The following is a 57,477-nucleotide window of genomic DNA, read 5'->3' on the forward strand; positions in this document are numbered from 1 at the left end:
TTATGGGCGGCGGATCGAAGGAAGATAGCTGCTGCCTGCTGCGGCATATGTCGTTCAGCGCCAAAGGGACAATGCGCCCTTTGGCGCTTTTGATTCAAACGCTATACTTAGTTGGTTAATGGATATTAATCCGGTTACAAGAGAGAGGAGTGCAGTATGCAGCAGGCCATGGTCATCATGAACCCTTCGTCCGGCAAGGCAGAGGCGCGGGATTATATTAGAGCAGCGGAAGAGGTGCTGCAAGGCGCAGGGTATCAGGTTACCGTCCAGGAGACCGCAGGGGAAGGAGATGCAACCGCCTTCTGCCTCCAGGCCTGCGCCGAGTGCTATGATCTGGTGGTTGCCATTGGAGGAGACGGAACGCTCCACGAGACGATGAACGGCCTCACAGATCAGCAGCACCGCCCTACACTTGGCATTGTGCCAATGGGCACCGTCAATGATTTTGCCCGCGCGCTACAGATTCCGCTTGTCCCTGAAGAGGCAATTCAGAGCCTGGCTTCGCCCCGGACCCGAAGAGTCGATATGGGCCGGCTGAATGACCGGCTGTTCGTCAATGTGGTGGCCGCAGGCTCTCTGGCAGGCTCCCTCTCCTCAGTTAGCTCCGAAGACAAGAGCCGGCTCGGGTTCCTTGCTTATCTAAAAGAGGGCATTAAGGAGCTGGCCAGCAATACTGCACATACCCTGACGATTACTCACGACGGTGAGATCTGGGAAGGCTCCTCCCCGCTGTTCATTGCTGCACTGACGAATTCCGTGGGCGGCTTCGAGAAGCTTGCCCCTGCTGCCGCCGTAGATGACGGCCTGCTCCATTGCTTCATCGTCAAGGACCTGCACCTGCTGAATTCCGTTACGGTCAGCATCTCCCTGCTGCTCGGCAATCTGCGGAATCATAAGGATGTCATCTACTTTACAGCCAAGGAGGTCTCCGTCCGCTCCACCGAGCCGGTACAGACGAATGTGGACGGCGAGCAAGGTCCGCCGCTGCCGATCCGCTTAAGCACCATTCCGCGCCACATTCAGGTCGTGGTGCCGGAGGACTGACCCGCTCAGGCGCCTCAGGCGTTCCAAGCTACAGAATACAGGCGTCCGGGAGAAGCCTCTTCCTTAGCTGATTCCGTGCAGCTCTGCGAAGTCCTCACCGAGTGTCCATTCCAGACGTCTGACCCATTCACGCTGCACCTCCTTGGGCGCGATCTGCAGGCGGTGCAGGATATTCCATACCCTGTACAGACTCGCCGCCTTCATCTGCTGCGGCGTGAAGGATAACGGGTTAACAGACAGATAGCCCTGCATGAAGGCAGTATTGAGCAGCACGGATTGTACGGGATAATGGTGCTTCGTGAACCAGCAGACCCAGGCTACATCATTCAGCGGGCTGCCCCATTCCGCCCATTCCCAGTCCAGCACATGCAGCAGATCATCGGCTTCACAGAGCAGATTATGTACTCCGTAATCGCCATGGGTCAGGACCCACGGAAGCTCCCCGGCCTCCGCCGCAGACAGAAAGTGAAGCGACTGTCTGCCAAGAGCGGCGGGAACGAATTCCAGCTTCTGAACCACCTGACTCAGTGCAGACCTGTTGCTGAGCCGGATCTCTGTCTCTTGCGGCTGATAAGGGCGGGAATGAATCTGGGCAGCCAGCAGCTGCCCCATTCTGCTGTAGATCCGCTCGGCTCTTGTCCAGTCCCTGGCATCCAGAACGGACTGGGCGTTCCCGCCCTGCATGCAGTCCATGATGATGATGCGCTTCCCGTCCATCTCTGTCACCTCATGCACCACCGGGGTATCACAGCTTCCCTGCACCAGCCGCATTACATGAACCTCATTGAGCGTATCTTTATTGGACAGATTTGTTATTTTGGCTACAAGCGGCGGCTCGGCCCCCGCCATCAGATAGGTTAGATTCGTATATCCTCCTGTCAGCCGTTCCAGCCGGCAGGCATATCTTGCTTCCAGACCTCTGATGATGTTCTCAATCATGATATGAATCCCTCTCTTTTCCCTTCAGTAGACCCTATGCCAAGTGGAAACGACTTTGCCATCCTTTTAGGGATGGCACCGTTTCAGCGAGAAATAGAAGGATAAGTTATCGTGTGCAACGTATAAATCCTTATATTTCAAGAATATCACATGCTCCATTTCATTACAGATTAAGCTATTCTGCACAAGCAGATCTATGCTGCGGCCCTCACTGTACGTATGACAAAGAGACCGGCGGGAGAATCCCGGCCAGTCTGCTTGAGCCATGCCTCATAGCGGTCTCCTGCACAGCCAATGCCTGCCCTGGAAGGGGCTTATGCTTGTGGTCTGGCCGGGACGTACAGCTTGTGGATCAACACCATTTGACCTATATGATAAGCATTATGAGTTGCCGCATTGCTGATGATCTCCCACCATGCAGCCGGTACCGGGAACCCGTTCACCTGCTCCTCCAGCCCTTCCTCAGACAGCAGGCTCTGCCAGTTCAAGAGCGTCTGCAGCAGCCTTACGCGCAGCTCACTGAACGCAATATCTGCCGGAAGCCTGAAGCTGAGGTTATTATCCTTAACCGGAGGCACAGCGTCCATATGCCCCTCGCGGTACCGGCTCTGCCAGGCTTCATTCCAGTACAGCAAATGTTGGGTAAGCTCAGCTATGCTGCTGACTCCTTCACCGGGCTTCCAGAACGCTTCCTCCTCTGTCATATTCTCCACAGCCTGCATATAGGGAAGATGCCAGCTGGGGTCGTTGGCCCCGGCCAGCAATTGATTAGCAAGCACATCCTTGGCATGAACCATTCCTTCACTCTCCTCTTCTTCGCATTCCGTTATATTTGAAGAGAAGCCCCCTTTCCCTACAGGGAACGAGGGCTTCTCTACTGGCTGGAGGGCGTGTATTCGCTCAGCTTGCCGTAATAGACCAGATGCAGCCGGTCGCTCTGCCGGAAGTCATCCGGGGTGACGAGCGCAGGCAGCTTGTTCCACAGCTTAATGCCCGAGCGCTCCAGAATCTCGGCAACGAACTGCGAACAGAAATACGAGTTGCTGAACTCCACCGGCTCCTTCAGTGCAATGCCGATGACGCCGAGGATATTGTAGAGATACTTCTGGCGGCTGCGGATGAAGACCTGGAGCACCCGCTTCATTTTCTCAACCTCACGGTCCGTGACCTGAAGCTCGTAGATGACGCAGGTCGTCTCCGGGTATTTGCTGTAGGTGCCTGTGCGGATATCCTCCTTCACGAACCCGCCGTTCAGCGGATTGGCCGGATGCTTCCTTCCAAAGCTATATAGCTCTGAGAGCTCCCGGTTAAACGAGATCGACGCATGGTTATACGGCGCTTTGGTATAGCCCTGAATGAGCTTCGTGAACAGCGTTCCCGTATTGGTGAGCATGATGTACACCGATGGATCTGCTGACATTTACAATATTTCCCCTTATCAAGTCGGTTGTTTTGCTTCATAATAAGCTGGACGCTCTGTCTATTTTAGCATAAAATTCCTATATTGAAATGATACCCGAGACAAGTTGGTGATTGTATTGAACCGTTCTTTATTCACACTAGTTCTGATCTTTGCAGCTCTATCGGTGATCCATGTGCTGTATCTTGTAGTCAGCAAATTACAAAAGGACAAAGATTATACCGGAATAGGCTTCCGTATCCGAACCTGGTGGGGCATGCTGTTCATCTTCTGCCTGGCTACCCTGTCCAATTCTGTCGTGTCCCTGCTGTCCCTGATGGTTCTGAGCTTCTTCGCCCTCAAGGAATACTTCTCCATGATCCGCACCCGAAAAGCTGACCGCAGGCTGTTCCTCTGGGCTTATCTGTCCATTCCGCTGCAATTCTACTGGATCTACATCGAATGGTACGGGATGTTCATTATCTTCATTCCAGTCTATGTGTTCCTGCTGCTGCCGATTCCCCGGCTGATTAACAAGGGGACGCTCGGCTTCCTGCGCGGTGTCAGCGCGGTGCAGTGGGGACTGATGCTGATGGTCTTCGGGCTTAGCCATCTGGCCTATTTCCAGTTCGCCACGCCGGAATACGGCGCAGGGCTGGTTCTATTCCTGGTGGTGCTGACCCAGCTCAATGATGCCGTGCATTATCTGGCCTCGCTCTACATCGGCAAGCACCGGATCGTCCCGACCGCAAATCCCCATCTGACCTGGGAGGGCTTCGTCTGCGCGTTCGCGGTGACAACAGCCGTCTCTTACCTGATCTATTCTCATCTTACACCGCTGAATCCGGCCTTTGGCTATCTCTCCGGTATGCTGATCAGTCTCAGCGGCTTCTTCGGCAGCCTGACAGTCTCCGTCCTGAAGCGGGATCTGCTGATCGGGGACGATGACAAATTCGCTGCCCTTAAGCAAAGCTATCTGAGCCGCGTAGACAGTCTTGCCTACACCGCACCGGTATTCTTCCATGTCATCCGCTACTATTTCGACTTCATGTAGCCGATGATTACAATCGTTCTTGTACCAAAACAGAGACTATCCGCTAATGGATAGTCTCTGCTCTGTTGTTCCGCTTAATTCGTGCTTGTACCTGCACTGTCTGGAGCTGTAGTGCCTGCATCGGCCGGCTTCGTGGTGCCCGCGTCCGCAGGCGGCGTTCCTCCTGTTCCGCCCGGTTCGCCTCCGGCTCTGTTGCCTCGGCCGCCGCCGAAGCCTCCGCCTCCCGGCCCGCCCATCCCGCTTCCGCCTGTGGTTACACCCGATGCATTCACCCAGGTCACCGTACTGGTGATGTCAAAAGCAACGAATTTGCTGCCCCCGCTGTACGTCCCGCCGGTATACAATCCATCTGTTGCTGTTCCGGTAGAGCTGCCGCCGGTATAGACGGTATAAGAGCCGTCCGTAAGCTCTGGAGCGCTGACCACTACGGTCTGGAAGCTCTTCGCCGGAGCAAAGGTCAGAATGGCATTACCATCAGCGTCTTCCAGGTGAACCATCGTTCCGGCCTGTTGAGTAGCTGCGAACTCTACACTTACCGAATACTGGCCGGAGTCCTCGCCCGGAGCCTGTACCATGCCGGAAGCGCCTGCGGCTACCAGGAATCCGCCTGTGATGTTGAAGGCCCCGTCATAATCCAAGGCTCCGTTGCCGGAGTTCTCGGAGCCATTCACAATGACGGTGCCTCCGGTCATAGTTACCGAGCCGTTGGAGTCCAGGCCGTCGCCTGCGGCATCTACGGTCAAGCTGCCGCCGCTGATGGTCAGCAGGTTGCTGCCGTTGCTGCTGAACGAATCCTGAGCCTGCGTTCCTGCTGCCGTATTAGTATCGTTGCCTCCGGCCACATTGACGCCATCGTCTGTAGCTGTCACATGGATTTCACCGCCGGATATGGTGATGTCCGCCCCTTCTATCCCTTCATAGCTCCGCGTAATATTGACGGTGCCGCCCGATATCGAGACCAGAGCATCAGCGTGAATCCCGTCATCCCCTGTAGCGATCTGGAATTCCCCATCCGTTACAGAGAGGCTGCTGTTGCTGTGCAGCGCATCATCTGCGGCATCCACCGTGAAGCTTCCGCCGTTCACCGTCAGGTCGCCGCCTGCCTTCATCCCTTTGGCGCTGACGGATTCTGTCTCCGCCGCTGCTGTGGTGTCCGTCTGTGCTGCTGCAGTGGTGCCACTCTCCGCTGCTTGGGGCTGGTCAGCCGCCGGCGCAGCATCCATCGCAGGCGGCGTACCCCCTTCTTCCCCGGGAGCAGCGAAGGCTCCACCCTCCGGACGCTGGCCGAAGCCGCCGCCCATTCCCGGCCCTCCCTGGTCGCCGGTCTTCACTTCGGCATTCGCATAGCCGCCGCCAGTCACCAGTGTATACGTCCCGCCGTCGATGACAGCAGCGGTCTCCGCTTGAAGCCCGTCATTACCGGCCGTAATGTCGAAGGTTCCGGCGGCAATAGCGATGAAGCCCTTGGCGGCATCCTTGTCATTCGTTGATTTGATGCCGTCGCCTTCTGCATGAATTGTAATACTACCGTCCTGTATAGCTACCAGATCCTTACCGACAATACCGTCATCTGCTGCCTGCACTTCGATGGTGCCGGACATGATTTTCAGATCATCCTTGCCGGTGATGCCGTCGTTATAGTTGCCGGTTACCGTCAGCTTGCCGGTGCCGTTAATCGTCAGGTCTGCTTTGCTGAAGACCGCCGCGCTTGGCTCATCCTCAGCCCCGTCTCCGAATACATAGGCGGCTCCATCCGTCACACTGTTATCCGTCCCTTCCTGCAAGGTGATGACCACTTTGCCGGCTTCCTTGATGTAGACCGGAGCATTATCGCTGTCCGTCAGATGAGCGCCATTCAGCACCAGCCTTACGGTCCCTTTGGCCTGCTCATCTACGATAATCTGGCCGTCACTCAGTGTGCCGCTAAGCACATAAGTGCCTGCTTCCGTAATGGTTACTGTGCCTTCTTGCGCTGTGGCGCCTGCACCGTCTACCACAGCAGCAATGCCAGCCAGAGTTATAGCGGTCGAATCAGCTGCCGTCCAGGCGGTTACAGCATCCTCTTCCTCCCAAGTCACAAGATCCGCCGCCTTCACACTTGCCAGCTGCACAGCGGCAGAAGAACTGCTCTGCACAGCCGCAACTGATGTACCCGCGTTGTTACTTGTATCTGATGGCGTAGCAGCTTTTGCACTGCATGCCGACATGACTGCGGCGCATAGCAGCACCAGTCCTATTTTGCTAGCTGTTAATCTGTTCTTCATCAGTCATCATTCCCTTCCTGTAGCGGATTAGTATTCATTCATGACAGGTGCCATGGTTAGTGAGAGATCGAGGTTTCCGTTACGTGTGCGGATGGCGTCCAGCAGCTCCTTCTGGCTCGTCTGCTCATCAATCGTTACTGCGTAGACCAGCTCATACAGGCTGCCCAGCTCCGTGGTTCTGATCTTCTTCAGCTCGTAGGCGACATTGAAGGTATTGAAGACCTCCGCGAAGGCCTCCTCATAGCCCAGATTCTCAGGGATCGTTACCTTCAGTGTCTTATGCATCGTCTTCTTAAGTCCAAAGCCTGTACGGTTAAGCAGGACCATCAGAACGCAGAGGATAAGGGTGAAAAAGACCGCGTAACCAAAGGCCCCTACCCCGCAGGCCAGCCCGGAGGCCATAGTGAACAGAACGAAAGTGATATCCTTCGGATCGCCGGGGGCGCTTCGGAACCGGATGATCGAGAAGGCGCCCGCCAGGCTGAAGGCCCGGGCCACATTGCTGCCGATAAGCAGGATGATGATCGCTACAATCACCGGCAGCAGAACCATGGTCAATGTGAAGCTCTGTGAGTATCCGGCAGGGCTCGTCTTCATGTAGGTGAAGCTGATCAGCCCGCCGAGGATAATGGCGATGATGATGGTTAACGCAGCATTCATAAATGTTAGTTCCGAAGTAGACTCAGCTACGGAAAATATCGAATCAAGCATAGCGGACACGCTCTCTTTCTGATTGGCTGTTTCGCAGCATCTTTTTATATTCGTTGCCGTATTTGGAGAAGCTGGTGCGGTACATCTGATGCTCCGACAGCATCCTGGCCAGCCAGACCGGAATGGTCTTCTCCGCCTTCACTTCCATCAGCCATTGTCCCGGCTCCAGCAGCTCCTCGCCATACACGCCATGCTCCATCTTCAGATCATACCGGCGGCAGCGGATATTGGTATCGAAGGTGATGCGGAGATCGCGGTTATTTTTACAGAACATGGCTTTGCGGTCATAGGACAGATACAGCTTCGGCTGCAGCTCATAGCGTGTGAGCAAGTACTTGATCTCTTCGATCACCTGCCTGTTCATATAGCTCTCGAATTCAGGCTCTCTGCCGCTCTCGATGAACGCATAGGCTTCATTCAGCTTCAGCGGGGTTCTTCTTTTGTTAACCAGGCCCAGCACCTTCTTCTTGATCTCCAGATAGACTCTGGTGTCGCCTTCAGGAACGCCGTAGGCTCTGATGCGGAGCTTCTCCTTATACTTCGGCTTCGCCAGGCTGCTGCGGATCAGGGAATTCTGCGGGGTGTCATAATACAGATTGGTGATGGAATAATATTCGTGCTGCTTGTTGTATGCATCAGGCTCCATATATTCCAGCAGTTCGCGATAGAGCTTCAGATAGGATTCATGGTCGAACAGATACTTGTTCTCGTAACGGTTGAAGACCTCAATAGCCATGGGGATCAGTTCCTTTCAGGGGGGTAATGGGTGCGCTTGCTTATGAATGTATCTTAGCCCCCGAACCTTTAATGAATCTTAAATGGATTAAGGTTGATTAAAGGTACCCTTGATATAATGTCACCAGCAGCAAGTACATTACTTAGGAAGAGGATGAGCCATCCCATGAGAATATTAATTGTAGAAGACGAGGTCCATCTGGCGGAGGCCTTAACCCAAATCCTCAAAAAACACAATTATTCGGTAGACGCGGTGCATGACGGCAGAGCCGGTCTCGATTATGCACAGAGCGGGATCTATGACCTGCTGCTGCTGGATATTATGATGCCGGAGCTGGATGGAATCAGCGTGCTGAAGGCCCTTCGCAAGGACGGAATCTCCACACCGGTCATTATGCTTACCGCAAAAGGAGAGATCACCGATATGGTGACCGGACTCGATCATGGTGCAGACGATTATATCGCCAAGCCGTTCGCTTCGGAGGAGCTGCTGGCCCGTATCCGGGCTGCGCTGAGGCGTAAGGGCGAGGTGATTCCTGACGATGCCCTGAAGTTCGGGGATCTGGAGCTGAATACGGCCAACCCGAAGCTGACGGTGAAGGGCCGGGAGATGAAGCTGAATCTCAAGGAGACGGAGCTGCTGGAGCTGCTGATCCTAAGGAAGCAGGCGGTCACCTCGAAGGAGCAGATCATTGAGAAGCTGTGGGGGTTCGATTCTGATGCGGAGCATAACAACGTGGAGGTCTATATTTCTTTTTTGCGTAAAAAGCTGGCCTTCCTGAACTCGGAGGTGCGCATCAGCACGATTAGGGGCGTAGGGTACGTGCTGGAGGGGAGTGCCTGATGTTCAATAAACTCCGAACCCGGTTCCTGATTGTCAATCTGGTCACCATCTCCATCATCATGCTGGTGGCCTTCGCCGCCATCTACATCTTCACGTACCGCAATGTGCAGGGAGACATCTATATGGCGCTCCACCGGATTGCGGACATGCAGCAGCGGGGTCCGGGAGATGGACAAAGTCCGCCTGGGGCAGGAGGCGGCGGGGGCAGAGGGACAATGCCCATGGATCAGGGGCCGATCGACCCTTACCAGCCGGAGCGCTCCGTCTCCTTCACGGTGCAGACCGATGCCAGCGGCACGATGACCGGCAAAGAATCGAAGTTCACGATGGACGATGACCTCTATAGCGCCGCGTTGAAGGAGGCTCTTAGCCTGGGCAGGGACACCGGCCGGTTCACGATGGACGGCAGCCGCTGGATCTTCATGGTCAAGCCTGCAAGCAGCGGGAAGCAGTTTGTCTTCATGGACATCACGGCCCAGCAGCAGATCCTGACAAACCTGATCTATACCTTCGCGGCTGTCGGCCTGCTGACGCTGGTCATCCTCTACTTCACCAGCCGCTACTTTGCGGGGCGCTCGATTGCGCCGGTGCGGGAGGCTTTTGACAAGCAGAAGCAGTTCATTGCCGACGCCTCCCATGAGCTGAAGACGCCGCTGACGATTATTAACACCAACGCGGATGTACTGCTGGCGAACAGTGAGGATACGATCCGCAATCAGGCAAAATGGCTGCAGTATATCAAGTCCGAAACGGAGCGGATGACCCGGCTGGTAGGCGATTTGCTGTACCTGACGGAGATGGATGACGCCCGGACCAGGAAGCTCCACAGCAGGTTCAACATGAGCGAAGCGGTAGAGAATATTATTCTGACCATGGAGGCCGTTCTCTTCGAGAAGAATATCTCCTTCGACTATGACATCCAGCCGGAGCTTACCGTGCCGGGCAACAGCGAGCAGATTAAGCAGGTGGTGATGATTCTGCTGGATAACGCAGTGAAATATACGAATCCTAAAGGCGCTGTCCATATCTCCCTCCATAAGCAGAACAGCGATGTCCTCCTCTCCGTCTCGAATACAGGGGAAGGCATCGCTGCGGAGCATCTGGCGCGGATTTTTGACCGCTTTTACCGTACGGATACCTCCAGAGCACGCAAGCAGGGCGGCTACGGGCTGGGTCTGGCTATCGCTAGGTCCATTGTGGACCAGCATCAAGGAAGGATTTACGTAAAAAGTGTGGTTGGAGCGTCCACGACGTTCTATGTACAACTGCCCAGAATGGCGTAAAGTCTATAATTCCATAAACCAGCCACTTCCTTACGGGAAGCGTGCTGATTTATGGACTATCCTTAAAGGTAGGGGTTCCTTGTTAACCCCGCTGCCGGCATTGTGCACTCTTCTGCCTCCGCCCCGCTGGTGCGGGCCGGGTCTTCAACGGCACTGTCGTCTGTCTTCAGCAATACAATCATGAATTCGCCGATCCCGGGAACGTAGATCCGGGATACAGAATTCTCCTGGTCCATGCCCGACAGCTGTATCATGATATCTTCGGCTGATGTTATTTCCATCCTATGAGTCACCTCGCTCGTTAAGATAATGGCCTCAATTGGCATGATACTGGATTCCTGTTCCTGGCCTCCTACGGATTGACGCCCACGGAGAACGGACGCGCGCCGACCGGTATGACACTAATTACAGCCTGGGTGACCCCATCAATGACCGATACCGTATTATCATCCTGATTGGTAATATAGATGCGGTTCGTCAATGGATTAGCGCCCGCGCCGTTGGGATTATTTCCGACCGGGATGGTAGTAATCACCGTATTCGTTAATCCGCCAATCACCGATACATTGTCGCTATCCCGGTTGGGCACATAGATCGCATTGGTAGATACGTTCACTCCGAGTTCAGCTGGAGTCGTGCCCACAGGTACGTTAGTAATCACCGTATTGGTGGCTCCATCAATGACGGAAACGGTGTTGCTGGTGAAGTTCGAGACATAAATCCGGTTCGTCAAGGGATCAACGCCCACCCGGAACGGGTTAACCTGAACAGGAATCTGGGTAACCACCGTATTCGTAGCCCCGTCAATGACGGTAACAATATCCGAGTTGAATTCTGAAACATAAATGGTATTGGTTAAGGAATTCACGCCGATTCCCGTCGGAAAAGGCGAACCACCGGCAGGAATGATGGTCGTCACCACAGTGTTGGTCAATCCGTCAATAACAGTCACCGTATTATCATTGAAATTAGCCACATAGATGGCATTGGTAGCGGTATTCACCGCAACTGCGCCCGAACCATCCCCGGCAGGAATAGTGGCCAGCACTGTATTGGTTAACCCGTCGATAACGGATACGTTGTCACTGTTCAAGTTAGCGACATAAATGCGGTTGGTTAACGGGTTCACGGCAATTCCAGAAGGATTCACCCCTACAGGGATGACTGCGGTCACTGCACCTGTAGCACCGTTGATCACAGAAACATCATTGCTATTGAAATTGGCAACATAGATACGGTTGACGGAGCCTGTGACTCCCCCCTCTTCAGCACCCAGCAGCTCAGCTGAGACAAGACGGTGGACGGTAACCAGCCGCCCGGCTGAATCCTTGCCCCACACAGAGACTTCCGTCTGCAATTCAGCAAGACCCTCCGTTGTAAAGACAAACTCATAGGCATTCAGATTGGCAAAGTAATTCCTTGTGATCACCTCGTCCGGGGAAACCGTAATAAGCTCGCTTACGTACAACGTTCTGGTGAGGGTCAAGTTGTACCCTTGGATCAGAATCGCAGACGGATTCACCGCATTTCGGTTATCAATCTTGACCGTCACCTGTACCGTAGGCCTTACACCGTTCACTGCATTATTCTCAATAGGCCCTGTTGATAGAATAGCCATTCCAGCCAAGCCTCCCTAGATAAGAGATTTGCAAACTACCAGTCTCTCATAATATATGTAAGAACTGTAGCGCCGCTTGGACTATACTATAGCTAGATTCAAATTATGGCTCGGCTCCCCATTCATGTGAGAAAGGTGTGATCCTATTGCATGCTACAGGACCAAATCCCAATGACATCCATCCGAATCCACAGATCAAGCAAGTCCGTTTCATCAAAAATACGCTGACCCGCTCCAACATCATCACCGGAGACTTCTCCTACTATGATGATCCTGACGAGTCGGTATCCTTCGAGAGCCGTGTTACCCATCACTATGAGTTCATCGGGGACAAGCTGATGATCGGCAAGTTCTGCGCCATCGCCCGCGGCACCGAATTCATTATGAACGGTGCCAACCACCGGATGGGCTCGGTGACCACCTATCCCTTCAACATTATGGGCGGCGGCTGGGAGCAGGCAACGCCTGAGCTGGCGGACCTGCCCTACAAAGGCGATACTATCATCGGAAACGATGTCTGGATCGGCCAGAATGCCACCATTATGCCGGGCGTGACGATTGGTGACGGCGCGATCATCGCAGCCAATGCTACGGTCACCAAGGATGTTCCCGCATACCATATTGCCGGGGGCAATCCTGCCCGGATTCTGCGGCAGCGCTTCGATGACGAGCTCATCGCCCTGCTGCTGGAGCTGAAGTGGTGGGACTGGAGTCCAGAGAAGATCACAGCCCATCTGGAGGCGCTGTGCAGCAGTGATCTGGAGCAGATCCGGGCTCTGGCAGGCCGAAGCTGAACTTGAATAAGGGGGTGCCCGTCAGCCATGCGATAGCTGGCTGGGGCACCCCCTTCAATGTTGTAGCTTTAATTGATTTCCAGATAATCAAGATAAGCATCCCAAGTCCCGTCATCGGCGGTAACCACCAGCTCAATCACCTGATTGCCGGTTCCATGGCTGACATTGCTGATCGTATAGACCGCAGGACTGCTTCCACCGTAGTAGAAGGTCCCCTTCGTCACCCCGCCGATCTTGAGGTCCACCCTGGCCATATTGGCGTTATTGGAGGCCCCGCGCAGGGAGAAATTATGGGTGCCGCTGGTGAAATTCTGGGTGTACTTCACGGAATCATTATTCGCGTACAAGGCAACTCCGGAGAAGGGCGAGCTGATGTTAGCAGTGTATTGACCGGCCTTGGTCATGCTCTCCGCCTCTACCTTCGTTGCAGCGGGGCCAGGACCATTGCCGCCATCAGGCGCAACCGCCCTGCCGGTGGACGGCGAGATCATGCCTGAACACAGGCCGCGATTCTTGAGGTTCTGCGCAATCTGCGGAACCGCCTGGAGCGTGGGCTGATACTGGTCATGCATCAGGATGACATCCCCATTCTTCATCGTGCCCACAGCGGCCACGATCTGGGCGGTTCCCGCTCCGTTCCAGTCTTGGGAGTCCACGTTCCAGAGTACTTCGGTAAGGCCGTTCTGGGCCTGGATTGACTTCAAGGTGGCGTTGGTCGCCCCATACGGCGGACGGAACAGCTTCGGAGCGGTGCCGGTAATAGACTGCAGCGTCTGCTGCGTCTGCGTAATCTGAGACGTGACCTGGGAAGCACCCAACTGTGTCAGATTAGGATGCGACCAGGAGTGGTTGCCGATCCACATTCCTGCGTTCTTCTGGGCCAGTACAAGCGAAGGATTGTTCTGCGCATTCTGCCCAATATTGAAGAACGTGGCGCGCAGGCCATTCTGCTGCAGAGCATTCAACAGATTCGTCGTGTTGCTTGGATTCGGCCCGTCATCATACGTTAGAGCTACATAACCGGCCGAGCAATCAGCGGCGAACACCTTCTCCCCGCCCAACGCCAGCGACCCCATAAATAAAGACACGACAAGCGACCCGACAGCTGCCCATTGTATAGCTTTGCTTTTAAACATTCTTCTAATCTCCTCTCGAATGAAATAGTTTCCTGACTGTAACCGTTAAGCAGTAAATCTTAAGGATGAAGCCGCTAAGACTATAACTGTATGTATACGCTCCGTTGTTATCAATCGCTTACATTAGTAATTATAGCAATTATTACCTTTTTAAGCTAGATGTTATTGTTGGAATTTGTGATAAACAATAGTGGGAATATTTTATAAAATCAGCACTTCTATCGGAAGTTGATTTCCACAGCCACAACGCAAGCCCCATGCGAAGGCGGTGAGCCGTACATAACTAAAAGGACAAGCATGGAGCACACCGCTCCAGCTTGTCCTTTTTTTACTTCAGCCTTATTTGGCGCTGATGGTGCCGACAATCGACATATGGCCAATCCGTTTCAAGGGGCCCCGTACGGCCAATACGGCAGAGAACAGAACAAGGGCCAGAATTAAGATCAATTCCATGTGCGGGATACGCCATGGCTCGCCCCAGCGAAAGGTAACCAGTTTGGCGTACAACAGCTTGTTCAGGATTAGTCCTGCTATGCCGCCGCATAGGCTTCCGGTGAGGATATAGGTTAAGGCCTCAGTCACAATCATCTTGGCAAGCTGCCGGTTGCTTAAGCCGATGGCGCGAAATGCACCGTATTGCTTCATACGGGAGGAGACGCTCATGGCCAGACTGTTCATGATATTAAATATGGTGATCAAAGCGATCAACGCCATAAAACCATAGATAAATAATCCAAAGGAATAATAAGAGCCGACTACGCTGCGATTGCCCAAGCGTTTATCCGAGAAGGTGAGCGTTGAATCAAGGGAGCGATGAATTTCCTCCACGGCCGCATCCGTTGCCTGTTTAGTTAACTGCAAGTCGACAACGGTGTAATTCGTCTGGCCGGTTAACTGACGGAAAGTGTCTTCCGAACAGATCAAGGTTCCTACCCCAGGGTCACTGGTAAAAGGACTGGAGGAGAGGGTGCCGATGATGGTTAAATCCGCCGCCTGTTTCCCCATCTGCAAGGTAATCGTATCGCCCACGCTGGCGGTAGTCTGCAGGTCATAAACCAGCAGTCCCGTGTAAGCCTCTTGCTGTAACCTGTCGACCGAACCTGCCAATTCATACTTTTGTGCCCATTTCATTTGATGCTTTTCATAGGAAATCAGGTTGACCTTCTTCGCCTGTCCGTTTACGGTGACGGGTACGTTGAAAGCTAACATTCGTCCGTAGGCTCGTTTTACAGCCGGGTTAAGCTCCATTTCTTTTACCAGCTTACTGTCTATGGATAAGGTGCGATCCGGGCTTGCGATTGATAGATCAGGCGACCAGGGTTTAAGCGGCCTAATAGCATGGTTCATAAAATCAATCGTGACCGAGAAGGCCAGGAAAAGAATAATACTGAGCGAAAAGGAGCTGACCATCAAAACAAAGTTTTTGCGGCTTGACCGTGCGTGATGGAGGCCAAGGGCAACATCGATTCGGAAAAAGCTTGTATTGGCGGCCTTGCGCACCGGTTTAGCCGCATTGGCATTTCCCGAAACGGCGGTCAGAGGGGAAACCTTGGATGCTCTTCTGGCCGGGGAACGGGCAGCAAGAAGGACCGTCATCAAGCCTACGCCGATACCGGCGCAGAGGCTGGGCAGGCTGATCGCCAAGGCCGGCAGTCCTATAAAGTAATCCGGGCTGAGGTAGCGAAGCGCCGCGCATAAGATCCAAATTACCACCATGCCGATGAAGCAGCCTAGCGGTATGGCAAATTTGCACCAACCGAGCGCTTCCTTGCGTACAAAACGCATCACCTGCTTTGGCGTTGCCCCGATACACCGCATCAAGCCATAAAATTCGGTGCGTTGGGCGACATTGCTGTTCAGGCTGCTGGCAATCATCAGAATCGAAGCCAGTAGAACCAGTACAAACAGGACAGCGGCGGAGGAATAAATTTGCACCATGAAATCGTTTCCGCTTTTCCCCAATAACCCGAGCAGTTGGGTGTTCTCCGATACCTGTTCATCCGCTAGACCGAATTGAAGCTTCAAGTCCTTGATGATTGTCTGGATAGGGGCATGATCGGATAACTGTACATAAAAAAGACTGTTCGCATTAACCCGTTTGTCGTTTGCCGTTGGGGGATAGATCGAACGAAATTCCTTGGTTGTCAAGGAAACAGCATAGGAATCCTCCTGCATGTTCTTGGAGGAATTCTGGAGAAAGCCGGAAATGGTATACCCAAGGGTTGTTCCATCAGGCGTATCGATCGAGATCGTATCTCCAATGCGTAACCCGAGCATCGTTTTGGCGTTTCCCGTTATCATAGCCTCATGATCTGTCTTAGGAAAGGCTCCTTCTTGAATAAGGCCAGTTTGCATGGTGGTCATCCAGTCCGGGTCGCTGCCCATAATGACCACATTCTTACCGGATACCGTATAGCCCTGATCCCCCCGATAGTTGAGGACGCCGTACCAGGATGAGACTTTAATTTCAGGGCGTAGAGCGATCAATTTGGCGTCCTCATCGCTCAGGTACCGGATAGCGACATGCCAGTTTCCACTCTCCATGCGCGCCTGCATGATCTGGCTGCGGATAAACATATCGGCCATACCGAAAATAACCGTAACCAGAAACACGGCCAACACAATGCAGAATACCGACATGCGATTTTGCCGTTTATGTACTTTGGCTGAGAGGGGGACCAGATCAAGATAACTTCTCATTCTCGTTGCCTCCCCAATCCGTCAAGACACCATCCGACACATGCAGTACCCGGTCTACGGATACGGTCAGAGCATGGTTATGGGTAATCATGAGAATGGTCTGCTGGTAGTGGCGTGACGCCTTAACCAGTAAATCGATGACATCCTGACTGTTTTTGCTATCCAAATTCCCTGTCGGTTCATCGGCAAGGATCAATTTGGGCCTTGTGATCAGCGCTCGTCCCAGGGCAACCCGCTGCTGCTGTCCGCCGGATAACTGGCTGGGCAAGTGATGCCGGCGATCCGTTAGCCCGAGCACTTCCATAATCTCGTTCACGGCCGCTTGCTCCGGCTTGCGGTAATCGAGCAGAATCGGAAAGAGGATGTTCTGCTCAACCGTCAATTCCGATACCAGTTGGAACGACTGAAAGACAAAACCAATGTTGCGGCGGCGGAAGATGGTGCGCTGTTCTTCTTTCATCGAGAACAGATCGTTCCCGTCCATAAGGATGGTGCCGGAGGAAGGGGTATCCAGGGCACCGATGCAATGCAGCAACGTGCTTTTACCGGAACCGGACTCCCCGACGATAGCGGCAAATTCCCCCTGCTCCAAAGAAAAGGAAACATCCTTCAGGGCATCCACCTGATTGTCTCCTTTTCCGTACGTTTTGGACAAATGGCTTACTCTTAAAATTTCCATTGTGCAAGTCCCTCCCTTAGGGATAAGAATAGCAGGTCCACCTTACAATCAGGTGAATACCAGCTTACATTTCCGTAAGAAAGGACAGCGTAAACGCTGTGCCCTCATGCAAGGTGCTTTGGACAGACACGATGCCGCCTTGCCCCTCAATGATGGACTTGGTCAGGGACAGCCCCAGGCCAACACCCTGGGTATCCAATGAATGTTGGCTGCGGTAAAACCGTTTGAAAATATGATGGACATCCTCCGGGGCAATTCCCACACCATTATCGGCGATACAGATGCGGAGCATGGCCGGGGTTCGCTTCCAGGAGATATCGACCGTTCCCCCGGACTCCGTATAATCCAATGTATTTTTGACAATATTGCCAATGGCCTCGCTGGTCCACTGCCTGTCACAGAGGATGGCTTCCTCCGGCAATGCCGCGATTCTAATTTCTTTGCCTTCGTTGGCCGCCCGCGTTGTCAGTTCATGGATCGCTTGTTCGATCAATGCGGATACCGGGCATCGTTCCTTCTCGAAGACGACGTTTCCCGCATCCAGACGGGTGATTTTTAACAGGGACGCGATGAGATGATCCATCCGTTTTAGCGCCAAACCGGTCTTGTTGGTATATTCAGTCACCGTGTCGCGATTGTCCGGTTCATCGGCAATGATATCGTGGTACAGAGTTAGCGCGGCAAGTGGAGTTTTTAGTTGATGGGAGATATCGGAAAGGGTATGCTTCAAAAAGACTTTGGCTTTGTGCTCCGCATCATTCTTGGATTGCAGGTTGGTCGCGAGTTGATCGACAGAGGCAAAAAGCCGATAGAGGGCGCCCTCGCTCATCTGTGGCAGACGGCACGAGAAATCGCCTTCGGTGTAGCGGGTAATCACCTTGGTTGCTTGCTGATAGAGCCCATCTCTTCGCAATAAGAACAGAAGGACTCCCCCACAAATAAACAGTGACAGAATCGTTGCAGTAAGCAACACCGCATACCTGGAGCCCCGCTGGTACTCGTCCACCCTGGGAAGAAAGCGGATAGCGGTTTGTTCGGATAGGCCAATGGCCGCGAGCAAGGCGGTTCCCTCCGGGCTGCTTGTCTTGCGGGTTAGGGCTTGGGCGATTACCTCCGGGGCAACCCCTTGCTCCAAAAGTGAGGTTGCCATGGCCTGATCATGCGACAGAAATAAATGCTGCACGCTCTTTACCCTGATCGCATCCAAGCCCATGCCTGACAAGAAAATCAGCAGGCTCGAAAAAAGCAAAAAGACACCCAGATGCCTAACCTGTTTATCGCTGAAGAGCTTCATACCGTTGCCTCATTCCATTGATAGCCGAACCCCCGAACGGTGATGAGATGCTGCGGGCGTGAAGGGTTCAACTCGATTTTCTCACGAAGCCGCCGGACATACACCGACAGCGTATTGTCATCCACAAAGTCGCCCGAGTTGTCCCACAACTCATTCAGAATGGCGCTGCGTGTTAGGACGCGATTGGCATTACGCACCAGTAAACAGATCAGCCGATATTCGGCGCCGGTTAAATCCAGTGCTACTCCACGCAACGAAACCCGGCTGGCCATGAGGTCAATGGAGATGTCGCCGCATTCCAGTATAGCAGGCTGGCTTTGGCCGGTACGACGCAGCAAAGCATGGATGCGCGAGCACAATTCACCTAGCCTAAACGGCTTGATCACATAATCATCGCCGCCGCTGTCCAGACCGCGGATCACGTTCACTTCTTCATCGGAAGCGGTCAAGAAGAGAATCGGAATGGGGTTTCCTTGCCGCCGTATCTTCTCACAAACCTCAAAGCCCGTCCCATCCGGCAAGGTGACATCCAGGATCAGCAGATCATAGCTATCCATCCGGGGCAACCTGCCCATCGCCTCTTTCACCGTGCGGACAATCTCCATATCAAACCCCTTGCGGGTTAACGAATAGTTCAATCCGTCTACCAAACTGATATCGTCCTCCAGAAGCAAAATTCGATTTCCCATCGTCCGTACTCCTTAATGTTCAGATAAGGGCATCCCGGTGAAAACAATCATCCATTGAATATAGGGTAATGCATTTTGGATGATTATTATAGAGTGGCTTTTGAAATAATTATGCCCAGGGTTTATATCATTCGTGAAGATCGATAAGAGATGCCGTATGAAACTGGGACTTTATGAGCAACTGATGAATACGGGAATCGGAATGATTTAAGTGCTGTTTATCCAATTACTGTTGTAACAGCATCGGTGCATATAGAGTGACTCCAGCGGCAGCCCTTCCTAGTTTATTCAAAAATTTTCCATAATTTAGACCCGTCCGGGATGAATAGGTTTTCATTTTACCCGTATGATATAAAGTTCGACTTTATCAAGAACCATATACGAGGAGGAAGATGAATGACCTTTGGTTTCAGGACACTGGGGACAATGCTTTTGGCTTTAACACTGCTTGCAGGTACAGCCGCTATTGCCGGACAGCCGGTGAAGGCTGAGGGGGCAGCGAAGCTTTTTTATCACACCTCGGGCAGCCGGATTGTAGACTCGCAGGGGAACCCGGCCGTGTTCAACGGACTCAACTGGTTTGGCTTCGAGACGCCGAACTATTCCCCGCACGGATTATGGTCGCGTTCCATGGATGATGTGCTCGATCAGGTCCGCGCAGAAGGGTACAACTTGATTCGCCTGCCGTTCAGCAGTCAAATGTTCGATCCGGCTTCCCAGGCCAACAGCATTGATTATGCCAAAAACCCGGACCTGGCCGGTCTGACTCCCATCGAAATTATGGATACCTTAATTGAAAAAGCCGGCCAGCGCGGCATTCAAATCTTCCTGGACCGGCACCGTCCCGATTCCGGCGGGCAGTCGACGCTCTGGTATACCCCTGCATATCCTGAATCCCGCTGGATCAGTGACTGGGTGATGCTGGCTAACAGATATGCGAATAATCCTACGGTAATCGGTGCCGACCTGCATAATGAGCCTCATGGCCCGGCAAGCTGGGGGACCGGTGATCTCAGCACAGACTGGCGGCTCGCGGCCCAGCGGGCTGGGAATGCCATCCTTGCGGTGAATCCGCACTGGCTGATCATCGTCGAAGGGATCGAGCAGAATGTGCAGGGTAACACCAGCAAGTACTGGTGGGGCGGCAACCTTACCGGGGTGCGGAATTATCCGGTAACGCTTACGGTACCGAATCAAGTAGTGTATTCTCCGCATGATTACGGTCCCGGGGTGGCGGAGCAGCCGTGGTTCAGCGATCCTGCTTTTCCGGCAAACCTACCTGCCATATGGGATCAGACCTGGGGCTATATCAGCAAAGAGAACATTGCCCCTCTAATCATGGGTGAATTCGGAGGCCGCAGCGTGGACACCCTCTCGGTTGAAGGGAAATGGCAAAATAAATTAGTTGATTACATCGGCACTAATGATCTCTACTGGACCTACTGGACACTGAACCCCAACAGCGGGGATACCGGCGGCCTGCTGCAGGATGACTGGGCAACCTGGAACCGGCCGAAGCAGCTCATGCTGAACCGGATCATGAAGACGGTCACCTTCCCTCCTATTGAGGAGCCCGGCGGCCCCGGGACAGGACCTGTAACCGCCACTCCGCTCTACCGCAGTGATGAGACCGGCAACAACGTGGGCTCCATCCGGGCCAGTCTCCAGCTGAAGAGCACTTCCACCGTCCCCGTCCCGCTAAGCCAATTCACAATCCGTTACTGGTTCACCCAGGACGGCAGCTCCGCGCATACCATGGAGATTGACTACGCCGTCGTAGGCAAAAATAATATCCAGACCACCATCGTCCCGCTCGCGGTCCCGGTCCCGAACGCGGATGCCTACGCTGAAATCTCCTTCAAGGACGGGGCGGGCAGTCTGGCGGCTTCCGGCTCGACCGGAGATATCCAGTTCCGTATTCACAAGGATAACTATGCGAATTACAGCCAGGCCAACGATTACTCCTTCCGGCCGCTGCTGACCAGCTACACCGCCAATGACCGGATCACAGTCTACCATAACGGAACGCTCATTTACGGGGTAGAGCCGTAACCAAGCGGAAACGGCTACGAGGCTGTCCCAAAAGCAGGTTTTCTACGGAGGAAGGCAGTTCTCTTCATTCTTAAAACCAAAAAAGTGAGCAGAGCAGCGATTCTCCCATTTGGAGGATCGCTGCTCTGCGTGTTTGGTCATTGGGGGCTCATGGGAAATCCGCCCGTGATCAGCGGCATTACCCGCTCAGCCAGTTCGGAGGAAGACTCTGATCTTCCCTCCAGATTCCAGCGGTAGGTTACGCCATATAAGGACCAGCTTAGCAGCGTGGCGGCAGTTGCAAGCGGCTTCGAATCTGTAGCCGCAGCTGATCCGGAGATCAGCTGCAGGATAAGTTTCTCGAGATGCAGCTTAATATTCTCCTCAAGCAAGAGAGCTACAGAATCATATCTTTTGAAACAGCGGTGACTGGTTTCATGATAATTACATAATGCTACTATCAGCTCTTCAAGCGTCTTCTCGGTCAACGGTCCTTTGGCATCGACTTTATGGAGGACCATATTCGTAAAGGCATCTAACAAAAAGGCTTCGAACAGCGCATATTTATCCTGGAAATGGGCATAAAAGGTGGTCCTGTTAATCGTAGCTGCTTTGGTAATGTCGCCGACGGTTATCGAGTTGAAGTCCATGATATTCAATTGCCGGACGAAGGCATCCAGAATTAATTGACGGGTCCGAATCACCCGCGGGTCGTTCGGATTGGGGGGAAGTATGCCAGCCATCCAAGGAGCACCTCTTTCAGAAGAGATTATAATCCTCTTATTATAAACATGTGCTCTGTACACAACAAATAGGATCTGCCAATACGACAGTTTTTCCGGCTTCTAGCTTAAGCAACAACTTGCGCAGTTTGTTGGTTGAAGGGTGGACTGGAGCTTGTTACTATTGCATTCATACCCCGCTTTAAGAATAATCATTCAACCTACAGGAGGCGTTAACCATGGCTAAACAACAGGAGCAAATCCACTCACTGGAGACCTTATTTGAACCGTACACGGTTCAACAATTAACTATACCTAACCGTATTGTAATGTCACCGATGGCGCGGGCCTTTTCACCGGAGGGAGTACCGGGTGAGGATATGGCAGCGTATTACCGCCGCCGTGCTGAGAATGGGGTGGGGTTAATCATCACCGTTGGTATGATTGACCATCCGGCAGCAAGCAGTGATCCGGGACTGGCTAATCTCTTTGGTGAAGCCGCTCTGAACGGCTGGCGTGAAGTCGTCAGAGCGGTTCATGAGGCCGGCGGTATCATTTTTCCGCAGTTGTCACATATGGGAATGATTCGGCCCATGGGTTCCCAGCCTTACCCGGATTCACCATCGATCGGGCCATCAGGACTCGACATGCAGGGGAACAAGATAAGCGGGCCGATGACAGAAGAAGAAATTGCGGGGGTCATTCAAGCCTATGCCGATGCGGCAGTGAATGCACAGCAAGCTGGCTTCGACGGAATAGAGCTCTCCGGCGGCCACGGCTTGTTGATTGACCAGTTCTTCTGGGAAAGAACCAATCAGCGGACGGACCGCTATGGCGGCGATTTCCTGAAGCGTACCCGGTTTGCAGCCGAAGTTGTCCAGGCCGTCCGCGCTGCAGTCGGACCGGATTATCCGATTTCCATCCGGTTGTCCCAGTGGAAGATGACGGATTACACGGCGAAGCTGGTGGATACACCGGAGCAGCTGGAGCAATTCCTGGATGTGCTGGTACAGGCAGGGGTGGATATCTTCCATATCTCGACCCGCCGGTTCTGGGACCCGGAATTCGCGGGCTCGGAGCTGGGTCTCGCCGGATGGGTGAAGAAGCTTACCGGGAAGACAACGATTGCCGTTGGTTCCGTAGGCATGGATAATGATCCCGCTGAAGGCGGGGAAGCAGATCATCAAGGGATAGAGGAGCTGCTGAAGCGGCTGGACCACCAGGAGTTCGATCTGGTAGCGGTTGGACGCGCACTTCTGGGTGATCCGGCATGGGCGAAGAAAATCCGTGAGGGCAGGCTGGAAGAGATTCAAGCTTTTACTCCAGAGGCGGCGGCCCAATTGTATTGAATCATAGATAATCTCCAAGAACCGCTCGACTACCCTTTCTCTGCCAAATAAAACGCACGGGAATGAGAAATTCTCTCTGTACCCGTGCGTTTTTTTGATTGTTAACCCAGGTCACTCTGCCTGATCCCCCAGCCTCGCCCGCATCTGCGCATAGGCTTCCGGGGTGCCGACATCCTCTATCGTGCCCTCCGTATAGTAGGCCCGCATCTCCTGGCGGGAATGCAGCCATTCGGGAAAATAAGTCGGCGCATCCGGGTTGCCCCCCTCAGCCAGATAACGGGAGAACAGCGGCAGCGTAGACCGTTTGTAGATGTACAGCGCGAATACGCCAATGTTCGAGCGGGGCGCCTGCGGCTTTTCCTCGAGGGACAAGACCCGATTCTGCGCATCCAGCTCCGCCACACCGATACTGCGCAGCTCTGCCGGATCATTTACCGTCCGCACCAGAATGCAGTCGGTATCCACCTTGTGAAAATAGTCCAAATACCCCGCAAGGTCAAAGCCCAGCACATTATCTCCTGCCAGCACCAGAAGATCCTCCTGTGGCTTCTCCCGCTCCAGCACGAACTGGATATCGCCAATCGCGCCTAGCCGCCCCTCAGGAGAAGAAGTGCCATCGTTCAGAACGCGAACCGGCTTCATGCCCTTATACTGCTGCTGCCACTGTTCAAAAGCCTGGAAGAAGCGGTCATTCGTCACAATGAGAATCTCCGAGATCTCCTCCAGCACCTCCAGACGGGCGGCCAGCAGATCCAGAATCGTCCGGCTTCCTTGAACCGGGAGCAGCGGCTTGGGCGTGTCTAGCGTTAATGGATACAGGCGGGTCGCATACCCCGCAGCCAAGATTAATGCAATCATCCCTTGCTCTCTCCTCTGCCTGGCTCCGGTGCGGTAAACAAGGATCGGGCCAGCATAGCCATGGTTTGTTTGTATACGGTATGGGCGGCATCGGCATCGCCAAGGAACCCGCCCATATACAGGTGAATTACACCGTGCAGCGATGACCAGATGGCGGCGACAAGTGCCCCGGTCTCTTCCTGGTCCGAAATAAGTCCCTGCTGCTGGGCAGTAATGATTAGAACATGTAATTGGCGTATGGCGGTTAGCGTTCCCTGCATACTCTCCGCATCCGGCTTGAACTCGGCAAAGGCTCCTCCGAACATCAGCTTGTAGTAGCTGCTGTGCTCCTGTCCAAACTGCCAGAAGGCTTCGCCTAGATCCAGCAGATGGTGCAAGAGATCAGATGAAACCGGCACCTCTTCAAAACGCTGGGCCAGCAACTTGCAGCCCTCCAGATATAATTGCTGGGCCAAACCCTCTTTATTGACGAACAAACTATAGATAATTTTGGTTGAACAGCCCATCTTTTGCGATACTTTACGCACCGTAACGGCCTCTGGCCCCTCTTCCTGCAGAATGGCTGCGGCGGCATCCACCACCAGCTTACGGAGATTCTCCGTATTTTGCAGACGGGCTTCCTGATAGGTTTTTAAGGTACGGCCCGTGGACGGCGAGGACTTGTCTTCGTTATGGATAGGAATCACCTTCATTCGGTTATCAATGTTGTTGACCAGCAACAGGGTTGCCGGGTTCTAACAGGAATTCTAAACATTCGAACATAGGATGTCAATTGAACCCTTACGCGAAAAAAACAGATTGACACAGAGGCGTACTTTTGGTTACTATGATTCACATTGGAAACGATGTTTCCAAAACAAAACATCGTACCAGAAGGAGAATAAAACATGAATATTGCAGGGAAATGGTCATTAATCACCGGGGCCTCTTCGGGAATCGGCGAACAGTTCGCCAGACAACTCGCCAAGAAAGGCAGCCATCTGGTGCTTGTAGCCAGATCCAAAGACAAAATGGATGTGCTCGCAGCCGAATTGACCCGAAGCCATGGAATTCAGTGCCGGGTGATTCCCCAGGATCTGTCGCTTCAAGGTGCTGCCGGAGAGCTGTATCAGACCTGCCAGCAGTTAGGCCTGAGCATCGATCTGCTGGTGAACAATGCAGGATTCGCCACTCATGGCCTGTTCGAGCAGGTCTCCGGCGATCGCCAGCATGAAGAGGTCATGCTGAACGTATCTGCTGTAGTGGATATGACTCATCTATTCCTGCCTGGGATGCTCCACAGAGGAGCAGGCGCTGTGATCAATGTATCGTCTACCGCAGGCTTTCAGCCGCTGCCTTATATGGCGGTCTACGGGGCGACCAAAGCTTTTGTCTTATCCTTCACCGATGCCCTCTACTGGGAAAATCGTGACCGCGGCGTGCAATTCTTCACCCTGTGTCCAGGCTCAACGGAGACGGATTTCTTCAACGTGGTAGGAACGGAGGATGCCTCAGTCGGCGGCGCGAAGGACTCACCGGAGCGTGTAGTGGCCCTTACACTGCGCGCTATGGCCAGAGGGAAACAGTACGTTGTCCCCGGATTCCGCAACTACCTCGGTGCCCAGATCTCCCGGTTCATGACGGGGCTGTCCCAAAAGTAGATACTCTACTGGTGGGGAAAAATCCCATGCCTTCTTAAAAGATTAATTTGTAAGAAAGGGAGCGATTCTCCGTTATTGGAGGATCGCTCCCTTGCGTTTCTGGTCATTCGCTGCTTGCTTCAGCAGGTTGTGAGCAAGCGAAAGCCAACCGACCTCTAGCGTCACTTTTTCCATGCCGCGAAGCAGAAAGCGCCGGAAGCCCCGGTTATTCTTTAATTGTCCAAATACACTTTCCGGCTCCGTCATTCGACGTACGGCCAATAGATAGCCTTCCTCGCTTCGGAGGATTTCTTTCGCCTGTTTCTGGTATCTAAGCCGCTCCAAACTGACTGCGATTTCCCGGTTTCCGCTTCCCTTCGTGCAGTTTTCTTTTAGCGGACAACCTCCGCAGCTTTGACTTTGGTAATGACGCTTCTTAATTTCGTATCCACTCTCTGTGGTTTCCTTGCTCTCTCGTTGGAAATGCAGCGGGTGTCCAGCTAAACACGTCCAGCGATCCTCGGATCCGTCGTAGGTCCAGTTTTCGATTTTTCCGACGTCGGATTTCCAGGCTTTGCTCTTTTCTTTGTGGTAGGTGCTGTATTTCACGACGGCCTGTATCTCGCTCTTTTCCAGATAGGCGTAGTTTTCTTCACTTCCATAGCCGGCATCTGCAATGACCGTCTTTGGAAGTTTCCCGAGGAATTGCTTTGTTTTTGCCAGATGTGGTTCTAAACAGCGGGTGTCACCCGGTCTTTGATGTATACTGTAGGTTAAAATAAATTGGTTTTCGGTCCCGATCTGTAGATTATAACCTGGTTTCAGTTGGCCATTTCGCATGTGATCTTCTTTCATCCGCATAAACGTTGCCTCTGGGTCGGTCTTGCTGAAACTGTTCCGGTCCCCAAGCAGCTTTTGATATTGTTCGTACTTCTGCAGTCGAGGGAGCAAATCCTTACGCAACGTCCGAACCGTCTTGTTTAGGGGCTTGTCTTTCGGTTTTTCGGCAAGCTGAGCTTCAAGCTTTTGCACGGCTTGTTCGAGTTTCTCACTGTCCATTTCCGAACCCGTGCTGAGTTCAGCCAGATCTTTGCCCTGGTTCTCTTGTTCTTCCTGCTCTTCCGCTGCTTCAATGTCAGCGAATAGGGCCTGCACCTTATCTTGCAGTTTCGCTTTGTGTTTGCTGACCGCTTTGCTCCAGACAAAGGTGTAGCGATTGGCATTCGCCTCGATCTTAGTTCCGTCCACAAAATAATGCTCCAGAGACACGTATTTTTCGTTAGCCAGAAACTGAAGCACGGCGGTAAATACCGTTTCGAGGACATTTCTCATCCGCTGGGAACGGAAGCGATTCAGCGTGCGGAAGTCGGGTCGCTGCCGTCCGGCCAGCCACATGAAGGGAATGTTCTCCCGGACCGCTTTGGCGATTTGGCGAGACGAATAGATTCGCTGAGTGTAAGCGTAGATGATGACTTTGGTGAGCATTTTAGGATGGTAGCTGTCACGGCCGCCGCCGGGATAGGCCGCGTCAAAAATGGCATTGTCCAGCCGATTGACGGCGGCATTCACGACGCGAACGAGGTGATTTTCCGGGATATCTTCTTCCAGATCCATTGGCAAGCAAAGTTGGTCCATGGTATATTGAATGTACAAAGAAACCTCTCCTTTGAAATGGTTGTGTGGTAACTCCATTTTAACAAAAGAGAGGTTTCTTTTTTTGAAGAAACTTTTCCCACTTAAACAGCGGAGAGGACGGAACGATTGTGTAAAAGCGGCAGCGGTCGCCTTGGTCTCCGGATTTTCACCGCTAAGGGGAATGAAAAAAATCTGGAGACCACAGCGATTGGAACAACGGTCCGTTCGCGCAGCGTCCACCCAAGTGCTCACGTTGATCCGACTAGAGTAAAGGGCTGGTACAACCCAGCCCCTCCTCATCAAACCGTACGTGAGGTTTTCCCTCATACGGCTTTCCGATGTTTGTCATTCATGGGCATGCAGATTACAATAGCGTTTTTAATCCACACTTATTGGCCATATACTTGACCTCCGGGAATGAGCTCATCCATCTCCTCCGTTGTCTCTTCTTTGCATACCACCGGGTAAATCGCTGCAGAATATACCAATCCAGCTTCGCTAACCTCTTTTGGCTGTAGTTCGTGTAATAGTAATTTCTCCATCCCTGAATCTTTGGGTTGAGCCATTCCACGTGTTCCTCAAACGATTTCCAGCGCATGCCAGGCGGTGCTAATCGGTCTTTGACCACGCCTCGGATGCGTTCCTCTGCCTTCTTCGTTAGCCACTGCTGAGTGGTATAGTACACCTTCCCTTGAGAGGTTTCTGCTTTCGTTTTTCGGTGGTGCATTCCTAAGAAGTCGAAGCCTTCGTCTCCTGTCCACAGACCTACAATGCGGGTTTTGGTCGGATGTAGCGTGAGTTCCAGACGTTCCATAATGTTGCGGATGAGTTCATACGCATGTTCCGCATCCTTTTTGGTTTTACAGACCACAACGAAGTCGTCTGCATACCTCGTCAGTTCTCCCAGCCCACTTCCGTGTTTCTCCCATAACCGGTCAAAGTAGTTCAAATAGATATTCGCCAGCAGTGGCGAGATGACACCACCTTGGGGTGTCCCTAGATCGGAGCGCCGTACCTTTCCTTCTTCCATTACTCCCGCATGAAGCCACTTCCGTATGAGCTTCAGAATCCGTCTGTCATTGATACGCATCTGTACCAATTTCATGAGTTTCTCTTGATTGATATGGTCGAAGTAACCTTGGATATCGACGTCGACTACCCAATTTCCTTTGCGGTTGCAGGCTTTCCGGATTCGCTCCAGCGCTCCTTTGGCACTTCGTTTTGGACGAAATCCGAAGGAGACTTCTTTAAAATCGGCTTCAAAGATGGGTTCAATCACCAGTTTGGTTGCCATTTGTAAGACTCGGTCCCGTACGGTAGGGATGCCTAGTGGTCTTGGCTTCCCATCTTTCTTCGGGATATAGTGCCGCCGTACGGGCTGCGGATGGTAGCTGCCTTCTTTCAATTCTCGCTCACAGCTTTTGAGAAATCTCGTCACTCCTTGTTTCTCGATTTCAACGAGCGTTACGGCATCCACTCCCGCAGCTCCCTTATTCGCTTTCACCCGTTTCCAGGCTTCGCATAGCACATCCCACCGGTAGACTTTGTCGTACAAGGCGTGGAATTTACGCTTGTTGTTCTCCTTGGCCGCATGACCTAGCTTTTCTTGGAGTTCTTGAACTTTTTCCTTGGGTGTCGTTAGCCGTTTGGCATTCACTCACTCGTACCTCCTCCAAAAGCGTAAACAAAGCAGGGCTCCTTCCCTCCCTAAGGTTATGTTGTCCTTAGGTTCTTCGGTACTATAAGCCCCTCGGACTCCCTTCCCACAGACGGTTCACTTCGTCTTCTGGACTTATAGAGCGTCTCTTTACGGGTTCCTAAAAAAAATTTCTTCCGTGTGGGGGAGGGTCTCCCCAGTTCACTGCATTATCTTTCAATCCATGCCGTTCCCATTACGCCGGAGGATTCTTCACTGCTGTTCCAAGTTCTGCACAGTTTCCTTGGCCTTCGTCCATAATAGCGGGACTCGGCTCCCTCTGTTCCCCTTTGCAGGGCCTTTTTGACGACGCGGCAGGATTCACTTGATGTTGCGGCCTGAATTGTTGCTCGCCCGGTCTCTGACCGGTACTTTTGTCGATGCGCTTTTACACACAGATTTCGCCATGTGCAAGCATCCTAGCTACAAAGGTAGCTTGGTCCCTCCTTTGGTTGGACTTTCACCAACTAGATAATGCGTGCCTCTGGGCACGCCTACAAAATAAAGAGCTGTCCCAAGCAGCCATTTCATGGCTTTTGGGACAGCCCCCTGGTCGGCAGCATGCTTCGCCCGGCAAAGCCTAAGCAAGTTTAGTAATGTACGGAACATAATAAACGCAAACGAGCTACACGCCATTGTGTTGGGATGTGGGGGCAAGAGTCTGGTGATTCCAACCATACGGGTCTTGTCCCCTTGTCCATAAAACACCACAATGGTTAATATGGACAGGGGTTCATCATGGGTTTAAGCCTAGCCTTAACATTCTCTGGTTGGGCTTTTGTGCTATACTGGGAGTAGATGCAAGTTAGGTTATCCGGAGGTGATGAGGATGCGATGGGAAGATGTCCGCGAGCAGTTCCCTGATGAGTGGGTGGTCTGTGAGGCGTTAAAGTCTCGTTCGGAAGACGGGTACTGGCTTATTGACGAAGTGGCTCTCATTGATCGTTTCGACGATTCAACGGTTGCCATGAAACGCTACTATGAATTGCATCGTGAACAGCCATACCGGGAGTACGGCTTTTTTCATACATCCCGCGAGGAGCTGAAGCTTCGGGAAAAATGGGCGGGGGTACGCGGGCCAAGATGAGGATTGACGTGAGATACGGGCTGCCTTTTATCGAAGTGATCATTTGTTACCACGGTGAAGAGCTTCATTTGAAGAATGTCTTGCTGGATACAGGCTCGGCAGGAACTATTTTCAACGCTGATGTGGTAGATGCCATCGGGGTTCAAATTGAACCTGGCGACTTTCTGAACAAAATCAGGGGTGTAGGCGGAGTAGAAGTCGTCTATTCCAAGCAGTTTGATTTTGTAAGTACGGGAGAGGTATCTCTGGGAGGGTTTGAAGTAGAAATTGGGGAAATGGACTACGGCATGGAGATTGATGGTATTCTTGGCTTTGACTTTATCCAATCTGCCGGGTTAGTGATTGATTCTAAAGAGTTGATAGTGGCGGCAAAAGAGTGAGCAATTTCAACATCATACAACGCTGAACTTTTGTTGCTATACCTACGCTTAGAGTTACTTAATAGAAGCCCTATCCAATAGGAGGCTTCTATTTTGCTTTGCAATATACTCGGCATTAAAGGAACGTATGTTCTTTGTATGGGAATGGAGATGCGGTAACCTCCCCAAACAACTTCAGCAACACGCTACGCCGAATTATAGCTCTGCACGTTCACGCCTCAGGAAGGCTCTAGAACAACCTCGCCAGACATTCTGCCAGCACCCCATCGTACCTTCTGCTCTCTTCTGCCGTCACTCTCTCACGCAGCGCTTCAAATAACGCCAAGTGATAACAATAGCAGTAATAATGCGAGATGTTATCTCTATCCTCGTACGCTCCAAACCCCTCACTCTGTTCTGCATAGCGGTCTAGTAGATCTTTGACATCAAGCCCATATTGGGCAGCAGCTCTTCAGGATTATTCTCCAAGAAACAGCAATATTCCTCCAGAAGTCCAGTCTGCCCTGAGAGAATCTCAACCATATACAGGTTAGCACGTGCCAATCCTCTGAACTCCTCGGCAATTGCCTCCCCTTCTACCCCTAAATCCTCCATTCAGCCCAGCTCAGCATAGCGGTATACCCTCTCTCTAGCGTCGTCATACTTTTGCTGCTTTTGATAAGCGCTGCCCCGCATCAGATGACTGAACCCGAAATAATAGACAAGCGGACGTTGCATGTCCAAAAGCGGTACCGAAAGCCCTTGATGAATATGCGGTTATTGTCAGCGGGTTGAGCGTAAAGCAAATCAGCACTTTGCAGAGGATTGTTAGCGAGGTTAAAGGAGCTTTTGAGACATAAGTATTCCTGAGGTGATACCATGAATTTACCAAAATGTGTAGGAAATCGGATACGTGAACTCAGAAAGGCCAAAGGATGGACACAAGAGCAACTAGCTGAGGCAGCGTCACTGCACTACAGTTACATATGTGGGCCAAGTTGAACGTTGGCTGGGCGGTTACGTACACCCAGCCTTACATTCTCTAGAGTCACGGCAATCCCAGAACGGTCAGCATAGGGTTACACATCATTGTTCCTCTGGAATATCCACAATAATATAATTTTCCTTCAGTTTAGGTTGAGGAACCTCGGCTTCTTTATAAATAACCTCATTCCAATTCTCCTTATTAATCAAACTATACCCAGTGGAAGTGATATGAGGCATCCAGCGAAAGCTTGCGAATGTCGTAGCTGTAAAATCCGGTAAGGAACCATCCTGCTGCGTAAAAGAGCGGTTGATGAAATAAAGGTTTTCTTGCTTACCAGCCTTGTCGCCAGTGAGAGCTTGCCACTTAAGGTAAGCTGTGTTCTTCGTCAACTGATAGTAACGGATTACATTATTATTAACCTCGATGAACCGGTCCTTTGTAGTCGCCGGAAAATAATATTGGAGACTGGCGGTTTCCAGCGAGGGTTCAAAGTCCTCCTTGAGCTGTGAAACTCTGGGAAGATTAATCGCAGCATTTCTTGCAGTGCTTAACTCGCTGCTCTTCACATCAGCCAACAATTTCGCGCCTGGTTTTGACACAAATGCCGTTTGGGTGTCTGGATTCCAAATTACTGAACCGTCCAACGCTTCGGCAACAAAACGTAAAGGGATCATGGTTTTGCCATTATGAATAAATGGAGCAGCGCTTAAGGAAACGGAGGCTCCATTTTTCAGTGCTGTTCTATTATTTATGGTCAACTGCAGACTCGTGCCGCTCCCCTTCACGGTTACTTGCTTCGTCGCATTATTCCAGGCAAACGTTAACCCGCCTAAGCTTTGGAGTGAAGTCAGGCTAAAAAACACCTGATTCTTCTTGTTAAGAATATCTTTGGCCTCTAAATCGTTATTATTCACAACTACTTGTGTTCCTTGGGGACTCTTGCCTGCTGCAGACGCCGTATGTGCTACTGGTGCCACAAGCGCAGCACATAGAACAATAGATGAACATAGGATCAACTTCCTCATCATACAACCTCCTGAATTTTACATTCTATATATGAGAGACGCAAAAAAATCCAAAAAGTTCCTCGAAAGTACCCTTATAACAATACAGGACCGCCCTATAATACAGGCAGTCCCGTTAATGTCTTATCCGGTCTAGTCCAGCTCAGCCCGCGAGAATAATTCGCGGATGAGCATATCGTCCTCGCAAGCCTGCTTGAAGGCAGTCGCGAAGGCGACAAGCGCATCACCGTCAGATGAATAGGCGCAGAACATACCGGCCTCCGGGTCGAACTGGACAACACCCGCCAGCGCAGGCATCTTTTCCTCCAGGAATACCGCTGCCAGAGATGCCCAATCATATCCATTGCCCTCGAAGCCCTCCTCCTCCCGTGCAGCGAATACCTCTGTCTTATAATTGCCAACGCTCAGAATGACCGACTTGCCGCCGTTATCCTGCTCCACGATAATAAAAGGCTTCAGATCCTCAGCTCCCGCTATTTCTGCTTCCTTCAGCTTCTGAAGCAGTTGTTCCTTCGCCTCATCCGTGAACCGGAGGGTCCCTTCAGTCTCTACAATCCTTCCCTGCCGGATCCGCTCATCCAGCCAGTCCGAGATGAAGCCCGGGGCATATCCGCCTGTGCTGAATTCACCGCCGAACGCGATCATTGTGGAATACACCTCCAGATACTGGTCACGGCTCGTATTCGGGTAAGCGCTGGTATAGAGCCAGAACTGCAGATCATACATCAAGGTGGAGCGTTCGTCCGCATGAAGAGAGAAATGGCCCTTCTCCTCTACGATGGCGGTGCAGATCTTGCGGATGATCCCTTCCATATGGTCCACTTCCGTAACCTTATCGCACAGCTCCTGAAGCAGCGGAGAGAATGGCGCGGACGCTACCTTCTGCAGATCCTCTTGCTTATCCTCCTCCGAGGTATCGTAGACCTCCTCATTCACCAACCCGCGAATGAAAGTCTCAAAATCCGGGGCCAGGAACGTAATCTCATAGTTGCTCTCCTGGTCCACATGAATCACCTCAGGTTCCCCTTCCGGGCCGCAGTGACGGTAATCCAGCATGATGACATCATGTCCGGCAGAAGGACAGTCGCCGAAGACCACGCCGATATCGGGGTAGCCCCACTCCTCAATCATGAAACGGCTGCCCAGCTCCCCGCAGAGGGAATAGAGTTTGTCGCGGCCGATCCCGGCAATTCCCGAAATTGCGACATGATCTGCTGACCAGGAAGTGGGTTCATTCACAGGAAAACACGTATTGAGTGGAACTCCGCCGTTATGTTGCTTCATCATGGCGATGTAAGAGGCCGGCAGCTTATAGCCCAGCTCCTCCTCCACAGAAGCAATCAGCTCCTCACTGGGCAGCGGAGAGACATAAGACTTCAAGGCATAATCACTGTCCTCCCAGAAATCCGCGCAATAGTCGAGGAATGCACCAAGGTCTCTACCGCCACCCTCTCTATTCACCTTCAAGGCCTCCAGCGCTTCGGCGCGTCTTGCCTGCTCTCTTGTCTCACGCCGGGCGCCTTCCCGGCTCCACTCCAGCATTCTTGCGGTATCCCCGTCTCCCGGCTCCAGCTCCTCTGCACGTTCAAAGGCATGAATAGCCTGCTCATACTGCTTCAGATGATAGTAAGAATACCCTATGCGGAATTGCCACAGCGGATCATCTTCGCCTTCCTTGGAGATGCTGAGCAGCTGCTCCAGCGCCTCCCTATATTCACCCAGATTATTGTAGGCTCTGCCTAATTGGCCGATACACTCATAATCTCTTGCATCCGGTGGAATCTCCAGAATACGGTCCACAATCTGCTGATATTCATCTTCTTCATGCCAACGCTTCACCTGTTCCAGCAACGCCTCTTCCATGCCTTTAGCCTCCCTAATTGGACACTGCAAAACAAGCCTGTCCCCTATTCCGAAGGACTGCTTCTTGTCAGTATATTCGCTATTACCCATTCACCGGATAATCAGGAGATTAAACAGGTCTCCGGCTACGAAGGCTGACCCCCCAGCTCAAAAAAGAGACTGCCCAGCGTTGCGCAAAGCATAGAAATTCTTAACTTCGAACAAACAGCCGGGAATCCATCCTCCCGGCTGTTCAGCTTCAATTCTATTCCATTCCGCCCGCCTGTCTGCGGCATTGCACTGCCTGCTACCCCTGCTTAATCGGCGCTGCGAGAATCATTTTCCCGCGCGGGGTCTCTCCCGCACCATCCGGCTCCAGCGTAACGGCTATGGTATCATAGGCCTTCGGGTCAAAGGAATAATACAGTGCCCCGTTCCCGTCCTGCGAGATGAAGGTGCCCGCATTCACCGGCTTGTCCCCTTTGATCAGCCATACCTGATAGACCTCGGTGCCGGTAAGCTCCGGCAGATCTTCTGCCTGAAGCACCAGGTGGGTGCCAGCAGGGTCTGCGACAATGGTTGCTGTGCCCTTGGCGGTAATCCCTTCTCCCGCCGGACTAAGCGCTACCGCCTCATTCACCTTAAGCCCCTGGAGCGGTCCGGTGCCGGAGGCCAGCTGCTCCTTCAGCTCAGACACATTCCCGCGCAGCTGGCCGGTGTAGACGACCAGGAGCAGCACAGCCACAGCCAGTCCAAGGCTCAGGTACCCCCAGAAGCGGGTTCTCTTGGGCTCCGGGATGCTTAACTGGGGCATGCCCTGCTCCTGCTCTGCTGGAGGAGTCCTCGCTGGCTCATGCTCCGCAGCCCGCTCTGCATCAGGCTGGATATTCAAGCGGGTCTCCGGCCGGGCTGCCGGTGCACCCGCATTCCCGGACTCGAGCACCCGTGACAGGATGCGCTCCTTCATCCCGGAGGGCGGGTCTACCGGCTCAGAGGCAAGCGGAAGATGGTCCAGTACCTGACGGTATTCCTCCACCAGCTCCCTGCATTCCGCGCATTCTGCCACATGGGCAGCGAATTGCTGCATTTCTTCTGCAGTCAGCGCGCCCAGCGTATATAATTCGGCCAATTCACAGAGTTCCTCATTGTGTTCACTCATGCGCATGATCCCTCCTTCCCCAGTGCCGTAACGATTTGTGAAGCTGCTTCATCGCCAGCCGGACTCTTCCCTTGACCGTGCCCAGCGGGATAGCCGCAAGCTGCGCTACCTCCTGCTGGGTGTAGCCCTGGTAATAGATCATATCCATTACCTGCTGCTGGTCGCGGCTTAATCCCAGCAGCGCCTCTCTGATCTCTTCCCCCGCCATCTGCAGCTCAACGAGATCCTCAGTAAGCGCGCTATGGTCCTGAACCTGCTCCAGATTCCCGGATTCGCCGGATTGACGCGGCAGCCTGGCGTCCCGCTTGCGGAGATAATCGATCGCCAGATTGCGGGTCACTGCGAACATCCAGGTGAGCAGCTTGCCCTTGCCGAAGTCAATCTGCCCTGCATTCTTCCACAGGCGCAGGAACAGCTCCTGCATAACCTCCTCGGCAGCCATCGAATCCTTCACGATCTGGTAAGCAAAGCTATAGATGACCCGTTCATACCGGTCATAGAGCAGTTCGAGGGCATTCGAGTCTTTCTGTGCAATAAGCAGAATTAACTGCTTATCGTCAGCTGTGTCATTCAATTGCCATCCCCCATTCAACAGAAAATATAGTAGTGCCAGTGGTTCAATGCTGAAAAACCTGCGTCCACTGAGTATAACCGCTTTGCACAACTGTCTCAACCTGCCGGCCTGGCTGCTGCAAGCATCCGGCAGCCGTTATTGAAGCCCCGCCCGCTTCCATATATGATAGCTATATCATATCCGCAAAGGGAGGATCATTTCCGTGGCCGTACTGATTAATGAACAGATTAAGGCAGCCGAGGTAGAGTTGACCGGGCTGAAGGGCGAGAAGCTCGGCACCGTATCCAGAAGCGAGGCGCTGTCCAAGGCCAGAGCCGCAGGGGCCGACCTGGTCTGCACCTCGCTGATGAGCAGCCCGCCGCCCTGCAGCCTGGTTGCCAAGGGCAAAGGCAAAGCGGCTGCGCAAGCTGTCCGCAAGGGCGATACCAGCCGTCCGCAAGGCGGCGGCAGTAATGAGAAGGTGAAAGAGCTGCGCTTCACCGCCCATATTGAAGAGCATGACTACGACACGAAGCTGCGTCAGGCGGACAAGCATCTGCGCTCCGGCAAGCCGGTGCAGCTCGTCGTGAAGTCCTCCGGCGCCAAGGAGGCCGCCGCTGCGAAGGCAGTGCTGGAGCGGCTCGTGGCCGATCTGAAGGAAGCCGGAACCAAGGCCTCCGGCCTGCAGACCAGCGGCAAGGGCGCACAGGTTAGAGTTAATCCGCGGACGTAAGTTGTCTTATCTAGGCACACTTATGCCTGAATTGTGTGCGGGTTCAGAACTGGTTGCACTCTACTTCTGTTGCACTTTGTACATTAGCTGACCCCGAAATTGTTCTAAAAATCGAATCTGTTGCACTCTGTACAGCAGAATCGGGAAAAATCAGGGCCCACGGGCAGAATTCACGAAAGCCATTGTATGAAATACAACAGATGTTTATTTAGCTCAGCAAAGTGCGAATTCTATTGCAGAAAATACAATCAGTCTACAAAACTGCTGCAATCCTGCATAAGACAGCGATAGGAGTCCTGCTCATGCACAACAGGTGCCATCCTATAAGGACGGCACCTGTTATTAAAATACGGCAAAGCAAGCTGTAATCTCTAATCTTCCGATCTTCTTCCGATTATATATTACGCGCATCCTTCACGCATAACCCTCTTCAGTTCATCGCCCGCCTGCTCAGCCCATGGTCACTTCCCACCTTTAAGCCGCTCCACAAACCACTCCTTCCTCAGCACATGCAGCAGCTCCCCATTGCAGTCCTCATAATCGCCGGTCAATCCGGCCAGCTCCTGCTCCATCCGGAAGCCCAGCTTCTGGATTACCCCGAGCGATGCGGTATTGAGCGGATCTGCCTTGGCATATAACTGCTCCAACCCGATCACATCGAAGACGTAGTCCGCCAGCGCCGCAGCAGCTTCGGTGGCATAGCCCCGGCCCCAGTGTTCACGCCCGATCAGATAATACAGCTCCGCATCCGGCGCCCTGAACTCCAGCACGCCGACCCCGCACCAGCCGATCAGCTGGCCGGTGGCCTTATCGCAGACGGCGAACGAATACTTGAACGGCAGCTCGAACGGCGTATGATAGCTGAACATCAGCCAGCGGAACATCCCCTCATACTCATGCATGGACATGACCTCCATATGCATGAAGGCCAGCACCTCCGGGTTCTGCATTAGCTCGAACGAAGCCATCAGATCACTTTCCATATAGGGACGGATGATTAACCGTTCTGTTTCGAGCTTCATCCTGGACAGTACCGGATTCATAATACGCATAACCTCACCTTCAAGTTCTATCTGCCCCCAGCATAGTTCAGGCACAGGATCGTCCACAAGGTAAAAGATAGTTTAATCCGTTTGCCCCCTGCCGTTATTCCACAGCGTACGGAAGGACGGGCAGTCCCGGATCAGGGAATCGAAATCCCCTTCCCCCGCCAGTCTGCCTTGCTCCATGACCAGAATCTGGTCCACGCCGCTGATGAAATTCAGCCGGTGCGCGATAATAATGACCGTCTTATGCCTGAACTCCGCGAACACCGTCTCCATCAGGCTGCGCTCCGTAATATTATCCAGTGCCGATACCGGCTCATCGAGGATGATCAGATTCCGCTTCTGCAGGATCGCCCGGGCAAAAGCCAGCCGCTGCCGTTCCCCGCCCGACAGCTTCAGCCCGCGCTCCCCAACCCGCGTCTCCAGCTTCTCCGGCAGCTCCAGTACCTTCTCCTTCAGATGAACCTTGTCCAGCACCGCATACAGCTCTTCATCCGGGACCTGCTGCTCGAAGACCATATTGCCCCGGATGGTAGTGTCGAAGATCGGACTGTCCTGCGACAGATACGAGATGTGATCATAGTAGCTGTCCAGACACAGCTCGTCGATATCCGTGCCGTCGACCAGCAGCTGTCCGCCGCTTTTTTTGAGCAGGCCTGTAATCAGCTTAATGACTGTTGACTTCCCGCTGCCGCTTAGGCCGACCAGAGCCACTGAGGTTCCGGGCGCTACTGAGAAGGACAGCCGGTCCAGCACCTGCACCTCTCCGTAGCTGAACGATACGTCCTTGAATTCGATGCTGCCCTGTAGCTGTGCAAGCGCCTTGCCCTGTTCCAGATTCCGGTCCTCCGGGGCATTCAGGAATGCCTCGAACCGCTGATAGGTCACCCTGTTCAGCTTATAGCCGACGAATAATACGTTGAAGATGGCGATTGGCGTATAGATTTTCTCAATGAACATGAACAGCGCGACCATGACCCCGACAGAAGCCTGACCGGAGACCACACTCTTCACGCCGTACAACAGCACAATCACCTTAATGACCGTAATGAATAATTCGAATAAGGCGAAGAAGGATTCATGAATCATCTGCAGCTTCGCGCTCTGCCTGATAATCTGCTGTGCCGCCTTGTTCAGTCTGCCGATCTCCTGCGCGTACTTCTTGTTGGTGCGGAAGACGACCAGCTCCATGAAGCCGCGGACCCCGTACCGGGACATGGCCTCCTGCTGCATAAGCACCGATTCCTTGATCCGGTAGAGAACTTTGAGCAGAACATTCGTTAACAGGAAGATGACCACGTACCCGCCCGCAATCACCAGCATAATTCTGAGGTCATAGTAGCTGATGAAGAGCAGGCTGAAGAGAATGGTGGGCAGCAGCTCATGCAGCGTCTTCAGGATAAAAGAGAACAGAATGCTGTTCCCGGCCGCCGCGCCGTTCTCAATCACCTTGATCATCTGGCCTGTGCCCATGTTCTGATAGGCGGAATAATCCATTCTGGAGATTTTGGACAAGGCCATAATCTTCAGTCTTTCTGTGATGCTGTTCGATAGATAGGCGCTGGGATATTCATCCGCATAATTCAGCAGGACATTCAGGCCGAGCAGCATCCCGTAGAAGACAACCCCGTAGAGGATTTCACGGAAGCCCGTTCCCGCCACCGCCTGATCCAGAATCCGCTGAAAGACAACAATGCCCAAGCTGCTTAAGAGCTGAATGGCGAAGCCTAGACCTATATACAGAGCGGCCCACCCTCTGAGGTGGACAAGACATTTTTTTAACATGATCACAATCTCCAATCTTATTCATAAGAATATGGCAAAAAAGCCGGGAACTCTCCTCGCCACTCCGCGCCAAAGACTCCTGCCCCGGCAGTATAGTCTTCAAGCGGAATAACTCAGTGTCCCGGCTCATAAAGAATGACCTTCCAGGCACCGTACAAGAATCCAGTTAGCTGTGACCAAGAGGACAGACCTCCCCCTTGGTGGCTGGTACGCGTTCTACCCAGCCCGATAACTAGTTCCTTGCGACGGTACGGAATGGCATCCATTTCACCTCTTTGATAAGATTGACTTTCATTGTAAGCTTCGGCCAGACCGGCCGTCAAGCCCTAGTGCTTAGTCTCTTTTGCCGCATCCGAATCCCTATCTGGACTGGCATCTGAAGCGGAATCCGCTTCGGCAGCTTCTTCTGCATCCTCGCTATCCTCGCTATCCTCATCCGCAGCGGCCAGCGCCGCCTTCTCACTGCGGCTCCATTCCAGGAATTCGAGGGTATCCTGATCCTCAGGGTCCAGCTTGTTCGCCTTCTTGAACGCCTTAATCGCCTGATCGTACTCGTCCAGATAATAGTGGGCGTAGCCGACGCGGAAATGCCAGAGCGGGTCTTTTTTACCCTGTTCCGCTGCCTTGTTGAACCATTTAAGCGCTTCCCGGTAGCGGCCCAGATTGTTGAGTGCCCGGCCCAAATGTACCGCCAGCTCTTCATCGATCAGCGGTGTCGGCACCTCTTTGATGCGGGATACGATTTCTTCATATTCGTCCGCCTCATGCCAAGCGTTCAATTGCGCGATTAATTCTTCTCTCATTACCCATAGCCTCCCGGTTAATAGTTCCAAGTTCTCTTAGAGATACTTTATCATTTTCACACCAAGTTTCCCACTGTTGCCGTGCGCTAGGCCGGGATAATGATCCGGAAGACGGTTCCCTTGCCCTTCTCGCTGGTGACCTCAATACGCCCCTTGAGCTTGTTAATCGTGTTATAGGCCATGACCATTCCGAGCCCTGTCCCGTCTGCCTTGGTGGAGTAATACGGCTTGCCCAGGCGCGAGATCTCATCCTTGGTCATTCCGACACCGGTGTCGCGGATGGTAATGATAATATTCTGTCCGCTCGCGAAGACAGCAATAGACAGGACCGCATCCTCCACCCCATCCATCGCTTCAATCGCATTCTTGTACAGATTAATCAGGCATTGCTGCATCTCATTACTGTCATAATGGGTGCTAAGCGGGTTGTTGAAGCTGAATTCAACCGCAACCTTGTGGATCGTGGCATACGGCAGGATCACATTCTTGGTGTACTCACATTCAGCCATCAGGTTGGAGTAGACCCGGCTCTCCGACTGCGGCTTGGCAAAAGACAGATAATCGCTGATAATCTTCTCCGCCCGGTTCAGCTCCAGCAGTGACAGCTCGACATACCCCTTCTCCTCCGGGGTGAGGTTCTTGGAGAGATTAAGCAGCTGCAGGAAGCCGCTGGTCACGGTTAACGGATTGCGCATCTCATGGGAGACACTGGCCGCCAGCTCACTGACCACATTCAGCCGCTCCGACTGCATAATCCGCTCACGGTTCCTGAGATTCGCCAGAATCTGCTCCATGAGGATCATTAGGATCGCCATGACCACCGCATGCGTAGTTAAAGCATAGAAGGCAAGCGTCCAGAACTGGGTGTCCAGCTTATCCATGATCTGGCCCAGAATGATCAGATAACAGCCCATCGTCAGGACCGCGATAGAGGTAGCCCACAAGATCCGTCCCTTGGGCTTAGAACGGAGAAATCTGGCGCTTATGGAAGGAACCAGAATGAGGACTGCTGTCGAAAAAAGTAAAGATTGGACGGTTCCCTCACCGCCTATGTAGAAACGGTACACATTCAGAATCACATATAAGGGCAGGGTATGTTTGTACCCTCCATACAAGGCCGCAATCACAAACGGAACATACCGCAAGTCAAAGATGAACCCGGTCTCCAGCCGGATCGGCTTGGCGATACACAGGATCATGGTAGCGGCGATGAGCAGTACAAGAATCTTATGATTGTAGGCGTGGGGCCTATTTTCGAAGAAAATCAGAAATATCAGCACCGGAAACAGCATAAACAAAAAATTGAGCAGCAGCGTCTCAAACAAGGCTAACTTCCTTTCGGTTCTAATGCTGGTGTCAAGAGATACGTTTGTATTCTGAGCACTATACTTAGAACATTACGCTAACCTGATATTAGAAGTAAAGGAATTATTGTATGCGTTTTTTCTCCCGGAATTCAAGGAACCCCGCGAGAAGTGTCGAATACGTATGCTTTGAAGGCATGATGCACAGCATTGCATAACTACAGCAACCGAAGGAGCGGGTATCGATGGCTTTTACCATTAATAATCTGAAGGACAATTCCAACGTAATCATTAAAGAGCAGCTAGGCGGCTTCAGCATCATCGAATACAAAGAGGATCTCAGCACCACTACCCGGTATGAAGCAGAGACCAACTTCTTCATGAGTAAGAGCAATATGCGCAACAAGCAGCTGATGATTGAGCTGAATAACAATGAGGTGATGCTGAGCGCCGGAGCCATGCAGTATATGATCGGCAATATCGAGATGACCTCCGGCATCAAAGGCGTAGGAGGACTGATGCGTAATATGCTATCCGGGGCGGCAACCGGAACCAGTGCAGTCAAGCCGCTCTACAAGGGAACCGGAACCATCCTGCTGGAGACCACCTACAAATACCTCTGGCTGATTGATGTGGACAACGACCATATCGTAATCGATGACGGCATGTTCCTCGCTTGTGAGACTACGCTTGATATCTCCGTTGCGGCACGCAAGAACATCTCCTCTGCCGTCCTCGGCGGTGAAGGGCTGTTCAACCTGAGCGCGCGCGGCAAAGGGATTCTTGCCCTCGAAGCTCCCATTCCTTCAGAGGAGGCTGTCGTGGTCGAGCTGCAGAATGATGTGCTGAAGGTGGACGGGAACTTCGCCCTCATGTGGTCCAACTCTCTGGACTTCACGGTCGAGAAGTCAGGCAAGACCCGTCTGGGCTCCGCCGCCTCAGGCGAAGGCCTGGTCAACGTGTACCGGGGAACCGGTATGGTCTGGCTGGCCCCGCTCATGAATTACAGAAACAGCCTGCTTCAGGGTACGCCTACTTCATAATGATGCTGGGGTATCGTCCCACCCGCATGAACCCAATCGAAAGGAGGCCCTGTCTTTATGTCCATTCAAGCTGTGCTGTTTGATTTCGATGGAACTCTGGCAGACACCCTGCCGTTATCCTTTCGTGCCTTCCAGGCTGTATTTAAGCAATACGACCAGAGAGAAGTCACCCGCGATGAGCTTGTCGCGATGTTCGGTCCCACTGAGGAAGGCATCATCGGCGGAAATTTCACAGATCCGGCTTCGGTTCCACAAGCAATAGAGGATTATTATTCAATATATAAGCAGGGGCATTTCGAAGAATTCCAGAATAATGAGCACATCCTTGGATTACTTCAAGCCTTGAAGGCTCAGAGAATGAAGCTTGGAGTCATTACCGGTAAAAGCAGACGGGCCTATCAGATATCGGCCGGAGCGCTGGATCTGGAGCATTTCTTCGATCTCTCGATTACCGGCGATGATGTGGCGAAGCCAAAACCTGATCCCGAAGGTATACATTCGGCATTGCGAACACTGGGCATTGAACCCTCCCAGGCCATATTCGTAGGGGACAGCAATGCGGATATTCTCGCAGGCAAGGCTGCCGGAATGCAGACCTACGCTGTCCGCTGGCTACCCACCTTCCAGAGTCAGGCCTATGATCTTGCGCCAGACGGTATTCTGGAGAATGTTGCCGAGTTCCAGCGGCTTCTCCAATTGAATAACATTATACCAATGACCTACCATTCCAAGCAGCAGGCAGCGGACATTAAGGCGTTGGAGCAGCAGTGCAGCCAAGCCGATTCTATCCAATTAAGCTCAGATCTAGAGCATCTCGTCAAGGAAGACGGCGACCATGCCCTGCTCTGCTACCGCGAAGATCAGCTCATTGGCCTGCTTAGCTGGTTCGCTGCGGACAGTGATTATGCGCAGATCAATGCCATGGTCCATCCGGATTACCGCCGGCAAGGTGTGTTCCGCAGCCTTGTGAAACGTGCCAGAGCAGACATTGAGCCTCTAGGCGTACACCTGCTCAGCTACAAAATCCCCGCCAGCTCACAGACAGGACTATTGGCGGCGCAGGCCCTGGGCGGGGATTTTGACCGGTCAGAATACGCCATGTCGTACGCCGGTATGAATTCCGCCAGCCCGCTTCCTTCAGAGCTAATCCTGCTTCCCGCTGCGCCTGAGGATTTCGAATTCATGGTCTCCTGCTCCTCCCAGGCCTTCGGAGAATCGGAAGACGATACGCGCAAGTACTTCACACAGACGGATGAGCCAGAGCGGATAACGTATATCGCTTGGACAGGGAGTGAACGAATCGGCCTGATCCGGGTCAACTATATCAATGAGGATACGGCTTTTATTCATAATTTCTGTATCCTGCCTTCCCATCAGGGGAAGGGGGTTGGGGAAAAGGTACTAAGACAGGCCGTCGGTATCCTGTTACAGAAACCTTACCCGGTTATTCGCCTAAGTGTTGTCACCGGGAATGTCCGGGCGCTGAATCTCTATCTCCGTGCCGGATTCAAGATTCATTCAGAGTATAAATATTACAGCGGCAGCCTGTACCTTGAACCGTAATTGCAGCTTTAACTACAGTCAGCACATGCCAAAAAAGATCCTCTTTCTGATTAAGAAAGGGGATCTCTTGGTATGCGGCATAAAAATCTTAGAGCGCATGCTACGACTTCTGCTTACCTGCCAGCTGCTCCTGGGCAAGACGGACCATCTCACGAACCATGGAACCTCCGATGCGGCCGCCAATTTGTCCCGCCGATTCGGTCGTCAGCTTACCGTTATTACCGGCCTGCAGCGGGATGCCCAGTTCCTTCGCCACCTCGTATTTCACATCGTCCGGGTGATTCGGATCTACGTGATATCCTTCCTGCCGCATAACCTCCGCTTTGAACGTCTGCATTCCCTGGGCGGACCCTGGTACAGCATATTTTCTGCTTCTTCTCGCCATTTAAGGACACACTCCCTTGCTGTCTTTCCTCTAAGTTGCCCAGGAGTGTGGGCCTTCATTCCCTGTCGTCCTTTAAGACTGCATCCCGTCCTCAATCCGCTGCATGAATTCTTCCACCGCGCTGTAGCCCAGCTGCTTGAGATACCAGTTGTTCGCAGCCGCTTCAATCAGACCGGCTACATCGCGGCCCGGCTGAAGCTGGACCTCGATATGCGGGATTTGCACCCCGAGATATTCGGTGAACTGGGGCACCAGCTCCAGCTCATTGTTGAGCGAATTCTCCTGCCAGGGGGCAAGCTCGATATCGAGCACGATCCGCGTCTCATCCTGGAACGCCCGCCGCCCATACTGCCGTACGACGTTGATCAGGCCGATGCTGCGCAGCGCCAGGAATTCACGTGTGGTCTCATTATGAGTCCCGAGGAGCGTCGCCGGACCCAGCTTCTTCAGCACCACAATATCATCAGCCACGAAGCGGTGGCCCCTGCGGATCAGCGTATGCGCCGTCTCGCTCTTGCCGATCCCCGACTTGCCCCGCAGCAGAATCCCTATTCCCGATACGTTAACGCATACCCCGTGGATAGACAGCTCGGGCGCCAGCGTCTTCACCAGGAAGCTGTCCAGCTTGGCGATGAACTCGGTGGTCACCTCCGGCGTCCGCAGCAGCGGAATGCCTTCCTGGTCACAGAACAGCGTCAGGTAAGGAATCTCCTGCTGGCCGCTGGTCACGATGAAGCAGGGCGGATGGTATTTGACAATGTTGCCAATATGCAGCATCCGCTCCTCTACACTCAGCGTTAACAGGTAGTTGATCTCTTTACGTCCAAGGACCTGCACCCGCTCCATCGGAAAAAAATCAAAATAACCGACAAACTCCAGACCCGGTCTGTGCGTCCTTGGACGGGTGATGTTCCGGTCCATCCGGCCCGCTCCGGCGAGCACCTCCAGATGGAATTTCTCTACAAGACTCTGCACGCTAATAGATTTCATGAGATCCCCTCCCAATCCAATATTTTCCGATAGATTTATCTAAAAATCTTGTAATCTGCACACGCTAATTATATATTAAAAACAATATATAAGACCTAAGACCCACAAAAATCTATAAATACTATTAAAATCAAGAAGGTGTAACATATTGGCCTTAGCCTCTTGGATTGACCTGATTATGTGCTTCCTTCTGTTCCTGCTGCTCATCTATATCGTGGCTACGGTCACCATTACCAAGCTGCACAAGGTCTATTTAGGGTTCCATTTCTCCATGCTGATCTGGCCCTACTGCCAGTTTGCCATAAGAACCGTGGATGATCCTCTCTATCAGCTCTTTTATGTGAAGCTTGCCTTCGTGGATGCTTCCCTGCTGGGCCTGGGCTGGATCTTCTTCACGATTCTGCTTGCGGGACAATCCCAGTTCCTTAACAGAAAAACAGTGTCCGTGCTGGTGATCCCTGCAGTACTGACCTCCCTTGGAGTGGTGCTCAATCCTTATGGATGGTTCGTCCGTCCGGTGAATGGAGGGTATGTGGAGCGCATCTACGGACCTATTTTCTGGATCAGCATGACCTTTCTTGTCATTAACGCCCTCGTGTCCATGTATGTCATCTACGTGGCTCTGACCTCTAATCAGGCTGCACGGATCAAGAACCAGGTTATGTATATGCTCAAAGGCATTACAGCCCTATGCGTCTTCCTTATGATCGATGTGCTTCTCAATGTCATTCTGGATGACTATCTGCCGGTAATTCCGGGCTTCACTTCGATGGGTATCGTGGTGTCGGCTACGTTCTTTGTGATTACGATCCACCAGGACAAAGTATTCGATATCGTAACTATCGCCCATCAGGATATTATCAATACCATGGAATACGGAATTCTCGTGCTGGATGACCAGGAGCAAGTGGTAGAGATTAATCATGCCCTGCATCCCTATATCCCGCTTGTGAAGGGTGCGGCGTTCAACATGAGCAGCTATCTGCCGGATGACCCTGCCATGAAGATCGAGTCCTTCCTTGAGAAATACCATGAGCATCCGCTGGAGACGGCCGAGCTGGAAATTCTGCATCCCCTTATCCAAATGGTTGTCAGTATTCATGCAGCACCCATTATGGTGAGCGGCAGCCGGGTCGGACGGATTGTCACCTTCCAGAATGTTACCGAGATCCGGCGTCTCATCGATGAGACGAACCAGCAGAATACGATCCTGAAGGAACGCAACGACTCGCTGGTGAAGGTACAGGAGGAGCTGTTCCAGACGAACGGCAAGCTGAGGAAGCTGGCGATCACCGACAGCCTGACCGGCTGCTACAACAGGCATTATCTGATGCAGCAATTGGAGCAGGAGGCGCTGCGGGTCAGCGACACCCGGACACCTTCGACTATTATACTGATCGACATCGATTTTTTCAAAAAAATCAACGACCAGCACGGCCATCTGGCCGGAGATATGGTCCTGTGTAACACAGTGGAGCTGCTGCAGCGCAGCCTGCGGCCCTCCGATATTCTGGCCCGCTACGGCGGAGAGGAATTCATTATCTATTTGCCGGATACGAATGGAGCCGAGGCGCGCCGTCTGGCCAAGCAGCTGAAATCCGAGGTTGAGCACAATACCATCCACATCGATTATATCGATGAGCCTGTGTCCATCACCATCAGCATGGGACTGCTCAGCATCGCTGAATTCAAGATCCCGCCTGCCATCGAGGCGAACACCTACTTGAACGACCTGTTCAAGTCTGCCGACAAAGCCCTGTACGCCGCCAAGCATCAGGGCCGGAATCAGATTGTTGCGGCGGAGGTATAATTGGATGTTATCCTTGTATCATGAGCACTAGCCGCATAGGCAGTGCTTTTTTTTGCGTTTATTTATGATTTTGATTATTTTATTTTTGCTGGAACCTTTTTGACTAAGCCGCCGTCTATGATCACAAATAAACCACAAACTACTCTTACGAGGTGACTGGACATGAAGAATACATTCAAGCTGATAACCCTATCCGCAGCCGCCGCTCTGGCGCTAAGCTTCACAGGACAACAATTCGCCTCGGCCGCAGCCTTCAAGGATATCCATAACGTACAGGACAAAGACAAGATTATTGCCCTTCAGAACAGCGGCCTGATTAAAGGCATCAGCGCGGATCTGTTCGGCCCGAACCTCAGCATCACAGCAGCCCAGGGGGTGCAGATGATCGTGAGCGCGCTTGATCTGAATCTGGATACGATCCGGTTCGTGAAGGAGCCGCATGCCACCGACTATTTCAAGAACGCGAGTGACTCCGCCTGGTATGCGCAGGCGCTGATTATTGCCGGTGTGCACGGCTTGGACCTGCCTGCCGATCTGAAGCCTGGTGAGAAGCTGACCCGCGAAGAATTCACCTACCAGCTCATTGATGCGATGGAGAACACGAACCGCCTGCCGCTGATTAAGCCGGTGGTGGTAGAGTACGCCGATCAGGATCAGGTGAAGGTAGAATACTCCGGTGCCCTGCAGCGTGCGCTGAATTACGGTGTCCTGAAGCTGGATACCAGCGGTAAGCTTAACCCGAAACAGGAGATCACCCGTGCGGAAGCGGCTGTAGCCATCAGCAATGCACTCGCTTACCTGAAGGCACATCCGGCACCGGTGGTAACGGACGAGGTGCTTACAGCAGCACAAGCTGTGCAGGTGATAAAAGAAGTGGTCGGACCTGAAGCGGATCTGCAGATCAAGATTGATCCGGCGGCCAGCATGTCCCGCGAAGAATTCACCTATCTGTTAATCCATACCTTACAGACCAGTGGGCAACTGCCGATGATTAATGTCATTCCAGAAGACGTGAAGGACGGCGATCAGATCGACATCCTGAACTCGGGAGCTATCCAGACCGCCCTTGCCCTTGGCTTCGTGGAGCTGGATGCCGACGGGAACTTCAATCCGAAGGCGGCAATTACCCGCCCTGAGGCTGCTTCCATCGCCGGAAATGCCGTGAATTATCTGAAGGCCCATCCGGCACCCGGTGCTGTAAGCAAGACAATCACCGCAACCGAGGCCGTCCAGTTCATCAAGGACGCTGCCGGACCTGAGGCGAATCTTCAGATCAAAATCGATCCGAATATGAGCGTAACCCGTGAATCGTTCACCTATCTGCTCATTAACACGCTCCAGACCAGCGGCCAACTGCCGATGATCAAGCTGATCCCGGTGGAGATCAAGGATAATGACAAGATCAATATCGTGAGCTCGGGAGCCATTCAGACCGCGCTTGCCCTCAAGATCGTGAAGCTGGATCAAGACGGAAGCTTCCGTCCCCAGGACGGCGTCACCAGCGCTGACGCAGCGGTAATGGTCAGCCAGGTGAAGGCCATCCTGAGCGGAAAGTCTGCGAAGTAAGCAACCGTCCCTTCATCTCCGCCCCTTCTGCCGAAAAGGCGGGAGGGGCTTTTGCTGTATTTACAGCAGCAGCACCATCAGATCCTCGTCCAGATACTCGCCGTCAAGCTTCATCGCCCTTGGCTCTGTGCCGTAGCAGACGAATCCAAGGGATTCGTAGAGCCTTTTGGCAGACAGATTACTGGAGGTTACGGTCAGCGTAAGCTGCTCCAGCCCCGGCGCGCCCTTCGCCCGCGCAATCAGCTCCAGCATCAGCGCGCGGCCCACGCCATGTTTGCGGGCAGCCGGATCTACATATACTGCATAGACATTAGCTTTGTGCTGAATCTTGGGCCTGCTCTCCCGGAACAAGGTTGCCATTCCCGCCAGCCTCTGTTCCCCCTCCAAGAAGGCGCCCAGGGTGAAATGCTCATCGGAGGAATCCAGCCTAATCCGGGTAGTCTCGATAGACAGCTTCACTTCCGATTCATAAGAGCTAAGGAAAGCTTCCGGGTGCTGCTGCAGCGACTGCAAACGAAGCGCCCGGTAGCCTTCGGCGTCTGAGGGAGTCAGTGTTCTGATGTACATTTCCTTCCTCCCTTACAATATGGATGCAATAAATTGACAAAAGGCAAATATTTGGTTATATTTAGGTTTGTAAAATTATATTTTGCGCAATTTAAATTCCTATCACTTGAAAAGAGGGACTTCTTATGATGACTGTAAGTTTAATTCTTGTTGCCTTAGTAGCACTAGAGCATGTGTACATACTTGTACTGGAGATGTTCCTGTGGACCACCCCGAGAGCACAGAAGGCGTTCGGATTGACCCCCGCCTTCGCACAGGAGACGAAGTCGCTGGCAGCCAATCAGGGCTTATATAACGGCTTCCTCGCAGCCGGTCTAATCTGGGGCCTGCTCCATCCGAGCGCAGACTTCGGTTACCAGCTGCAACTGTTCTTCCTGATCTGTGTGGCGGTTGCGGCCATCTACGGCGGACTTACCTCCAAGAGATCCATCCTGCTGATGCAAGGCCTCCCGGCCTTTCTGGCGCTGGCGGCCACATTGATCGCACATCTGTAAAATTCGCGGACCGGTGCAGGCAGCTTCCTCTCCGCTCCAGCCTTACAGCTTCTGCGCGAACTCGTTCAACTGCTCAGACATTGCCCGGATCTCCTCAATGAAGCTGGAGATCTCATGCGTGGAAGCCGCCTGCTCCTGCCCGACGGACGCAATCTGGCCTATGGCTTGACTGATCCCTTGCATGGCCGACTGAATCTCATTCAGGGTATCCCTGATCCGCTGCGCCGATTGCTCGGTTTCCTTCGAGAATCTGCGGATCTCCTTAGCCACAACGTCGAAGCCCCGGCCCCGCTCCCCGGCATGGGCGGCTTCAATCGCCGCGTTAATGCCAAGCAGGTTCGTCTGGTCGGCCACCTTCCTCAGCACCGCCAGAACCTCACTGCTTTTACGGACACTATAAGCCGTTGCATCCGATTGAATCAGCAGCTTCTGCGAATAATCGGCAAGCAGGCCTGAGCCGTCCGCGACCTGGCTAATCCGCGCATTGGCCTGATTCAGGGACAGCACCATCCGGTCCGCGATCTCCCGCAGCTCCGTCTGCCTGCGTACCTGAATGCATACCGCCCCACAGACCTCCTCATCCTCCCCATGTACCGGCAGAACTGTACCCACAAATTCATACCCGTAATATTCCCTGGGGACATTAGCCACCGAGTATTCATCCTGCTTCAGCGCATGATACAGAGGCTCATCTGCCTGAATGATCTGCCCTGCCCGGATGCCCAGATCAATGGAATCACCGGGGTAATAGGCAAGGAACTTCTCTGTGTCGCAGATGGCAATTGAGATATCGTAAGGAAAAGCAGCTTTCAGAATGGGTGCCAGATTTATTAGTTCTTCAAGGGAGCGGACGATGTTTTTCATAGATGCGGTTCTCCTTCTATTTCAGGTAGCTTCACGGTACAGTGAAATCTTGAGTTAAGTTCGACATTTTGCGAATAACCTCCTTTATTCAAAAATGAATAATTAAAAATTGATTTATAAGCACAGCATCAGCCTGACGGGTGAAGGATGCGGGTGCTTCAAGCAGTAACTCCATTTTCTTCGCTTACCTGCTGGCCCGCGCGCCATTGGCGTGACCAGTGTGGGCGGTTTTTCGACCACATCTCCCCCGTGCACTCTCAACGTGCCAAGTGTGGGCGGTTTTTCAACCAAAAAAGCCGGAACCCGTCAGTCTATTGCTGACAGGCTTCGGCTTTCCTTCACTCATTGCGGCTTAACTCTATTGTACTCCTGCCCCTATTGCATCCTTCAACCGTTCCAGCTGAAGCAAGTGGTGGCGGTAGTGCATCTCGATCAGCAGATACCATTCGGTTGCATTCAAAGGGCCGAAGCGGGGATGAGGGACAGTGCTGTGCTCAGGTGCCTGCGCAAGCTTCGGCAGGGTCTCCCGCATACGGTCCATCACGGTGTGCAGACCCTGGATCAACTGCTCCTTGCTCTCCGGCTGTACCGGCGTGTACTGCGGTGACGGCGGAACATGAACACGTACAGGCGGGAAGCTGCCCCCGGCAAAAATCGCTTTACCCTCCGGTGTCATCTCTGCTTCATTCCCCGCCGCTTCCCCGTTCCCGGCCAGACACTGATCGATATTACGGAGCTGCATGTACAGCGCCGATTGTATCAAATGCTGGACCATCTGCCCGAGAGACCACTCTCCCTCGGCAGGCTGCCGCAGCAGCTGCTCCATACTGAAGATATCTAATTCCATAAGATAGTGATGGGCAGTCTTCTCAAACTGCTGTAAGGCTTCTGTTGTCTTCATATTCATATTCATATTCATAATATTCAGGCAGCTCCTTTATTCTTAAGGTCTGTTCTGAATATACACAACCTCTCCTGACAACGTTATGTCAGTAGCGTTCCAGCATTCTCGCCGCTTCCTCCCGCACAAGCCTCCGCAAGGCTTCCGGCTCCAGGACAACCGCCCCCGCTCCCCAGCCAAGCACCCATTGCAGCAGGTCCTCGGGCTGGCGCACACGGAAGATCATATGCCTGCCATCTGCCTGGTCCTCCACTGCCTCCAGATAATAGTTCCCGGATTCAGCCGCCTTGCCCGCAATCTCCGGCTGAACCAAAATGCACACACGTACATGGCGGTCATCCTCCGGCTGGTACTCGTGCAGATCGAAATCCGCAGGCGCTTCGAACCGGTCATCCAGAATGGTAAGCTCACTCATTCTGGATAAGCGGAAATGACGGATCTCCTGCCGCAGCCCGCACCAGGCCACCAGGGTCCATGCGCCTCTGTTTAAGACAAGTCCATACGGCGAGGCGGTTCGGACACTGCGGTGACTTCCGTCAGCTTCCTGTCTGCCCTTTGTATACCCAAAGCCGATCTTCCGCTGCTCCAGAATCGCGCGTCGGATCTGCTCCATGTACTCCTTCTCCTGTCCTTGCAGCTTATCTTTACTGGTATTCAGCAGCAGGATGCTCTGGCGGAGCCGGGCGGCATTCTCCTTGACATCCTCCGGCAGAACCGCTTCAATCTTCCTCCCTGCTGCGGAGGCCTGGTTACCATACTGAGTGTCGAACCGCTGCTCCACGAAATCCGTCCCGATCAGCAGGGTCACTGCCTCCTCGGCGGTGAAGCTGACCGGGGGCAGGAAATACCCTTTTACCAGTGAATATCCCTGACCCGTAGCGCCTACCACCGGCACTCCGGCTTCACTAAGCGCCTGGATATCGCGGTAGATGGTTCTTACGCTAGTCTCGAAGACGGACGCCAGATCCTCTGCCCGTACGACCCCTTTGCGCTGCAGCTCCAGTACGATGGCTAACATGCGGTCTGTCTTGTTCATGCGGCGGCTGCACCCTCTTCATCCTGAAATCAGTTTATGTATTGATTATACTGATTTCCTGTTCACTTTTCTCCTTACGGCTTCTAATGGAATACAGAACGAACAGCAGGATGAACCAGAGCGGGGTGAACAGCAGCGCCGGACGGGTCTCGGCAGCAAAGAGCATGATCACAAGAATGGCGGCAAACAGCGTCAGGACAGCATAGTTAATTACCGGGGTGAACGGTGCTTTAAATTTGGAAGCGGCATGTAAGTCCGGGCGGTTCCTTTTATACTTGATATGGCAGACCAGCACAACGCCCCAGACCCAGATGAAGCAAATGGCGCTGATCGTAGTCACGATGCCGAAGGCCTGACCCGGAATAAGCTTGCTGAGCAGTGCCCCGGCAGAGATCACCAGCGTGGAGAGGAATAAGGAATTCGCAGGTACATGATTCCGGTTCAGATTGCCGAGCTGAGGGGAGGCCTGATTCCGTCTGCTCAGATTGTAGAGAATCCGGCTGGTCGAGAACATCCCGCTGTTGCAGGCGGAGGCCGCCGAGGTTAAGACAACGAAATTGATAATCCCCGCAGCAACCGGAATCCCGACCAGACTGAAGGTGCGCACGAACGGACTTTCAGCTGCGCTAAGCTGGGTCCAGGGATTAATGCACAGCAGCACGAAGAGCGCGCCGACATAGAAGAAGAGAATCCGCAGCGGAATTTTGTTGATCGCGGACGGGATGTTTTTCTCAGGATTAGCCGTCTCCGCTGCCGATACCCCCACCAGCTCCACGCCGACATAGGCGAATACCACCATCTGAAAGGAGAACAGGAAGCCCTTCACCCCGTTCGGGAACACGCCCCCGTGCTCCCAGAGATTGCGGACCGACACTGAGCCTGCATCTGTCTTGAACTGGGTCACCAGCAGGACAATCCCCAGGCCGATCAGAGCCAGAATCGTAACCACCTTGATCAGAGCAAACCAGAATTCGAGTTCGCCGAAGCTTTTGACCGTGAGCAGATTGAGCCCGAGCAGAATGATCAGGCAGATCACGGCCGGTACCCACTGCGGAATATCGAACCAGTACTGCACATAGACGCCCACCGCAATCACATCGGCCATCGCCGTCATAATCCAGCAGAACCAGTAGGTCCAGCCTGTAATGAAGGCCGCGCGCGGCCCCAAGTAATCCTCAGCAATGTCTGTAAAAGATTGATACCCCGCCTTCGAGAGCAGCAGCTCCCCCAGCGCCCGCATCACAAAAAACACGGCAATCCCCACGATCAGATACGTGAGCATAATGGAAGGCCCGGCCTGCTGAATCGCCTTGCCTGAGCCCAGGAATAATCCTGTGCCGATCGTACCTCCGATAGCGATAAGCTGGACGTGCCGGTTCGCAAGCTCTCTTTTTAATTCTGTCTGTGCCATACCTGTTTCCCCCTTAGTGTATATGACGCTGTCCTGCCGGGTAACGCACAATAACCCCACAAAGTGGAGATTCCGCTCCGATGATTACTCAGATACTTTGCGGGGACCCCATAACAAAAAGGAGACTGGATATCATCCAATCTCCTGGTTCATAAGAGGTTCCAAATAAGCGTCTGCAGCAGCGGCTAATCCGCACGGCAAAACACAAATCCGGTACTCTTCTGTCCTTTTGCCTGAGATTGTGAACCCTTCGGCGCTGCGGTCTCCCGCAGTCTCTCCAGAAGCTGCTCCAGCTATAGTGTGATCCATAGCCTTCATAGCTTGCGAATATTCAATTATTTGAAGCTGACTTCATGTAAATATTTTTCAATTCTATGCACAGTCCAGACTTCTGTCAATATCATTTGTTACTCTCGTGTTCATCGCCGGGTGTCCTGCACTGCTTCATTGCCCGTTATTTAACCGTAATTTTGGTTTCCAGGTCTTTATAATAAGTTTTAGCCCATTGGCCCTGCTTGTCTTTGAACATCTTCCCGCTGGCATCTTTGGAATACGTAAAAGGCTTAACGCTAATGGACTTCGGAACGGCTGGGAATGCACTATAGTTCTGTTCCTCGGTACCGCTTGTTTTAACCTTCTCAAACGGCTTGCCCCACGGCGAGATCACATTCCCCTTCTCATCCACAAGGTCATATAACATTCTTTCCGGGTTCACCTTGGACTTGGCCGCTGCCGGAACTTCACCCTTAAAGGTCACCTGCAGAGACATCGTTAACGCGGTCATCTCGAAGGAATTCACCGTATAATTGAATTTGTTGTTCTTCTTGGAGACGCCCGGCTTCAGGCTTAACAGGGTCCCCAGCTTGTTCACTTGAACTTTGAAAATAAACGGCTCCTTCACCCCGTTGGCGTATGCCTTCAGCGTCAGGTCGAATTTGTCCGGGATTTGCTGCTTCATGGCTCCCTTACTCAAATAGATCAAGGCTGTGTCCGTATCTTCCAAATTGGGAATGATGGAAGTATCAAACAGCAGCTTTTTCCCATTGATTAACACGTCCACATTCCTGGTCTGGTCCATGAAAGAACCGTTCTTGCCCACCGTCCCTCCCTCCTGCCGGATGCCTGCGACAAGCTTATTACTGTCATAGATCAGATCGGTTAGAGTCAGGGTCACCCCTTCCTGGGTCACGGCCTGATTCGGGGCAGCAGCAAGCCCTTTCTGGAAAATAGCCTTCAGAGTGGCGTTGTCGCTGGCCGCGAACGCGCTGTCAGCCTTAGCATCCTTGTTGACATTGGCTGCCGCCGCTACGGGTACAGTGAATCCCCCGCCGACAACTGTCCCTCCGAGTACAGCAGTTACTGCTGTTGCTATAATTGCTTTCTTCATCGTATTTAAGCTGATCGTGTACATAGTTTCTCTCCTTTGCTTATTAAGAATATACAGGTATAACGTTCTCTTGCTGCTATTTTGTGACAGGAGCGCAGAATAACATCCTACTTGCACAAAGTCATTTTTGAATAAACAGGGTCATTTGCAAGAGAGAATTCGGTTCATCCGCTCTACTATAATAAGTTCATCCAGAACAAGTAGAGTGAGGTTAGAACTTATGGCAAATCCCGTACCACAAGCTTTGAACACCAAGTTAGCGACACAGCCCCAGGGCCGTTTCGGCCGTCTGCTGCACAATATCGTGCGATACCGGGTGCTGCTGCTGATGCTGCTGCCCACCTCGATTATTTTTTTCATCAACTGCTATATTCCGATGTTCGGATTATTCATTGCCTTCAAGAACATCAACTACATTGACGGCATTATGGGCAGTCCCTGGGCCGGGCTCGATAACTTCCGGTTCCTGTTCGCTACCTCTGACGCCCTGCGGGTGACGATCAACACCGTGGGTTACAATGTGGTCTTCATTATCTCAGGCCTCATTCTCTCCGTCTCGCTGGCGATTGCGATCAATGAGGTGCGTAACAAGCTGGCTTCGAAGTTCTTCCAGACCGTCATGATTATGCCGAACTTCCTGTCCATGGTCGTGGTCAGCTTCATCGTCTATGCCTTCCTGCACCCGGAGTACGGCTTCCTGGTCAAGCATATTCTGCCAATGTTCGGCTACTCCTCAGTGAATGCCTATATGCATCCTAACGCATGGCCTTACATTCTGTGGATCACCAAAATGTGGCACTCCATCGGGATCGGCAGCGTCATCTACCTTGCAGCCATCACCGGCATCAGTGAAGAGCTGTACGAAGCTGCGGTGATGGACGGCGCCAGCAAATGGCAGCAGATCACCAAGATTACCCTGCCGCTGCTCACGCCGATCATGGTCATTCTCACGATTCTTAACATGGGCGGCATCTTCCGCTCTGACTTCGGGCTGTTCTACCATGTGACCCTGGACTCCGGTGCGCTGCGCTCGACTACGGATGTCATCGACACCTATGTCTACCGGGGCCTGATCCAGCTCAACGACCTGGGGATGTCCTCAGCGGCGAACTTCTATCAATCTGTCGTCGGCTTCTTCCTGGTCATCGGCGCGAACGCTCTCGCCCGCAAGCTGAACCGCGATACGGCGCTTTTCTAGAAACGGAGGATTCTAATGACTACTGCATCCCGAAGCAACCCTTATACCAAAGGCTCCACTACCGCCCAGATTATTCTGAATGTGTTCTTCATCGCCTTCAGCCTGGCATGTATTCTGCCGATCCTGCTCATTGTCGCCATCTCCTTAACCAACGAGAAGGCCTTGACGCTGCAGGGTTACAAGTTCTGGCCCGATCATATCGACGCATCCGCGTACCAATATCTGTTCAAGCATTCGGAGACACTGGTTAAGGCGTATGGCGTCAGCCTGACCGTTACCATTATCGGGACTGTTCTGGCCGTGCTGCTGATTGCGCTATATGCGTACCCGCTTTACCGGAAGGATTTTCCCTTCAAAAAAACATTCAACTTCTACCTGCTGATCACCATGCTGTTCTCGGGAGGGCTTGTCCCCTTCTATCTGCTGTACGTGAACTATCTCGATCTGAAGGACTCGCTGGTTGCGCTGATCCTGCCCGGCCTGTC

Annotated in this window: 54 protein-coding genes, 1 pseudogene and 1 riboswitch (2 of these 56 only partly in view); of the genes and pseudogenes, 20 read left to right on the forward strand and 35 right to left on the reverse strand. The window is 52.8% G+C overall.

Annotated elements, in window-relative coordinates; genetic code table 11:
* Both MKY86_RS30395 and MKY86_RS30400 read left to right on the forward strand, forming a co-directional pair.
* Positions 1–28, forward strand: the end of a protein-coding gene (locus MKY86_RS30395; RefSeq protein WP_076081361.1) for a catalase family peroxidase. It extends 941 nt beyond the left edge of the window; the window shows 28 of its 969 coding nt (coding positions 942–969); its start codon lies beyond the left edge, outside the window; it ends in the stop codon at positions 26–28.
* Between the two features lie 128 nt (positions 29–156).
* Complete coding sequence (locus MKY86_RS30400; protein ID WP_076081359.1) at positions 157–1,044, forward strand: diacylglycerol/lipid kinase family protein; 888 nt, start codon at positions 157–159, stop codon at positions 1,042–1,044.
* Between the two features lie 63 nt (positions 1,045–1,107).
* On the opposite strand, the gene MKY86_RS30405 is transcribed toward MKY86_RS30400, so the two are convergent.
* The 3 genes from MKY86_RS30405 to MKY86_RS30415 form a co-directional block, all read right to left on the reverse strand.
* Positions 1,108–1,983 carry a phosphotransferase family protein gene (locus MKY86_RS30405; protein WP_036722806.1) on the reverse strand — a complete coding sequence of 292 codons (876 nt, stop codon included), beginning with the start codon at positions 1,981–1,983 and terminating at the stop codon, positions 1,108–1,110.
* 314 nt (positions 1,984–2,297) lie between these two features.
* On the reverse strand, positions 2,298–2,780 hold the full coding sequence (locus MKY86_RS30410) for a DinB family protein (RefSeq protein WP_076081355.1): 483 nt from the start codon (positions 2,778–2,780) through the stop codon (positions 2,298–2,300).
* 77 nt (positions 2,781–2,857) lie between these two features.
* Complete coding sequence (locus tag MKY86_RS30415) at positions 2,858–3,403, reverse strand: hypothetical protein (RefSeq protein ID WP_076081353.1); 546 nt, start codon at positions 3,401–3,403, stop codon at positions 2,858–2,860.
* A 118-nt stretch (positions 3,404–3,521) separates the two neighbouring features.
* Between MKY86_RS30415 and MKY86_RS30420 the strand changes: the two genes are divergently transcribed.
* Positions 3,522–4,436, forward strand: coding sequence for a phosphatidate cytidylyltransferase (locus MKY86_RS30420; RefSeq protein WP_036722812.1), 915 nt, complete (start codon positions 3,522–3,524; stop codon positions 4,434–4,436).
* A 74-nt stretch (positions 4,437–4,510) separates the two neighbouring features.
* Here MKY86_RS30420 and MKY86_RS30425 read toward each other — a convergent pair whose 3' ends face one another.
* From MKY86_RS30425 to MKY86_RS30435, 3 genes are read right to left on the reverse strand one after another with little or no spacing between them, the layout of a single operon-like run.
* Entirely contained in the window at positions 4,511–6,700 is a 2,190-nt protein-coding gene (locus tag MKY86_RS30425) for a carbohydrate-binding domain-containing protein (RefSeq protein ID WP_076081351.1), read from the reverse strand.
* 27 nt (positions 6,701–6,727) lie between these two features.
* The gene (locus tag MKY86_RS30430) at positions 6,728–7,411 is read right to left on the reverse strand and encodes a DUF4956 domain-containing protein (RefSeq protein WP_076081349.1); all 684 of its coding nucleotides are present in this window, start codon (positions 7,409–7,411) and stop codon (positions 6,728–6,730) included.
* The gene (locus MKY86_RS30435; RefSeq protein ID WP_076081347.1) at positions 7,404–8,147 is read right to left on the reverse strand and encodes a polyphosphate polymerase domain-containing protein; all 744 of its coding nucleotides are present in this window, start codon (positions 8,145–8,147) and stop codon (positions 7,404–7,406) included. The genes MKY86_RS30430 and MKY86_RS30435 overlap by 8 nt, the downstream gene beginning before the upstream one ends.
* Positions 8,148–8,312: 165 nt before the next feature.
* Here MKY86_RS30435 and MKY86_RS30440 point away from each other — a divergent pair, with 165 nt between their 5' ends.
* Together MKY86_RS30440 and MKY86_RS30445 are read left to right on the forward strand one after the other, a co-directional pair.
* Positions 8,313–8,990 carry a response regulator transcription factor gene (locus tag MKY86_RS30440; RefSeq protein WP_076081345.1) on the forward strand — a complete coding sequence of 226 codons (678 nt, stop codon included), beginning with the start codon at positions 8,313–8,315 and terminating at the stop codon, positions 8,988–8,990.
* Positions 8,990–10,273, forward strand: a complete 1,284-nt coding sequence (locus MKY86_RS30445; protein ID WP_076081343.1) for a sensor histidine kinase — start codon at positions 8,990–8,992, stop codon at positions 10,271–10,273. The genes MKY86_RS30440 and MKY86_RS30445 overlap by 1 nt, the downstream gene beginning before the upstream one ends.
* Before the next feature lie 62 nt (positions 10,274–10,335).
* Here the strand turns inward: MKY86_RS30445 and MKY86_RS30450 are convergent, their stop codons facing one another.
* Entirely contained in the window at positions 10,336–10,554 is a 219-nt protein-coding gene (locus MKY86_RS30450) for a hypothetical protein (protein ID WP_143803799.1), read from the reverse strand.
* A 71-nt stretch (positions 10,555–10,625) separates the two neighbouring features.
* A complete protein-coding gene (locus MKY86_RS30455) occupies positions 10,626–11,891 on the reverse strand; it encodes a hypothetical protein (protein ID WP_076081339.1) in 1,266 nt (421 codons plus the stop codon).
* 146 nt (positions 11,892–12,037) lie between these two features.
* On the opposite strand from MKY86_RS30455, the gene MKY86_RS30460 reads away from it, so the two are divergent.
* Positions 12,038–12,685 carry a Vat family streptogramin A O-acetyltransferase gene (locus MKY86_RS30460; protein ID WP_076081337.1) on the forward strand — a complete coding sequence of 216 codons (648 nt, stop codon included), beginning with the start codon at positions 12,038–12,040 and terminating at the stop codon, positions 12,683–12,685.
* Positions 12,686–12,753: 68 nt separating this feature from the next.
* Here the strand turns inward: MKY86_RS30460 and MKY86_RS30465 are convergent, their stop codons facing one another.
* From MKY86_RS30465 to MKY86_RS30485, 5 genes are all read right to left on the reverse strand, one after another.
* Complete coding sequence (locus tag MKY86_RS30465) at positions 12,754–13,821, reverse strand: polysaccharide deacetylase family protein (protein ID WP_076081335.1); 1,068 nt, start codon at positions 13,819–13,821, stop codon at positions 12,754–12,756.
* Between the two features lie 339 nt (positions 13,822–14,160).
* Complete coding sequence (locus MKY86_RS30470; protein WP_076081333.1) at positions 14,161–16,521, reverse strand: ABC transporter permease; 2,361 nt, start codon at positions 16,519–16,521, stop codon at positions 14,161–14,163.
* On the reverse strand, positions 16,505–17,200 hold the full coding sequence (locus tag MKY86_RS30475; RefSeq protein ID WP_076081331.1) for an ABC transporter ATP-binding protein: 696 nt from the start codon (positions 17,198–17,200) through the stop codon (positions 16,505–16,507). The genes MKY86_RS30470 and MKY86_RS30475 overlap by 17 nt, the downstream gene beginning before the upstream one ends.
* 64 nt (positions 17,201–17,264) lie before the next feature.
* Positions 17,265–18,494, reverse strand: coding sequence for a sensor histidine kinase (locus MKY86_RS30480; protein WP_076081329.1), 1,230 nt, complete (start codon positions 18,492–18,494; stop codon positions 17,265–17,267).
* Positions 18,491–19,183 (reverse strand): response regulator transcription factor, encoded by a 693-nt coding sequence (locus MKY86_RS30485; RefSeq protein ID WP_076081326.1) that lies wholly within the window; start codon positions 19,181–19,183, stop codon positions 18,491–18,493. The genes MKY86_RS30480 and MKY86_RS30485 overlap by 4 nt, the downstream gene beginning before the upstream one ends.
* Before the next feature lie 396 nt (positions 19,184–19,579).
* On the opposite strand from MKY86_RS30485, the gene MKY86_RS30490 reads away from it, so the two are divergent.
* The gene (locus tag MKY86_RS30490) at positions 19,580–21,235 is read left to right on the forward strand and encodes a cellulase family glycosylhydrolase (protein WP_083685435.1); all 1,656 of its coding nucleotides are present in this window, start codon (positions 19,580–19,582) and stop codon (positions 21,233–21,235) included.
* Between the two features lie 137 nt (positions 21,236–21,372).
* Here the strand turns inward: MKY86_RS30490 and MKY86_RS30495 are convergent, their stop codons facing one another.
* Positions 21,373–21,957, reverse strand: coding sequence for a TetR/AcrR family transcriptional regulator (locus MKY86_RS30495; protein ID WP_076081323.1), 585 nt, complete (start codon positions 21,955–21,957; stop codon positions 21,373–21,375).
* Positions 21,958–22,175: 218 nt separating this feature from the next.
* Here MKY86_RS30495 and MKY86_RS30500 point away from each other — a divergent pair, with 218 nt between their 5' ends.
* Positions 22,176–23,285: an NADH:flavin oxidoreductase gene (locus tag MKY86_RS30500; RefSeq protein ID WP_076081321.1), complete on the forward strand. Its 1,110-nt coding sequence runs from the start codon at positions 22,176–22,178 to the stop codon at positions 23,283–23,285.
* A gap of 111 nt (positions 23,286–23,396) precedes the next feature.
* On the opposite strand, the gene MKY86_RS30505 is transcribed toward MKY86_RS30500, so the two are convergent.
* Together MKY86_RS30505 and MKY86_RS30510 are read right to left on the reverse strand one after the other, a co-directional pair.
* Positions 23,397–24,143, reverse strand: a complete 747-nt coding sequence (locus MKY86_RS30505) for a nucleotidyltransferase family protein (RefSeq protein WP_076081319.1) — start codon at positions 24,141–24,143, stop codon at positions 23,397–23,399.
* Entirely contained in the window at positions 24,140–24,835 is a 696-nt protein-coding gene (locus MKY86_RS30510) for a TetR/AcrR family transcriptional regulator (RefSeq protein ID WP_340827680.1), read from the reverse strand. The genes MKY86_RS30505 and MKY86_RS30510 overlap by 4 nt, the downstream gene beginning before the upstream one ends.
* A gap of 195 nt (positions 24,836–25,030) precedes the next feature.
* Between MKY86_RS30510 and MKY86_RS30515 the strand changes: the two genes are divergently transcribed.
* Positions 25,031–25,783, forward strand: coding sequence for an SDR family NAD(P)-dependent oxidoreductase (locus MKY86_RS30515; protein ID WP_076081316.1), 753 nt, complete (start codon positions 25,031–25,033; stop codon positions 25,781–25,783).
* A 72-nt stretch (positions 25,784–25,855) separates the two neighbouring features.
* On the opposite strand, the gene MKY86_RS30520 is transcribed toward MKY86_RS30515, so the two are convergent.
* Together MKY86_RS30520 and ltrA are read right to left on the reverse strand one after the other, a co-directional pair.
* The gene (locus tag MKY86_RS30520; RefSeq protein WP_340827681.1) at positions 25,856–27,415 is read right to left on the reverse strand and encodes an IS1182 family transposase; all 1,560 of its coding nucleotides are present in this window, start codon (positions 27,413–27,415) and stop codon (positions 25,856–25,858) included.
* A 346-nt stretch (positions 27,416–27,761) separates the two neighbouring features.
* Positions 27,762–29,054 carry a group II intron reverse transcriptase/maturase gene (ltrA, locus tag MKY86_RS30525; RefSeq protein WP_340827682.1) on the reverse strand — a complete coding sequence of 431 codons (1,293 nt, stop codon included), beginning with the start codon at positions 29,052–29,054 and terminating at the stop codon, positions 27,762–27,764.
* Between the two features lie 868 nt (positions 29,055–29,922).
* On the opposite strand from ltrA, the gene MKY86_RS30530 reads away from it, so the two are divergent.
* Together MKY86_RS30530 and MKY86_RS30535 are read left to right on the forward strand one after the other, a co-directional pair.
* Positions 29,923–30,180, forward strand: coding sequence for a hypothetical protein (locus MKY86_RS30530; protein WP_076080793.1), 258 nt, complete (start codon positions 29,923–29,925; stop codon positions 30,178–30,180).
* A gap of 8 nt (positions 30,181–30,188) precedes the next feature.
* A complete protein-coding gene (locus MKY86_RS30535; protein WP_340827684.1) occupies positions 30,189–30,560 on the forward strand; it encodes a retropepsin-like aspartic protease in 372 nt (123 codons plus the stop codon).
* A gap of 408 nt (positions 30,561–30,968) precedes the next feature.
* Here MKY86_RS30535 and MKY86_RS30540 read toward each other — a convergent pair whose 3' ends face one another.
* Positions 30,969–31,103, reverse strand: coding sequence for a hypothetical protein (locus tag MKY86_RS30540; RefSeq protein ID WP_340827685.1), 135 nt, complete (start codon positions 31,101–31,103; stop codon positions 30,969–30,971).
* Positions 31,104–31,418: 315 nt separating this feature from the next.
* Here MKY86_RS30540 and MKY86_RS30545 point away from each other — a divergent pair.
* Positions 31,419–31,532: pseudogene (locus MKY86_RS30545) on the forward strand (helix-turn-helix domain-containing protein); the annotation flags it as partial.
* 93 nt (positions 31,533–31,625) lie between these two features.
* Here the strand turns inward: MKY86_RS30545 and MKY86_RS30550 are convergent.
* The 4 genes from MKY86_RS30550 to MKY86_RS30565 form a co-directional block, all read right to left on the reverse strand.
* Positions 31,626–32,552, reverse strand: a complete 927-nt coding sequence (locus tag MKY86_RS30550) for a stalk domain-containing protein (RefSeq protein ID WP_076080787.1) — start codon at positions 32,550–32,552, stop codon at positions 31,626–31,628.
* Positions 32,553–32,684: 132 nt separating this feature from the next.
* The gene (locus MKY86_RS30555) at positions 32,685–34,415 is read right to left on the reverse strand and encodes an Imm51 family immunity protein (protein WP_076080785.1); all 1,731 of its coding nucleotides are present in this window, start codon (positions 34,413–34,415) and stop codon (positions 32,685–32,687) included.
* A gap of 286 nt (positions 34,416–34,701) precedes the next feature.
* Positions 34,702–35,553, reverse strand: a complete 852-nt coding sequence (locus tag MKY86_RS30560; protein WP_076080783.1) for an anti-sigma factor — start codon at positions 35,551–35,553, stop codon at positions 34,702–34,704.
* Complete coding sequence (locus tag MKY86_RS30565; protein WP_076080781.1) at positions 35,546–36,127, reverse strand: RNA polymerase sigma factor; 582 nt, start codon at positions 36,125–36,127, stop codon at positions 35,546–35,548. The genes MKY86_RS30560 and MKY86_RS30565 overlap by 8 nt, the downstream gene beginning before the upstream one ends.
* Before the next feature lie 202 nt (positions 36,128–36,329).
* Here MKY86_RS30565 and infC point away from each other — a divergent pair, with 202 nt between their 5' ends.
* A complete protein-coding gene (infC, locus tag MKY86_RS30570; RefSeq protein ID WP_076080779.1) occupies positions 36,330–36,839 on the forward strand; it encodes a translation initiation factor IF-3 in 510 nt (169 codons plus the stop codon).
* Between the two features lie 461 nt (positions 36,840–37,300).
* Here infC and MKY86_RS30575 read toward each other — a convergent pair whose 3' ends face one another.
* The 4 genes from MKY86_RS30575 to MKY86_RS30590 all read right to left on the reverse strand — a co-directional run bounded on the left by MKY86_RS30575 (position 37,301) and on the right by MKY86_RS30590 (position 41,798).
* Positions 37,301–37,891: a GNAT family N-acetyltransferase gene (locus MKY86_RS30575; protein WP_340827686.1), complete on the reverse strand. Its 591-nt coding sequence runs from the start codon at positions 37,889–37,891 to the stop codon at positions 37,301–37,303.
* Positions 37,892–37,963: 72 nt separating this feature from the next.
* Positions 37,964–39,670 (reverse strand): ABC transporter ATP-binding protein, encoded by a 1,707-nt coding sequence (locus MKY86_RS30580; protein ID WP_076080777.1) that lies wholly within the window; start codon positions 39,668–39,670, stop codon positions 37,964–37,966.
* 326 nt (positions 39,671–39,996) lie between these two features.
* Complete coding sequence (locus tag MKY86_RS30585; protein WP_076080775.1) at positions 39,997–40,473, reverse strand: tetratricopeptide repeat protein; 477 nt, start codon at positions 40,471–40,473, stop codon at positions 39,997–39,999.
* A gap of 86 nt (positions 40,474–40,559) precedes the next feature.
* Positions 40,560–41,798: an ATP-binding protein gene (locus tag MKY86_RS30590; RefSeq protein WP_076080773.1), complete on the reverse strand. Its 1,239-nt coding sequence runs from the start codon at positions 41,796–41,798 to the stop codon at positions 40,560–40,562.
* A 224-nt stretch (positions 41,799–42,022) separates the two neighbouring features.
* Here MKY86_RS30590 and MKY86_RS30595 point away from each other — a divergent pair, with 224 nt between their 5' ends.
* Entirely contained in the window at positions 42,023–42,820 is a 798-nt protein-coding gene (locus tag MKY86_RS30595; protein ID WP_036722844.1) for an AIM24 family protein, read from the forward strand.
* A gap of 57 nt (positions 42,821–42,877) precedes the next feature.
* Positions 42,878–44,383, forward strand: coding sequence for a GNAT family N-acetyltransferase (locus MKY86_RS30600; protein WP_076080770.1), 1,506 nt, complete (start codon positions 42,878–42,880; stop codon positions 44,381–44,383).
* A 100-nt stretch (positions 44,384–44,483) separates the two neighbouring features.
* On the opposite strand, the gene MKY86_RS30605 is transcribed toward MKY86_RS30600, so the two are convergent.
* Positions 44,484–44,768 (reverse strand): alpha/beta-type small acid-soluble spore protein, encoded by a 285-nt coding sequence (locus MKY86_RS30605; RefSeq protein ID WP_036722845.1) that lies wholly within the window; start codon positions 44,766–44,768, stop codon positions 44,484–44,486.
* 72 nt (positions 44,769–44,840) lie between these two features.
* Complete coding sequence (hprK, locus tag MKY86_RS30610; RefSeq protein ID WP_076080767.1) at positions 44,841–45,758, reverse strand: HPr(Ser) kinase/phosphatase; 918 nt, start codon at positions 45,756–45,758, stop codon at positions 44,841–44,843.
* Positions 45,759–45,906: 148 nt separating this feature from the next.
* On the opposite strand from hprK, the gene MKY86_RS30615 reads away from it, so the two are divergent.
* Both MKY86_RS30615 and MKY86_RS30620 read left to right on the forward strand, forming a co-directional pair.
* On the forward strand, positions 45,907–47,568 hold the full coding sequence (locus MKY86_RS30615; RefSeq protein ID WP_083685373.1) for a diguanylate cyclase: 1,662 nt from the start codon (positions 45,907–45,909) through the stop codon (positions 47,566–47,568).
* Positions 47,569–47,730: 162 nt separating this feature from the next.
* On the forward strand, positions 47,731–49,134 hold the full coding sequence (locus MKY86_RS30620) for an S-layer homology domain-containing protein (RefSeq protein ID WP_076080765.1): 1,404 nt from the start codon (positions 47,731–47,733) through the stop codon (positions 49,132–49,134).
* A 60-nt stretch (positions 49,135–49,194) separates the two neighbouring features.
* Here the strand turns inward: MKY86_RS30620 and MKY86_RS30625 are convergent, their stop codons facing one another.
* Positions 49,195–49,701 carry a GNAT family N-acetyltransferase gene (locus MKY86_RS30625; RefSeq protein ID WP_076080762.1) on the reverse strand — a complete coding sequence of 169 codons (507 nt, stop codon included), beginning with the start codon at positions 49,699–49,701 and terminating at the stop codon, positions 49,195–49,197.
* Positions 49,702–49,826: 125 nt separating this feature from the next.
* Between MKY86_RS30625 and MKY86_RS30630 the strand changes: the two genes are divergently transcribed.
* On the forward strand, positions 49,827–50,195 hold the full coding sequence (locus tag MKY86_RS30630) for a DUF1304 domain-containing protein (protein WP_036722850.1): 369 nt from the start codon (positions 49,827–49,829) through the stop codon (positions 50,193–50,195).
* Positions 50,196–50,237: 42 nt separating this feature from the next.
* Here the strand turns inward: MKY86_RS30630 and MKY86_RS30635 are convergent, their stop codons facing one another.
* The 5 genes from MKY86_RS30635 to MKY86_RS30655 form a co-directional block, all read right to left on the reverse strand.
* Positions 50,238–51,059 carry a methyl-accepting chemotaxis protein gene (locus MKY86_RS30635; protein ID WP_076080760.1) on the reverse strand — a complete coding sequence of 274 codons (822 nt, stop codon included), beginning with the start codon at positions 51,057–51,059 and terminating at the stop codon, positions 50,238–50,240.
* A 358-nt stretch (positions 51,060–51,417) separates the two neighbouring features.
* On the reverse strand, positions 51,418–51,960 hold the full coding sequence (locus MKY86_RS30640; RefSeq protein WP_076080811.1) for a DinB family protein: 543 nt from the start codon (positions 51,958–51,960) through the stop codon (positions 51,418–51,420).
* A gap of 88 nt (positions 51,961–52,048) precedes the next feature.
* Positions 52,049–52,996, reverse strand: coding sequence for a helix-turn-helix transcriptional regulator (locus tag MKY86_RS30645; RefSeq protein WP_076080759.1), 948 nt, complete (start codon positions 52,994–52,996; stop codon positions 52,049–52,051).
* Between the two features lie 34 nt (positions 52,997–53,030).
* On the reverse strand, positions 53,031–54,407 hold the full coding sequence (locus MKY86_RS30650; protein ID WP_076080757.1) for an amino acid permease: 1,377 nt from the start codon (positions 54,405–54,407) through the stop codon (positions 53,031–53,033).
* 211 nt (positions 54,408–54,618) lie between these two features.
* A riboswitch (glycine riboswitch) is annotated at positions 54,619–54,698 on the reverse strand.
* A gap of 163 nt (positions 54,699–54,861) precedes the next feature.
* Positions 54,862–55,818 (reverse strand): DUF5643 domain-containing protein, encoded by a 957-nt coding sequence (locus MKY86_RS30655; RefSeq protein ID WP_076080755.1) that lies wholly within the window; start codon positions 55,816–55,818, stop codon positions 54,862–54,864.
* Positions 55,819–56,014: 196 nt separating this feature from the next.
* Between MKY86_RS30655 and MKY86_RS30660 the strand changes: the two genes are divergently transcribed.
* Positions 56,015–56,992 carry an ABC transporter permease gene (locus tag MKY86_RS30660; RefSeq protein ID WP_340827690.1) on the forward strand — a complete coding sequence of 326 codons (978 nt, stop codon included), beginning with the start codon at positions 56,015–56,017 and terminating at the stop codon, positions 56,990–56,992.
* A gap of 15 nt (positions 56,993–57,007) precedes the next feature.
* Positions 57,008–57,477: the 5' portion of a carbohydrate ABC transporter permease gene (locus MKY86_RS30665; protein WP_036722857.1), read on the forward strand. Its footprint extends 445 nt past the window's final position; only the first 470 of its 915 coding nucleotides appear in the window; the start codon lies at positions 57,008–57,010; its stop codon lies beyond the right edge, outside the window.

It is taken from the genome of Paenibacillus sp. FSL R7-0333, assembly GCF_038000365.1.
In the GTDB taxonomy this organism is placed as follows: Bacteria; Bacillota; Bacilli; order Paenibacillales; family Paenibacillaceae; genus Paenibacillus_AQ; species Paenibacillus_AQ silagei.

Excerpts from the sequence above, each read along its gene's own strand:
- MKY86_RS30400 (WP_076081359.1), top strand. The coding sequence starts at position 157 with ATGCAGCAGGCCATGGTCATCATGAACCCTTCGTCCGGCAAGGCAGAG.
- MKY86_RS30405 (WP_036722806.1), bottom strand. The coding sequence starts at position 1,983 with ATGATTGAGAACATCATCAGAGGTCTGGAAGCAAGATATGCCTGCCGG.
- MKY86_RS30410 (WP_076081355.1), bottom strand. The coding sequence starts at position 2,780 with ATGGTTCATGCCAAGGATGTGCTTGCTAATCAATTGCTGGCCGGGGCC.
- MKY86_RS30415 (WP_076081353.1), bottom strand. The coding sequence starts at position 3,403 with ATGTCAGCAGATCCATCGGTGTACATCATGCTCACCAATACGGGAACG.
- MKY86_RS30425 (WP_076081351.1), bottom strand. The coding sequence starts at position 6,700 with ATGAAGAACAGATTAACAGCTAGCAAAATAGGACTGGTGCTGCTATGC.
- MKY86_RS30430 (WP_076081349.1), bottom strand. The coding sequence starts at position 7,411 with ATGCTTGATTCGATATTTTCCGTAGCTGAGTCTACTTCGGAACTAACA.
- MKY86_RS30435 (WP_076081347.1), bottom strand. The coding sequence starts at position 8,147 with ATGGCTATTGAGGTCTTCAACCGTTACGAGAACAAGTATCTGTTCGAC.
- MKY86_RS30440 (WP_076081345.1), top strand. The coding sequence starts at position 8,313 with ATGAGAATATTAATTGTAGAAGACGAGGTCCATCTGGCGGAGGCCTTA.
- MKY86_RS30445 (WP_076081343.1), top strand. The coding sequence starts at position 8,990 with ATGTTCAATAAACTCCGAACCCGGTTCCTGATTGTCAATCTGGTCACC.
- MKY86_RS30450 (WP_143803799.1), bottom strand. The coding sequence starts at position 10,554 with ATGGAAATAACATCAGCCGAAGATATCATGATACAGCTGTCGGGCATG.
- MKY86_RS30455 (WP_076081339.1), bottom strand. The coding sequence starts at position 11,891 with ATGGCTATTCTATCAACAGGGCCTATTGAGAATAATGCAGTGAACGGT.
- MKY86_RS30465 (WP_076081335.1), bottom strand. The coding sequence starts at position 13,821 with ATGTTTAAAAGCAAAGCTATACAATGGGCAGCTGTCGGGTCGCTTGTC.
- MKY86_RS30470 (WP_076081333.1), bottom strand. The coding sequence starts at position 16,521 with ATGAGAAGTTATCTTGATCTGGTCCCCCTCTCAGCCAAAGTACATAAA.
- MKY86_RS30475 (WP_076081331.1), bottom strand. The coding sequence starts at position 17,200 with ATGGAAATTTTAAGAGTAAGCCATTTGTCCAAAACGTACGGAAAAGGA.
- MKY86_RS30480 (WP_076081329.1), bottom strand. The coding sequence starts at position 18,494 with ATGAAGCTCTTCAGCGATAAACAGGTTAGGCATCTGGGTGTCTTTTTG.
- MKY86_RS30485 (WP_076081326.1), bottom strand. The coding sequence starts at position 19,183 with ATGGGAAATCGAATTTTGCTTCTGGAGGACGATATCAGTTTGGTAGAC.
- MKY86_RS30490 (WP_083685435.1), top strand. The coding sequence starts at position 19,580 with ATGACCTTTGGTTTCAGGACACTGGGGACAATGCTTTTGGCTTTAACA.
- MKY86_RS30495 (WP_076081323.1), bottom strand. The coding sequence starts at position 21,957 with ATGGCTGGCATACTTCCCCCCAATCCGAACGACCCGCGGGTGATTCGG.
- MKY86_RS30500 (WP_076081321.1), top strand. The coding sequence starts at position 22,176 with ATGGCTAAACAACAGGAGCAAATCCACTCACTGGAGACCTTATTTGAA.
- MKY86_RS30505 (WP_076081319.1), bottom strand. The coding sequence starts at position 24,143 with ATGATTGCATTAATCTTGGCTGCGGGGTATGCGACCCGCCTGTATCCA.
- MKY86_RS30510 (WP_340827680.1), bottom strand. The coding sequence starts at position 24,835 with ATGAAGGTGATTCCTATCCATAACGAAGACAAGTCCTCGCCGTCCACG.
- MKY86_RS30515 (WP_076081316.1), top strand. The coding sequence starts at position 25,031 with ATGAATATTGCAGGGAAATGGTCATTAATCACCGGGGCCTCTTCGGGA.
- MKY86_RS30530 (WP_076080793.1), top strand. The coding sequence starts at position 29,923 with ATGCGATGGGAAGATGTCCGCGAGCAGTTCCCTGATGAGTGGGTGGTC.
- MKY86_RS30550 (WP_076080787.1), bottom strand. The coding sequence starts at position 32,552 with ATGAGGAAGTTGATCCTATGTTCATCTATTGTTCTATGTGCTGCGCTT.
- MKY86_RS30555 (WP_076080785.1), bottom strand. The coding sequence starts at position 34,415 with ATGGAAGAGGCGTTGCTGGAACAGGTGAAGCGTTGGCATGAAGAAGAT.
- MKY86_RS30560 (WP_076080783.1), bottom strand. The coding sequence starts at position 35,553 with ATGAGTGAACACAATGAGGAACTCTGTGAATTGGCCGAATTATATACG.
- MKY86_RS30575 (WP_340827686.1), bottom strand. The coding sequence starts at position 37,891 with ATGCGTATTATGAATCCGGTACTGTCCAGGATGAAGCTCGAAACAGAA.
- MKY86_RS30580 (WP_076080777.1), bottom strand. The coding sequence starts at position 39,670 with ATGTTAAAAAAATGTCTTGTCCACCTCAGAGGGTGGGCCGCTCTGTAT.
- MKY86_RS30585 (WP_076080775.1), bottom strand. The coding sequence starts at position 40,473 with ATGAGAGAAGAATTAATCGCGCAATTGAACGCTTGGCATGAGGCGGAC.
- MKY86_RS30595 (WP_036722844.1), top strand. The coding sequence starts at position 42,023 with ATGGCTTTTACCATTAATAATCTGAAGGACAATTCCAACGTAATCATT.
- MKY86_RS30600 (WP_076080770.1), top strand. The coding sequence starts at position 42,878 with ATGTCCATTCAAGCTGTGCTGTTTGATTTCGATGGAACTCTGGCAGAC.
- MKY86_RS30605 (WP_036722845.1), bottom strand. The coding sequence starts at position 44,768 with ATGGCGAGAAGAAGCAGAAAATATGCTGTACCAGGGTCCGCCCAGGGA.
- hprK (WP_076080767.1), bottom strand. The coding sequence starts at position 45,758 with ATGAAATCTATTAGCGTGCAGAGTCTTGTAGAGAAATTCCATCTGGAG.
- MKY86_RS30620 (WP_076080765.1), top strand. The coding sequence starts at position 47,731 with ATGAAGAATACATTCAAGCTGATAACCCTATCCGCAGCCGCCGCTCTG.
- MKY86_RS30625 (WP_076080762.1), bottom strand. The coding sequence starts at position 49,701 with ATGTACATCAGAACACTGACTCCCTCAGACGCCGAAGGCTACCGGGCG.
- MKY86_RS30630 (WP_036722850.1), top strand. The coding sequence starts at position 49,827 with ATGATGACTGTAAGTTTAATTCTTGTTGCCTTAGTAGCACTAGAGCAT.
- MKY86_RS30635 (WP_076080760.1), bottom strand. The coding sequence starts at position 51,059 with ATGAAAAACATCGTCCGCTCCCTTGAAGAACTAATAAATCTGGCACCC.
- MKY86_RS30640 (WP_076080811.1), bottom strand. The coding sequence starts at position 51,960 with ATGAAGACAACAGAAGCCTTACAGCAGTTTGAGAAGACTGCCCATCAC.
- MKY86_RS30645 (WP_076080759.1), bottom strand. The coding sequence starts at position 52,996 with ATGAACAAGACAGACCGCATGTTAGCCATCGTACTGGAGCTGCAGCGC.
- MKY86_RS30650 (WP_076080757.1), bottom strand. The coding sequence starts at position 54,407 with ATGGCACAGACAGAATTAAAAAGAGAGCTTGCGAACCGGCACGTCCAG.
- MKY86_RS30655 (WP_076080755.1), bottom strand. The coding sequence starts at position 55,818 with ATGTACACGATCAGCTTAAATACGATGAAGAAAGCAATTATAGCAACA.
- MKY86_RS30660 (WP_340827690.1), top strand. The coding sequence starts at position 56,015 with ATGGCAAATCCCGTACCACAAGCTTTGAACACCAAGTTAGCGACACAG.